Annotated in this window: 54 protein-coding genes, 1 tRNA gene and 2 riboswitches (3 of these 57 only partly in view); of the genes, 16 read left to right on the forward strand and 39 right to left on the reverse strand. The window is 65.4% G+C overall.

Annotated elements, in window-relative coordinates; genetic code table 11:
• A protein-coding gene (locus tag J3474_RS13525; RefSeq protein WP_207094531.1) for a M24 family metallopeptidase crosses the window boundary here: on the forward strand, window positions 1–8 show its end. The gene continues 1,273 nt to the left of window position 1, outside the view; only the last 8 of its 1,281 coding nucleotides appear in the window; the start codon falls outside the window, past its left edge; the stop codon is at window positions 6–8.
• Window positions 1–810, forward strand: partial view of an alpha/beta fold hydrolase gene (locus J3474_RS13530; RefSeq protein WP_207094532.1) — the 3' portion only. 9 nt of this gene lie to the left of the window's left edge; only the last 810 of its 819 coding nucleotides appear in the window; the start codon falls outside the window, past its left edge; its stop codon occupies window positions 808–810. Before J3474_RS13525 ends, J3474_RS13530 begins: the two co-directional genes overlap by 17 nt.
• 32 nt (window positions 811–842) lie before the next feature.
• Here J3474_RS13530 and J3474_RS13535 read toward each other — a convergent pair whose 3' ends face one another.
• On the reverse strand, window positions 843–2,252 hold the full coding sequence (locus J3474_RS13535) for an MFS transporter (RefSeq protein WP_013833187.1): 1,410 nt from the start codon (window positions 2,250–2,252) through the stop codon (window positions 843–845).
• 388 nt (window positions 2,253–2,640) lie between these two features.
• Between J3474_RS13535 and xylB the strand changes: the two genes are divergently transcribed.
• From xylB to J3474_RS13550, 3 genes are all read left to right on the forward strand, one after another.
• Window positions 2,641–4,083, forward strand: a complete 1,443-nt coding sequence (xylB, locus tag J3474_RS13540; RefSeq protein ID WP_207094533.1) for a xylulokinase — start codon at window positions 2,641–2,643, stop codon at window positions 4,081–4,083.
• Between the two features lie 14 nt (window positions 4,084–4,097).
• Entirely contained in the window at window positions 4,098–5,411 is a 1,314-nt protein-coding gene (xylA, locus tag J3474_RS13545) for a xylose isomerase (RefSeq protein WP_207094534.1), read from the forward strand.
• 440 nt (window positions 5,412–5,851) lie between these two features.
• Window positions 5,852–6,580: a TetR/AcrR family transcriptional regulator gene (locus J3474_RS13550; protein ID WP_207094535.1), complete on the forward strand. Its 729-nt coding sequence runs from the start codon at window positions 5,852–5,854 to the stop codon at window positions 6,578–6,580.
• A gap of 115 nt (window positions 6,581–6,695) precedes the next feature.
• On the opposite strand, the gene bluB is transcribed toward J3474_RS13550, so the two are convergent.
• From bluB to cbiE, 6 genes are read right to left on the reverse strand one after another with little or no spacing between them, the layout of a single operon-like run.
• Window positions 6,696–7,343 (reverse strand): 5,6-dimethylbenzimidazole synthase, encoded by a 648-nt coding sequence (bluB, locus tag J3474_RS13555; RefSeq protein WP_207094536.1) that lies wholly within the window; start codon window positions 7,341–7,343, stop codon window positions 6,696–6,698.
• The gene (gene cobF, locus J3474_RS13560; RefSeq protein ID WP_207094537.1) at window positions 7,340–8,122 is read right to left on the reverse strand and encodes a precorrin-6A synthase (deacetylating); all 783 of its coding nucleotides are present in this window, start codon (window positions 8,120–8,122) and stop codon (window positions 7,340–7,342) included. The genes bluB and cobF overlap by 4 nt, the downstream gene beginning before the upstream one ends.
• Entirely contained in the window at window positions 8,119–9,426 is a 1,308-nt protein-coding gene (locus J3474_RS13565) for a cobyrinate a,c-diamide synthase (RefSeq protein ID WP_207094538.1), read from the reverse strand. Before J3474_RS13565 ends, cobF begins: the two co-directional genes overlap by 4 nt.
• The gene (gene cobM, locus J3474_RS13570; RefSeq protein ID WP_207094539.1) at window positions 9,423–10,208 is read right to left on the reverse strand and encodes a precorrin-4 C(11)-methyltransferase; all 786 of its coding nucleotides are present in this window, start codon (window positions 10,206–10,208) and stop codon (window positions 9,423–9,425) included. Before cobM ends, J3474_RS13565 begins: the two co-directional genes overlap by 4 nt.
• Entirely contained in the window at window positions 10,205–10,576 is a 372-nt protein-coding gene (locus J3474_RS13575) for a cobalamin biosynthesis protein (RefSeq protein ID WP_207094793.1), read from the reverse strand. Before J3474_RS13575 ends, cobM begins: the two co-directional genes overlap by 4 nt.
• Window positions 10,573–11,799: a precorrin-6y C5,15-methyltransferase (decarboxylating) subunit CbiE gene (gene cbiE / locus J3474_RS13580; protein WP_207094540.1), complete on the reverse strand. Its 1,227-nt coding sequence runs from the start codon at window positions 11,797–11,799 to the stop codon at window positions 10,573–10,575. The genes J3474_RS13575 and cbiE overlap by 4 nt, the downstream gene beginning before the upstream one ends.
• On the opposite strand from cbiE, the gene J3474_RS13585 reads away from it, so the two are divergent.
• A complete protein-coding gene (locus J3474_RS13585; RefSeq protein ID WP_207094541.1) occupies window positions 11,798–12,559 on the forward strand; it encodes a cobalt-precorrin-6A reductase in 762 nt (253 codons plus the stop codon). The two genes, cbiE and J3474_RS13585, sit on opposite strands and share 2 nt — an antisense overlap.
• Here J3474_RS13585 and cobJ read toward each other — a convergent pair.
• The 10 genes from cobJ to J3474_RS13635 all read right to left on the reverse strand — a co-directional run bounded on the left by cobJ (window position 12,523) and on the right by J3474_RS13635 (window position 24,397).
• Window positions 12,523–13,299 carry a precorrin-3B C(17)-methyltransferase gene (gene cobJ / locus J3474_RS13590; RefSeq protein WP_376706534.1) on the reverse strand — a complete coding sequence of 259 codons (777 nt, stop codon included), beginning with the start codon at window positions 13,297–13,299 and terminating at the stop codon, window positions 12,523–12,525. The genes J3474_RS13585 and cobJ overlap by 37 nt on opposite strands.
• A 32-nt stretch (window positions 13,300–13,331) precedes the next feature.
• The gene (cobI, locus tag J3474_RS13595; protein WP_207094542.1) at window positions 13,332–14,069 is read right to left on the reverse strand and encodes a precorrin-2 C(20)-methyltransferase; all 738 of its coding nucleotides are present in this window, start codon (window positions 14,067–14,069) and stop codon (window positions 13,332–13,334) included.
• Entirely contained in the window at window positions 14,066–14,695 is a 630-nt protein-coding gene (locus tag J3474_RS13600; protein ID WP_013833175.1) for a precorrin-8X methylmutase, read from the reverse strand. Before J3474_RS13600 ends, cobI begins: the two co-directional genes overlap by 4 nt.
• Window positions 14,695–15,810 carry a cobalamin biosynthesis protein CobG gene (locus J3474_RS13605; protein WP_207094543.1) on the reverse strand — a complete coding sequence of 372 codons (1,116 nt, stop codon included), beginning with the start codon at window positions 15,808–15,810 and terminating at the stop codon, window positions 14,695–14,697. Before J3474_RS13605 ends, J3474_RS13600 begins: the two co-directional genes overlap by 1 nt.
• Window positions 15,807–19,085 (reverse strand): cobaltochelatase subunit CobN, encoded by a 3,279-nt coding sequence (gene cobN / locus J3474_RS13610; RefSeq protein ID WP_207094544.1) that lies wholly within the window; start codon window positions 19,083–19,085, stop codon window positions 15,807–15,809. Before cobN ends, J3474_RS13605 begins: the two co-directional genes overlap by 4 nt.
• A 7-nt stretch (window positions 19,086–19,092) precedes the next feature.
• On the reverse strand, window positions 19,093–20,130 hold the full coding sequence (gene cobW / locus J3474_RS13615) for a cobalamin biosynthesis protein CobW (RefSeq protein ID WP_207094545.1): 1,038 nt from the start codon (window positions 20,128–20,130) through the stop codon (window positions 19,093–19,095).
• Window positions 20,131–20,313: 183 nt separating this feature from the next.
• Window positions 20,314–20,552: riboswitch (cobalamin riboswitch) on the reverse strand.
• 75 nt (window positions 20,553–20,627) lie between these two features.
• Complete coding sequence (locus J3474_RS13620) at window positions 20,628–21,674, reverse strand: HoxN/HupN/NixA family nickel/cobalt transporter (RefSeq protein ID WP_207094546.1); 1,047 nt, start codon at window positions 21,672–21,674, stop codon at window positions 20,628–20,630.
• A 181-nt stretch (window positions 21,675–21,855) separates the two neighbouring features.
• Window positions 21,856–22,113: riboswitch (cobalamin riboswitch) on the reverse strand.
• A 96-nt stretch (window positions 22,114–22,209) separates the two neighbouring features.
• Entirely contained in the window at window positions 22,210–23,460 is a 1,251-nt protein-coding gene (locus J3474_RS13625) for a diaminopimelate decarboxylase (RefSeq protein ID WP_207094547.1), read from the reverse strand.
• On the reverse strand, window positions 23,457–23,930 hold the full coding sequence (locus tag J3474_RS13630) for an SET domain-containing protein-lysine N-methyltransferase (RefSeq protein WP_207094548.1): 474 nt from the start codon (window positions 23,928–23,930) through the stop codon (window positions 23,457–23,459). The genes J3474_RS13625 and J3474_RS13630 overlap by 4 nt, the downstream gene beginning before the upstream one ends.
• Window positions 23,931–23,977: 47 nt before the next feature.
• A complete protein-coding gene (locus tag J3474_RS13635) occupies window positions 23,978–24,397 on the reverse strand; it encodes an ATP-binding protein (protein ID WP_013833169.1) in 420 nt (139 codons plus the stop codon).
• 56 nt (window positions 24,398–24,453) lie between these two features.
• Between J3474_RS13635 and J3474_RS13640 the strand changes: the two genes are divergently transcribed.
• Window positions 24,454–24,855 (forward strand): STAS domain-containing protein, encoded by a 402-nt coding sequence (locus J3474_RS13640; protein ID WP_203226068.1) that lies wholly within the window; start codon window positions 24,454–24,456, stop codon window positions 24,853–24,855.
• On the opposite strand, the gene J3474_RS13645 is transcribed toward J3474_RS13640, so the two are convergent.
• From J3474_RS13645 to J3474_RS13660, 4 genes are read right to left on the reverse strand one after another with little or no spacing between them, the layout of a single operon-like run.
• On the reverse strand, window positions 24,766–26,073 hold the full coding sequence (locus J3474_RS13645) for a hypothetical protein (protein ID WP_207094549.1): 1,308 nt from the start codon (window positions 26,071–26,073) through the stop codon (window positions 24,766–24,768). The two genes, J3474_RS13640 and J3474_RS13645, sit on opposite strands and share 90 nt — an antisense overlap.
• A complete protein-coding gene (locus J3474_RS13650; protein WP_242528401.1) occupies window positions 26,070–26,459 on the reverse strand; it encodes a Crp/Fnr family transcriptional regulator in 390 nt (129 codons plus the stop codon). The genes J3474_RS13645 and J3474_RS13650 overlap by 4 nt, the downstream gene beginning before the upstream one ends.
• Window positions 26,456–27,703, reverse strand: coding sequence for a histidine kinase (locus tag J3474_RS13655; protein WP_242528402.1), 1,248 nt, complete (start codon window positions 27,701–27,703; stop codon window positions 26,456–26,458). Before J3474_RS13655 ends, J3474_RS13650 begins: the two co-directional genes overlap by 4 nt.
• Before the next feature lie 4 nt (window positions 27,704–27,707).
• The gene (locus J3474_RS13660) at window positions 27,708–30,332 is read right to left on the reverse strand and encodes an MFS transporter (protein WP_242528403.1); all 2,625 of its coding nucleotides are present in this window, start codon (window positions 30,330–30,332) and stop codon (window positions 27,708–27,710) included.
• A 124-nt stretch (window positions 30,333–30,456) separates the two neighbouring features.
• Here J3474_RS13660 and J3474_RS13665 point away from each other — a divergent pair, with 124 nt between their 5' ends.
• Window positions 30,457–32,094 carry a PP2C family protein-serine/threonine phosphatase gene (locus J3474_RS13665; protein WP_207094794.1) on the forward strand — a complete coding sequence of 546 codons (1,638 nt, stop codon included), beginning with the start codon at window positions 30,457–30,459 and terminating at the stop codon, window positions 32,092–32,094.
• Here J3474_RS13665 and J3474_RS13670 read toward each other — a convergent pair.
• The 3 genes from J3474_RS13670 to J3474_RS13680 are packed head-to-tail and all read right to left on the reverse strand — an operon-like array spanning window position 32,081 to window position 33,835.
• On the reverse strand, window positions 32,081–32,869 hold the full coding sequence (locus J3474_RS13670; protein WP_013833163.1) for a hypothetical protein: 789 nt from the start codon (window positions 32,867–32,869) through the stop codon (window positions 32,081–32,083). The genes J3474_RS13665 and J3474_RS13670 overlap by 14 nt on opposite strands.
• A 16-nt stretch (window positions 32,870–32,885) precedes the next feature.
• A complete protein-coding gene (locus tag J3474_RS13675; protein ID WP_308632869.1) occupies window positions 32,886–33,614 on the reverse strand; it encodes a TorF family putative porin in 729 nt (242 codons plus the stop codon).
• Between the two features lie 41 nt (window positions 33,615–33,655).
• Entirely contained in the window at window positions 33,656–33,835 is a 180-nt protein-coding gene (locus J3474_RS13680; protein WP_207094554.1) for a hypothetical protein, read from the reverse strand.
• A 139-nt stretch (window positions 33,836–33,974) separates the two neighbouring features.
• Here J3474_RS13680 and J3474_RS13685 point away from each other — a divergent pair, with 139 nt between their 5' ends.
• The 5 genes from J3474_RS13685 to J3474_RS13705 all read left to right on the forward strand — a co-directional run bounded on the left by J3474_RS13685 (window position 33,975) and on the right by J3474_RS13705 (window position 39,335).
• The gene (locus J3474_RS13685; protein ID WP_207094555.1) at window positions 33,975–35,396 is read left to right on the forward strand and encodes a methyl-accepting chemotaxis protein; all 1,422 of its coding nucleotides are present in this window, start codon (window positions 33,975–33,977) and stop codon (window positions 35,394–35,396) included.
• Window positions 35,397–35,559: 163 nt separating this feature from the next.
• A complete protein-coding gene (gene accD, locus J3474_RS13690; RefSeq protein WP_013833160.1) occupies window positions 35,560–36,411 on the forward strand; it encodes an acetyl-CoA carboxylase, carboxyltransferase subunit beta in 852 nt (283 codons plus the stop codon).
• Between the two features lie 152 nt (window positions 36,412–36,563).
• Window positions 36,564–37,019, forward strand: a complete 456-nt coding sequence (accB, locus tag J3474_RS13695; protein ID WP_376706535.1) for an acetyl-CoA carboxylase biotin carboxyl carrier protein — start codon at window positions 36,564–36,566, stop codon at window positions 37,017–37,019.
• Window positions 37,020–37,023: 4 nt separating this feature from the next.
• Entirely contained in the window at window positions 37,024–38,391 is a 1,368-nt protein-coding gene (gene accC, locus J3474_RS13700) for an acetyl-CoA carboxylase biotin carboxylase subunit (RefSeq protein WP_007011517.1), read from the forward strand.
• Window positions 38,388–39,335 (forward strand): acetyl-CoA carboxylase carboxyltransferase subunit alpha, encoded by a 948-nt coding sequence (locus tag J3474_RS13705; protein WP_207094557.1) that lies wholly within the window; start codon window positions 38,388–38,390, stop codon window positions 39,333–39,335. Before accC ends, J3474_RS13705 begins: the two co-directional genes overlap by 4 nt.
• 84 nt (window positions 39,336–39,419) lie before the next feature.
• On the opposite strand, the gene J3474_RS13710 is transcribed toward J3474_RS13705, so the two are convergent.
• The 5 genes from J3474_RS13710 to J3474_RS13730 all read right to left on the reverse strand — a co-directional run bounded on the left by J3474_RS13710 (window position 39,420) and on the right by J3474_RS13730 (window position 43,047).
• Window positions 39,420–40,337: an NAD-dependent epimerase/dehydratase family protein gene (locus tag J3474_RS13710; RefSeq protein WP_207094558.1), complete on the reverse strand. Its 918-nt coding sequence runs from the start codon at window positions 40,335–40,337 to the stop codon at window positions 39,420–39,422.
• 361 nt (window positions 40,338–40,698) lie between these two features.
• A tRNA-Lys gene (locus tag J3474_RS13715) sits at window positions 40,699–40,774 on the reverse strand.
• A gap of 28 nt (window positions 40,775–40,802) precedes the next feature.
• Complete coding sequence (gene folK / locus J3474_RS13720; RefSeq protein WP_207094559.1) at window positions 40,803–41,300, reverse strand: 2-amino-4-hydroxy-6-hydroxymethyldihydropteridine diphosphokinase; 498 nt, start codon at window positions 41,298–41,300, stop codon at window positions 40,803–40,805.
• A 5-nt stretch (window positions 41,301–41,305) separates the two neighbouring features.
• Complete coding sequence (aguB, locus tag J3474_RS13725; RefSeq protein WP_207094560.1) at window positions 41,306–42,169, reverse strand: N-carbamoylputrescine amidase; 864 nt, start codon at window positions 42,167–42,169, stop codon at window positions 41,306–41,308.
• A gap of 14 nt (window positions 42,170–42,183) precedes the next feature.
• Window positions 42,184–43,047, reverse strand: a complete 864-nt coding sequence (locus tag J3474_RS13730; protein ID WP_207094561.1) for a class I SAM-dependent methyltransferase — start codon at window positions 43,045–43,047, stop codon at window positions 42,184–42,186.
• 164 nt (window positions 43,048–43,211) lie between these two features.
• Here J3474_RS13730 and msrA point away from each other — a divergent pair, with 164 nt between their 5' ends.
• A complete protein-coding gene (msrA, locus tag J3474_RS13735) occupies window positions 43,212–43,739 on the forward strand; it encodes a peptide-methionine (S)-S-oxide reductase MsrA (RefSeq protein ID WP_041558914.1) in 528 nt (175 codons plus the stop codon).
• A gap of 60 nt (window positions 43,740–43,799) precedes the next feature.
• Here the strand turns inward: msrA and J3474_RS13740 are convergent, their stop codons facing one another.
• Window positions 43,800–45,032, reverse strand: coding sequence for an RsmB/NOP family class I SAM-dependent RNA methyltransferase (locus J3474_RS13740; RefSeq protein WP_207094562.1), 1,233 nt, complete (start codon window positions 45,030–45,032; stop codon window positions 43,800–43,802).
• A gap of 55 nt (window positions 45,033–45,087) precedes the next feature.
• Between J3474_RS13740 and J3474_RS13745 the strand changes: the two genes are divergently transcribed.
• Window positions 45,088–45,267, forward strand: coding sequence for a DUF1674 domain-containing protein (locus J3474_RS13745; protein ID WP_138921264.1), 180 nt, complete (start codon window positions 45,088–45,090; stop codon window positions 45,265–45,267).
• A gap of 72 nt (window positions 45,268–45,339) precedes the next feature.
• Here J3474_RS13745 and J3474_RS13750 read toward each other — a convergent pair whose 3' ends face one another.
• The 5 genes from J3474_RS13750 to J3474_RS13770 all read right to left on the reverse strand — a co-directional run bounded on the left by J3474_RS13750 (window position 45,340) and on the right by J3474_RS13770 (window position 51,635).
• The gene (locus J3474_RS13750; RefSeq protein ID WP_207094563.1) at window positions 45,340–45,837 is read right to left on the reverse strand and encodes a murein L,D-transpeptidase family protein; all 498 of its coding nucleotides are present in this window, start codon (window positions 45,835–45,837) and stop codon (window positions 45,340–45,342) included.
• 5 nt (window positions 45,838–45,842) lie between these two features.
• Window positions 45,843–47,132, reverse strand: coding sequence for an adenylosuccinate synthase (locus tag J3474_RS13755; RefSeq protein ID WP_041558913.1), 1,290 nt, complete (start codon window positions 47,130–47,132; stop codon window positions 45,843–45,845).
• Window positions 47,133–47,518: 386 nt separating this feature from the next.
• The gene (locus J3474_RS13760) at window positions 47,519–48,646 is read right to left on the reverse strand and encodes an ATP phosphoribosyltransferase regulatory subunit (protein ID WP_207094564.1); all 1,128 of its coding nucleotides are present in this window, start codon (window positions 48,644–48,646) and stop codon (window positions 47,519–47,521) included.
• Between the two features lie 166 nt (window positions 48,647–48,812).
• Complete coding sequence (gene serA / locus J3474_RS13765; RefSeq protein ID WP_013833147.1) at window positions 48,813–50,399, reverse strand: phosphoglycerate dehydrogenase; 1,587 nt, start codon at window positions 50,397–50,399, stop codon at window positions 48,813–48,815.
• Between the two features lie 105 nt (window positions 50,400–50,504).
• A complete protein-coding gene (locus tag J3474_RS13770) occupies window positions 50,505–51,635 on the reverse strand; it encodes a phosphoserine transaminase (RefSeq protein WP_007011530.1) in 1,131 nt (376 codons plus the stop codon).
• Between the two features lie 204 nt (window positions 51,636–51,839).
• Between J3474_RS13770 and J3474_RS13775 the strand changes: the two genes are divergently transcribed.
• Window positions 51,840–52,499 (forward strand): extensin family protein, encoded by a 660-nt coding sequence (locus J3474_RS13775; protein WP_207094565.1) that lies wholly within the window; start codon window positions 51,840–51,842, stop codon window positions 52,497–52,499.
• Between the two features lie 247 nt (window positions 52,500–52,746).
• Here the strand turns inward: J3474_RS13775 and J3474_RS13780 are convergent, their stop codons facing one another.
• From J3474_RS13780 to J3474_RS13795, 4 genes are all read right to left on the reverse strand, one after another.
• On the reverse strand, window positions 52,747–53,508 hold the full coding sequence (locus tag J3474_RS13780; protein ID WP_013833145.1) for a proteasome-type protease: 762 nt from the start codon (window positions 53,506–53,508) through the stop codon (window positions 52,747–52,749).
• Window positions 53,509–53,572: 64 nt separating this feature from the next.
• Window positions 53,573–54,436 carry a transglutaminase family protein gene (locus tag J3474_RS13785; RefSeq protein WP_007011533.1) on the reverse strand — a complete coding sequence of 288 codons (864 nt, stop codon included), beginning with the start codon at window positions 54,434–54,436 and terminating at the stop codon, window positions 53,573–53,575.
• Window positions 54,437–54,446: 10 nt separating this feature from the next.
• Complete coding sequence (locus J3474_RS13790) at window positions 54,447–55,394, reverse strand: alpha-E domain-containing protein (RefSeq protein ID WP_007011534.1); 948 nt, start codon at window positions 55,392–55,394, stop codon at window positions 54,447–54,449.
• Window positions 55,394–56,033: the 3' end of a circularly permuted type 2 ATP-grasp protein gene (locus J3474_RS13795; protein WP_013833144.1), read on the reverse strand. The gene runs 797 nt beyond the window's last position; only the last 640 of its 1,437 coding nucleotides appear in the window; its start codon lies beyond the right edge, outside the window; its stop codon occupies window positions 55,394–55,396. Before J3474_RS13795 ends, J3474_RS13790 begins: the two co-directional genes overlap by 1 nt.

The following is a 56,033-nucleotide window of genomic DNA, read 5'->3' on the forward strand; positions in this document are numbered from 1 at the left end:
CGGCCTGACATCCCGGTCAGGCGCGCCTATGCGCAGGTCGGTCCCGGCCAGCTGCACTATCGCATCTGCATTCCGCAAGAGCCGACCCGGCGCCCCCTCATGCTGTTCCACCCGACTCCGAAAAGCGGCTGGATCTACGAAACGATCATGCCCCTGTTGGCGGCGCAGGGGCGGACCGTCATCGCACCGGACACGCCTGGCTATGGCGCCAGCGACCCCCCGCACGAAAGACCTTCCATCGAAGGCTATGCCGAAGCGATGCTGGCACTGGCCGATGCCCTTGTTGCGGGCGAATGCCTCGACGTTGCAGGCTACCACACCGGGTCTTCGACCGCCGTGCAAATGGCAGTGGCGCAACCCGAACGGATCGGCAAGATCGCGCTGTTCTCGATTGCGGCCTACGATGCCGAGGCCCGCGCAGCGAAACTGCGCAGCCTTGCACCGTTCAAGACCGTTTGCGAAGACGGATCGCATCTCTCCCGCATGTGGAACACGGTTGCGCAGCTGAGCGATGCGCGTGCCGATCCTGAATGGCGCCAGCGTTCGGTGACGGAGAACCTGCGCGCAGCGGACGGACCTGCAGGCTACCGAGCGGTCTATAACCACGACTTGAAAGCAGCCGCGCGCAAGGTGCGCCAGCCGGTTCTTCTCATCAATGCGCAGGACGACCTGTGGGAACTGACCCGGTTGAACCGCGATTGCTTTCCTCACTGCATCTACCGAGAACTGCCAGGCACCGCCCATGGCATGTTCACCTTCGCCGCCCCAGAGATCGCGCGGCTCCTGCAGGACTTTCTAGACGTGGACTGATGCGCGCCGCCAGGCTTTGCCGGGGAACGGGCTCAGGCTTGTACAGTATATTCGGGCATGTCAGCCAGCGCCCTCTCGTCCAGCTTGTAACGCGACATCGCAAGAAAGCTGGAAAACGCCAACAGGGCCGGAAGGACGGCGATCCCTGCATACAAAGCAAGGACCGTGGAGTGTGATTGCGCGACGAGCGCTCCGCCCTTGGTCGCAGTATAGCCGGCGGCTGCAAAGAGCAGCCCCATCAGGCCAGGACCAACGGCAAAGGCAACCTTTTCCATGAAGGCGTAGATACTGGAATAGACCCCTTCACGGCGTTGACCGGTAAGTTTGCGGTCGTACTCCATGACATCCGGTAACATCGAAATGCCCATCAGGGTGACTCCGGCCGCGCCTATTCCGTTGATCGTACCGCGGATCCAGAGTTCGGTTACGGTAATGCCCTCAGCGGTGAACGCATAACTTGCGTAAAGCAGGGCAAGACAAAGGATCGCGGCCTGGTACGAAGCGGTCTTGCCAAAGCGACGTCCGCACCAGGTCCAGAACGGTACGACAATCATGGCAGTGATGTTCTGCGACAAGGTGAGGTGGACCAGCCCCTGGTAACCGACCTTGAGCACGTTGAGCAGAAACAGCAACTTCGTGGTGCTGATCACCGAAATGGCGAGATAGAGGAACATCTTGGCGGTCATCAGCTGAACGAAGGATCGGTTACGCAGCAACGAGAGCCATTGCTCCTTCGCCGGTACACTGGTCCTTACGTCCCGTTCGACGCGCTTGGCCTTGCGGGTGCCGACAAAGGAAATCACCATGGTCGTGAAGACGAGCGAGGCGGCCGCTGCGCCCATCCAGGCATATCCGGGTCCGCCCCCCCCGCCCCACTCGACGATCATCGCCATGACGGCAGCCGAAGTAAGCTGACCGATGGCAATGAAAAAGGTACGGAAGGACAGCAGGCGGGTTCGCTCATGGTAACCGTCGGTCATCTCGCCCGCCATGGCCACGTAAGGCACAGCGAAGAGCGAATATCCGGTCGAGTAGATGACCAGGGCCACGGCCATATACACCGTCAGCCCCACACCCGTGAGCGCAGGCGGCGCGAAAACCATCAGCAGCGAAACCGCACCGATGATCGCGCCGGCGAGCAGGTAGGGGCGGCGGCGGCCCATGCGGCTCCTGGTGCGATCGCTGGCTACGCCGATCAGAATATCGGCCATGATGTCGTAGAGCTTGGAGACCGTAAGCAGCACTCCGGCAAGCGCCGCAGATTGGCCAAGAATGGTCGTCATCAGGACCGGGAAGAAGATCGTCACGACGTTGAGCATGATCGACACGCCGAAAGAGCCGACTCCGAAACCCAGGCACACCCCGAAAGGCAGGCGTTCCGGCTCGCTCCCCTCGGCGCGCGGTTTCGCGGAACTGGCGGCTGCGGGTCGAGAGATGTCCATGGCCGGACTATCTCTCAGCATCGCCCGCGCATGTAAAAATGTTGTCACACTATCCGTCAGGTGAAGAGTTGCTCGCGGTCCGGCACACGTGCGGATCCGTAACCAGCAGAATCGTCCTCCACCTCGCGCGACCTTCGCGGCCTCACGCCGCCCAGCCTCCCCGCGCCTTTCCGGTTTGGCGCCTCGCCCCTGTGCAGTCCGCAAGGCGCCGACAAGCGCGCTGCAATGCAGTGCGCGGGAACCCGCCGCAAATAGCACCCGCAATTCAGCAACCTGATCGGATCGCCGCTCACAAATGCCCTTAGTCTCTTGCCTTTGGAGCTATGGTAGCGCTATCTTAAGGACTAGAATGATCGATCGTGAATCGGATGGGAGAGTTGTTCAGGGCATGTTTCTGGGAATTGACATCGGCACGTCCGGCGTAAAGGCGGTGCTCATCGACACGGCGGGAACCGTGCGCGACCAGGCGTCTGCCCCGCTGACAGTCTCGCGTCCGCAGCCGCTGTGGTCGGAACAATCACCCGACGACTGGTGGGCCGCTACCGAGGCTGCCGTTCTGGGGCTTTCGGCGCCACTTCGCGCCAAGGCCCAGGCCATCGGACTGGCCGGGCAGATGCATGGAGCGACAATGCTCGGCGCCGACGATCGCCCGCTGCGTCCTGCCATCCTCTGGAACGACGGTCGCAGCTTCCAGGAATGCGAAGACCTGGAGGCGGCCGAACCGGATTCGCGGCGCATCGGGGGCAACCTGATGATGCCGGGATTTACCGCTCCCAAACTTCAATGGGTGCGCCGCCACGAACCCCGGATCTTTGCCGAAGTCCGCTCGGTCCTCCTGCCCAAGGATTACGTCCGCCTCGTCATGACTGGCGAGAAGGCGACTGACATGTCCGATGCTGCTGGCACCCTCTGGCTCGATGTTGCCCGGCGCGACTGGAGCGATGCTCTCCTTTCGGCCACAGGCCTTTCGCGCGAACATATGCCCAATTTGTTCGAGGGCAGCGAAGTGACCGGGCAGTTGCGCCCCGAGATTGCTTCGCGGTGGGGCATGGACAGCGTTCCCGTCGCGGCAGGCGCAAGCGACAATGCCGGCGGCGCTGCAGGGATCGGGATGATTTCGGACGGCGATGCTCTGCTCTCGCTCGGCACCTCGGGCGTGATTTTCGTGGCGACGCAGCAGTTTCGTCCCAATCCCGGGCAGGCGGTGCATGCCTTCTGTCACTGCCTGCCGGACATGTGGCACCAGATGAGCGTCCACCTCTCCGCCGCATCCTGTGTCGATTGGGCCGCGCGCCTGATGGGGCTGGCTGCACCGGCCGACCTGTTCTCCCTTGCCGAGCGGGCCGGCGCGGCGAACGGCCCGGAACTGTTCCTCCCCTATCTTTCGGGCGAGCGAACTCCGCATAATGACCCGCATGTGCGCGGTGCATTCCTTCGCGCGGACAACGGGACCGACCAGTCGCGCCTGGCCGCGGCAGTGCTGGAAGGCGTGGCCTTCGCCCATGCCGACGGTCTTGCTGCACTGCGCGAAGCGGGGACGCATGTTTCGTCACTGTCGGTCATCGGCGGCGGCGCACGGTCGCGCTACTGGGGTTCGATCCTCGCCGCTGCACTCGACGTGCGGCTCGAATATCTTGACGGCGGCGAAGTCGGTCCTGCGCTGGGTGCAGCCAAGCTCGCGATGATGGCCGCGACCGGCGCTTCGGCAGCCCAGGCGTGCGTGCGCCCAGCCGTCATCGACGCCATCGCACCCGATCCGCTGCTGGCCGAGCGCCTGGCACCCAAGCTTGAGAAATTCCGCCGCGCCTATGCGGCAGTTCGAGAACTGTGAAAGGAATAAGAAGGATGTCTGCCGAATACTTCGCCGAGTTCGACACGGTCCGTTACGAAGGCCCGGAAAGCGCGAACGACCTTGCCTATCGCTGGTACGACAAGGACCGCATGGTCATGGGCAAGCGGCTCGAAGATCACCTGCGCTTCGCCGTCTGCTTCTGGCACACCTTCTGCTGGCCGGGCAGCGACGTTTTCGGCGCGGGCACGTTCACCCGTCCCTGGCACGCCGGCCCGAACGACGCCAAGGCCGCGCGTGCCAAACGCGAAGCCGCGCTTGCCTTCGTCGAGAAACTCGACCTGCCCTTCTACTGCTTCCACGACGTGGACGTGATGGCGGACGCCGAGGACGCCACCAGTTTCCGCGCCAGCTTCGCCGAAGCCGTCGATCATCTCGAGGAACTGCAGGCCAGGCACGGCCGCAAGCTGCTGTGGGGCACTGCCAATCTCTTCGGCCATGCGCGCTACATGGCGGGCGCTGCGACCAATCCCGATCCGGAAGTCTACACCTGGGCGGCCATGCAGGTGCGAGATGCGCTGGAAGCCACCCATCGCCTCGGCGGTTCCAACTACGTCCTGTGGGGCGGCCGCGAAGGCTACGACACGATCCTCAACACCGAGATCGGCATCGAGCAGGAGAACTTCGGCCGCTTCCTGCAGCTTGTGGTCGACCACAAGCACCGCATCGGCTTTACCGGAACCATCCTGATCGAGCCCAAGCCGCACGAGCCGACCAAGCACCAGTACGACTTCGACACGCAGACCGTTTATGCATTTCTCAAGCGCTTCGGCCTCGAAAGCGAGGTCAAGGTCAACATCGAGGCAAACCACGCGACGCTTTCGGGCCACACCTTCGAGCATGAACTGGCGATGGCGCGCGCGCTGGGCATCTTCGGCTCCATCGACGCCAACCGCGGCGACCCGCAGAATGGCTGGGATACCGACCAGTTCCCCAACTCGGTGGAAGAACTGACGCTCGCCATGCTCGAAGTGATCCGCGCCGGCGGCTTCACCACCGGCGGTTTCAACTTCGATGCCAAGGTGCGTCGCCAGTCGATCGACGCGGCAGACCTGTTGCATGGCCACATCGGCGGCGTCGACACGATCGCCAGGGCTTTCCTGCGCGCCGCTGCCATGATCGAGGATGGCCGCCTGGAGGCCTTCCGCGCGGATCGCTACGCAGGTTGGAAGGGTGAGCTTGGCCGCAAGATCCATGCGCCCGACGCCACCCTTGCTTCTATCGCCGATATCGCGGTCCATTCCAATCGCGCACCCGAGCCGAAGTCCGGCCGTCAGGAATGGTGCGAGAACTACGTCAACCGCTTCTGAGGTTGATCGACACCGACATGATAAAGACCCGCCGTTTGCATCAGCAGACGGCGGGTCTTTCGTTTCCCGATATTACTGCGCCCGATGGGCTGGCCGACTCTGCGGCGCCTGGCCTGGCCCCGGATCGGCCTTGACCTCATCTTTCCAGCGCTTTCTTCTCGATCTGCCCAACGTTTCCCATACCGCTTGCACCTTGATAGAACCAGAATACGATTCTGTAGATGCGCAAGAGACGGGATGCGTCAAAGTACCGTTGCCGAAATGGATCGAATGACCAGCGATGAATATGGCAGATGCAGCCCACACGACAGCAAGGATCGGGCTGCGATCCTTGCGCATCCTCGGATCTGCTTTAGTTCACCCGAGCAACCGGTTGCCTCGCTCAAAATCAGGTCGCCATTCAAGAACGGCAGGCGACTGGGCTCGATGACAGGGACAACATGAGCAAACCAAAGCCCAACATGAAACTGGCGGCGATCGCTCCGAAGGCCGGGACAGCCAAGTCCGAACACGCGCTTTCGGCAAGCCAGACCGAGTCCCGCCAGCCAATGCAACCGCGCAGCCAGGCTTCTCTGGACCGCATGCTGACCGCAGCAAGGAAACTCATGATCGAGCGTGGCGGCGAGGACTTCACGCTTCAGGAAGTCAGCAATATCGGCAAGGTGTCGACCGGCTCGATCTATCATCGCTTCGCAGGCAAGGACGAACTGGTCCGCGCCGTGATCGAACGCGAACTGGCAGTCATGGCCGATGACGAGAACCGCGCCTTTGCCGAAGCCCTGAATAATTCAGCGAACCTGGACGCGTATATTCCAGCCTACGTCCGCGCGTTCTCAGACATCCTGCGCAAGAATTCGCTTATGCTGCGGCTTGCCATGCGGCGCGCAACCGTCGACCATGAAGTGTCCCACTCCGGTAACCGGCGCCACCGGGAATCGACCGAATCGCTCGCTTGCGACCTGAGCCGCTTTCGCGGAGAGATCTCTGGCGATGCGGACACGAAGGCCGCCATGGCTTTCCACATCGCCTTTTCCACGCTGGTCCGCCAGTTGAGCCTCGAGTCCATCGACCCTGCGGCAAACCATAGTGATTGGAGCATGATGCTTCACGAACTCAGCGAGATGATCCTGGCCTATCTCAAGTTCGGAAGAAGCCGCAGCACCTCCTGATTGACCAAGTCCCGAAAAGGCCACCACCGGGCCGGAAAGAGAGAAGGACGCGCAGATACCGGCGCCTTTCGAATTGTCGGTTGAAATTGAGTGTCGGTGCCGACCGATATGCCCTTCACTTCTCGCAAGTGCGCTCTTTCCAGGCTTCGCGGGCCTGCCAGCCACGTTCTTCCAGCTCGGGCGTCGCGGCCGCCTCGCAAGGGTAACCGATGCACAGGATCGCGATGAGTCGCCAGGTATCCGCAACGTCGAGCAGCTCGCTGACGAACCGGGGGTCGACGATCGAGACCCAACCCATGCCGATCCCCCGCACCCGGGCAGCCAGCCACATTGTATGGATCGCCATGACCACCGAGTAGTCGAGCATCTCCGGCATCGTCGCAATGCCCAGCCCCTTCCCCGCGACCGGCTTGCCATCGCAGAACACGGCCATGACTTCGGGCGCTTCGCGCAAACCGTGCAGCTTGAGCGACTTGTAGTGATCGCGCTGCTTCGCATCGGTGTAGCGATCGGCAGCCAGTGCGCTCTGCTCGTCGACGTGCCGGGCCAGTCGTTCCCGCAAACCGGGGCTGCGCACCCGCACAAAGCGCCATGGCTGGGAATTGCCCACCGACGGGGCCAGGCTTGCGCAGCGGAGCAGATGCTCGATATCGCCGCGGGGAATGGCGCGCGTGTCGAAATGCCGCACATCGCGCCGCCAGTGCAGCAATTGCTCAAGCTGCGCGGCAAACGCTGCATCGAAGCTGGGAGGAGCCTGCGTCAAGATGCTCTCCCTGCCCCTGTCTTGTCGTTGAAGGTCCGGTGCATCAGGTATGTATCCATAATCCAGCCGTAGCGCTCCCTCAATGCCTTACGCGCCTCGACAATGCGATCGGCAACCACTGGCAAGGAGCCGTGGATCAGGGCCTCGTGCTCCATGCCGAGATAGGCACCCCACCATATCTCTATTCCTTCAGGCTCCAGCGTTTCAAAGGCGCATCCGCGGTCGAGCATGACGACGACAACATTGGTCCCCTGCGGCCAGCCCTTTTCGCGCAACTGCCTGCCGGTGGTCACGACGAGAGGTTCGGCAAGGCGATTGAGCGCAATCGCGTGGGCGGCGGTCAAGGCCTGGATACTGGTGATGCCGGGGACCACTTCGATCTTCAGATCCAAGCCGCCTTTCTGCAGGCGCGCGGCGATGCGCAAGGTGCTGTCGTACAGCGAGGGATCGCCCCAGACGAGCAGCGCCAGACGTCCGCCTTGCGGCAGGTTTCGGGCGATTTCCCGGGCCCAAGTCCGGGCGATGGCATCGTGCCAGTCGTTGACCGCTTCAAGATAATCGCCGTGCGTAGCCCGAACCGGAAGGTCGAATTCGACGACGCGGACGGGCCGCTCCAGCACTTGCGCGCAGATGCCCCGGCGCAAGTCGAGCAGGTCCGCCTTCGCCTCACCCTTGCGCGGCAGCAGAATCAGGTCGGCCTCGTTCATGGCCCGCCGCGCCTGCATGGTCAGGTGATCGGGATTGCCGGTGCCGATCCCGATGAGGCTGAGCGCGATCATGCGTAGGGAGCGATCTGGTGGAAGAACGTGCCGGTCACCCGGCCGCGCCGCGACCCGGTTTCGGGCACGACGCTACCGTCGGCATCGGTAACTGCGGCCAGCGGCTCGTCGGGCTGCTCGAGGATCGTCGAGTAATGGAACTCATGACCGCGCAGACGGGACCCCGCCGTCAGGTTGGCCACGGGTCCCAGCAACTGCGCACTGCGATAGCCCAGGTGCATCCTGCGCTGCGCGTAGCTGGTCACGAGGCCAAGCAGGCCGGCCATCGGGTGACGTGCGCCTTCCTTGTCGACGAGGGCCTCGCCCAGCACCATGTAGCCGCCGCATTCGCCATGGACCGGACGGGTCTCGGCATGGCGGCGCAGACCGGCAAGGAAGCGCGACGCCGAGGCGATCCGGCCGGCATGAAGCTCGGGGTAGCCACCCGGCAGCCAGACGAAGTCCGCGCTTTTGTCGGGTGCCTCGTCGGCCAGGGGAGAGAATGGCATGATCTGCGCGCCTGCCCGCCGCCAGCCTTCCAGCATGTGCGCGTAGATGAAGGAAAAGGCCTCGTCCTGGGCCAAGGCGATGCGCTGCGCAGGAGGCTGCGGCAGGCCCGATCCCTCTCCGCGCTCAAGCGCCCTCGCCGCCTTGCGGATCGCCGGAAGGTCGGCATGTTCGCGCAGGAAGGCGGCATAATCGGCGATCTTGCGGTCGAGCTCGGGTTGCTCTGCAGCCTGCACCAGCCCGAGGTGGCGTTCCGGCAAGGTCAGGTCGCCGCGCCGAGGCAACGCGCCCAGCACCGGCATTCCAATGGCCTCCATCCCCCGGCGGACAAGGCGTTCATGGCGCGGGCTTGCCACACGGTTGAGGATCACCCCGGCGAAGGGGATGCGCGCATCGAAACGGCGAAACCCCAGCGCCGTCGCCGCGGCGGACTGGGCATGGCCGGACACATCGAGGACCAGGATCACCGGCCAGCCCATGCGCCGGGCGATGTCCGCGCTGGCGCCGTTGCCGGCCGCCCCGCGCGTGGCGACGCCGTCATAAAAGCCCATGGAGCCCTCGGCGACGCAGATGTCCGCCTCGGCTGCCATCGCCGCGACGGCATCCAGCAAGCCTGTGTCCATCGCCCAGCTGTCGAGATTGAACGAGGCATTCCCGCAGGCCGCCCGATGGAACGCGGGATCGATATAGTCCGGCCCGCTCTTGAACGGCTGGACCGTGTCGCCGCCCTCGCTCAATGCGCGCAGCAGGCCGAGCATGACAGTGGTCTTTCCGGTTCCCGAGGCGGGCGCGGCGACGAGCAGTCCGGGTGTGCTCATGCGATGCCTCCGGCAAAGCGCGAGGATGCATCCTGCGGCCGGAAGCGGCGGTCATAGCCGGGGGAATAGAGGCAGCTTTCATCGAAGCCCTCCCCCGCCAGCACTCGCCCGACGACGATCAGCGCGGTGCGCTCCATGCTGCCAGCGACTTCTGCCTCGATGGTTTCCAGCGTGCCGCGCACGATCCGCTGGTCGGGCCAGCTTGCGCGCCAGACGACCGCGACCGGGCAGTCGGGTCCATAGGCCGGTGTCAGGTCGGCCACGACCCGGGCCAGGTTATGGATCGAGAGGTGAATCGCCAGCGTCGCGCCGGTGTCTGCGAAATTGATCAGGCTCTCCCCTTCCGGCATCGCACTCGCCCGGCCCGAAGTTCGGGTAAGGACCAGCGACTGCGAAAGGCCCGGCAAGGTCAGCTCGGTTTCCAGCGCTGCTGCGGTTGCCGCGAAAGCGGGCACGCCCGGCGTCACGGTGAAGGGAATGTCCAAGGCCCGCAGCCTCCTGAGCTGCTCACCCATTGCCGACCATACCGAAAGGTCGCCCGAATGGAGCCGCGCCACATCGTGACCGGCAGCGTGGGCCGCGGCGATCTCGTCCATGATCGCGTCGAGATCGAGCGGCGCGGTGTTGACGATGCGCGCGCCGGGAGGACAGTGATCGAGCACTGCGGCAGGCACCAGCGACCCGGCATAGAGGCAGACCGGCGAGGCCGCGATCAGATCGCGCCCGCGCAAGGTCAGGAGGTCGGGCGCGCCGGGGCCGGCGCCGATGAAGTGTACGGTCATGGGATCGATCCTTGGGCAATGGCGCATGTCGCCATGCGGTCGGGGGAAATGTGGCGCACCGCGATCAGCTGCGCGCCGGGGCCGGCGGCGGCCAGGGCGCTGGCTTCGGCCACGCTCCCGGTTGCGTGGCTGGCAAGGCTTGCATCCGACTGGGTGGGCGTGACGATGCGGGCAAGCACCTGCGCCGAAACGCCGGTCAGCGGAAGACCCAGGACCGCGGCCAGACGCGCCAATTCCGGGCTCGCCGCCTTGTCCGCCGCTGTGGCGAGCAGGGTCACGCGCGGCGAGAACTGCTGCGCCAGCGCCAGCGCGTCCTCCAGCGACTGCAGGGTTGCGCCCTGCCGGAAACCGAAACCGGCGACAATCACAGGACGACGCTCCACTGCACGACGGGAAAGCTTGCTCGCCAGCCCCGGCGACTGCCGAGCGGCGCGGCGTGGGCCAGTTCGATCCGCAGGAGATCGCCGCCCTTCTCCGCCTGCCACTGGGCCAGCAGCGCTTCCGAGTCCAGCGTTACGGCATTGGCGACGAGCCGGGTTCCGGCAGGAAGCATGGTCACCAGGCTTTCCAGCAGCGCTTGCGACAGCCCCCCGCCGATGAAGACGGCATCGGGCGCATCGTCCCGTCGCTGATCGAGAATGCCGGGGGCACGGCCGGTCACCACCTCGAGCCGGTCGACGCCGAGCGCACGGGCATTGGCCCGGGCCCGCTCCGCCCGAACCGGATCGCTTTCGAAGGCCACCGCCCGGTTCGCCGGATGACGCAGCAGCCATTCGACCGCAATCGAGCCCGATCCCGCGCCGATGTCCCACAAGGTCTCACCCGCCACGGGGGCAAGCGCGGAAAGCGTCAGGGCGCGTACCGGGCGCTTGGTGATCTGGCCATCGTGGTCGAACAGGTCGTCGGCCAGTCCAGAGGCGCAAGGCAAGGCGCGCCCCTGCCCGGCGCAGGCAATGCCGACCGCGACGGGGTGAGCGACATCGCCGAAAGCAAATGCGTCAGCCCGCACGCGGCGCACCCGCTCACGCGGGCCGCCCAGCGCCTCGAGGACATGGAGATCCGATGGACCGAAGCCCTGCTCGCCCAGATAGGCGGCCAGATCGCGCACAGCATTCCCGTCCCGCAGCAGGACCAGCATCCTGCGGCCTGCGGCCAGATGCGGGCGCAGACGCGGCAGCGGCGCGGCATGAAGGCCCAGGCACACCGTATCCTGCAGCGACCATCCCAGGCGCGAAGCGGCCAGCGAGAACGTCGAGGGCACGGGATGTGCGATCCATTCGCCCGCTTCGAGATGCCGCGTAACCGAGGCTCCGCCGCCGAACCAGAACGGATCGCCCGAAGCGAGCATGACCACGCGCTTCCCGCGATGGGCCAGCAACCCTTCGATGCCGAGCGCAAAGGGCACTGGCCATTCCTCGACGCGGCAACTAAGCGCGGGCAGCAGCGAAAGGTGCCGGGGGGCGCCGATCACCAGTTCGGCCTGCGCAAGTGCATCGCGCGCGGCGGCCGAAAGCCCCTCCACCCCATCCTCGCCGATGCCGAGGATAGTCAGCCACCGACCGGGGCCAGTGAAGGAGGAAGTGTCAGCCATGCCGAAAGTTCTCCTGCTGGGCGGCACTACCGAGGCAAGCGCTCTGGCCCGCCTGCTCGCCGATGCCGGCGTGGACACGACGCTCAGCTACGCGGGTCGGACCACCACCCCCCGTACGCAGCCGGTCCCGGTACGCGTCGGCGGATTCGGAGGTGCAGAGGGCCTTGCCGACTGGATGCGGGAAAACCGGGTGACCCACCTCATCGATGCGACGCACCCCTTCGCGGCAACCATGAGCGCCAATGCCGTCACCGCCGCGCAGCTTGCCGGAACGCCGCTCATCGCCCTCACCCGTCCGGCATGGGAACCGCAGGAAGGCGATCGCTGGCGTCACGTGGCGGACGTTGCCGCCGCTGTGTCCTCGCTTGCCGGGCCTGCCCGCAGGGTCATGCTGGCGCTGGGCCGCATGCATGTCGGCGCGTTCGCCGCGCAGCCGCAGCATCACTACCTGCTGCGCTTCGTCGATGCGCCCGAGGGCCCGCCGCCATTGCCGCGCCGCAGCCTCGTCGTCGATCGCGGGCCCTTCACTGTCGATGGCGACATCGGGCTGATGCGCGAGCACGCCATCGAACTCGTCGTGTCCAAGAATGCCGGAGGAACCGGCGCGCAGGCCAAGCTCGTGGCGGCACGCGAACTGGGCCTGCCGGTGGTGATGATCGACCGCCCCGCCATTCCCGCACGGCGCGAGGTCCACGATCCGCTTGAGGTCCTGCACTGGCTGGATCACGCGGCAGCTTCCACGGCTGAACGCGGCGTATAGAGAATCGGCCCGCCCTCGCGCGCGATGATGCGGGTGCGGCTCGACCCCACGATCACAACGGTGCGCATGTCGGCCATCTCCGGCCGCGCTTCACGCAAGCTCACGATGCGCAATTCCTCGTCGGGCGTGGTGACGGCGCGGGCGAAGAGAATCGGCCGCTCGGGCCCGCAAGCCTCGCGCAGAACCTCCAGGGCCCGTGCGAAACCTGCAGGGCGCGACGCGGAGCGCGGGTTGTAGAACGCCATCGCGAAGTCCGCTTCGGCGGCGAGGCGCAGGCGCTTCTCGATCAGGTCCCAGGGCTTGAGATTGTCCGAAAGGTTGATCGCGCAGAAATCGTGCCCCAAGGGCGCTCCGGCGCGGGCGCTTGCCGCAAGCATCGCGGTAATCCCGGGCAGCACGCGGATATCGATGTCGAGCCACGCAGAAGGCCCCGCCTCCAGCGCTTCGAACAGGGCCGAGGCCATCGCGAAGACGCCCGGATCGCCGGAAGACACCACGACGACGCGACGCCCCTGCGCGGCAAGGTCGAGCGCATGGCGCGCGCGGTCCAGTTCCACCCGGTTGTCCGAAGGATGCAGCCGCAGCCCTTCGCGCGGCGCAATCCGCGCAACGTAGGGGATATAGCCGATCACATCGGTTGCCTCGGACAGCGCCTGCGTGACCTCGCCGGTCACCAGCGCCTCGTCGCCTGGCCCCAGCCCGGCGACGCAGACCCGGCCCCGATCCTGCGCCCCGCTCACTATCGGCGCCCCGTTCAATACCGGCGCCCCGCTCACGGGCGGCGTCCCTGACCGTGGATCAGCAGGATCGAGAAATAGGGCGTCACGTTCTCCGCCTCGGCAAGGCGGGTCACGCGCTGGTCCGGCATCGCCGCATGCTCGACCAGCCACGCATCCTGCTCGCGCCCGGCCGCGGCGACGGCGCGGCGCAGCTTGGCCAGGTTGCGCCCGATCTTCATCACCACCAGCGCATCGGTATCGCGGATGCGCCTCTCCAGATCGGCCTCGGGCAATGTCGCGGTCAAGACGGTCAGGACGTCATCGCCCCATGTGATCGGCACATCGGTTGCATTCCACGCCCCCGACATGCCGGTGATCCCTGGCACGACCTCGACCGGAACATGCCCGGTCAGCCGCGAATGCAGATGCATGAACGAGCCGTAGAAGAAGGGATCGCCCTCGCACAGGACGACGATGTCCTCACCTTCGCGGGCGAGCGCCAGAAGACGCTCGGTACTCTGCGCGTAGAACTCGGCAAGACAGGCCTTGTAGCGCGGATCGTCGAAGGGGATCTCGGTGGTGACCGGGTACTCCAGCGGAATCTCGATCACGTCGGGACGGAGCAGTTCATCGGCAATGCGGCGCGCCTGTCCCGGCCGGCCGGCCTTGCGGAAGTAGGCGACATGACGGGCAGAGCGCACCAGCCGGTCGGCCCGCACGCTGAGCAGGTCCACCGCGCCCGGACCGAGGCCGACCCCATGGATGGTGCCGCAGGTCACGCCCCCAGTCATTCGGCGCGGCTCGCAAGCGCGTTGACGGCAGCCACGGTGATCGCACTGCCGCCCAGTCGGCCCTCGACAATGCAGCACGGCACCGGCGGCGCAGCCCAGAGCGCCGCTTTCGATTCCACCGCACCGACGAAACCGACCGGGCAGCCGACGATCGCCGCCGGACGCGGGCACGCCGGGTCCTCAAGCATGTTGAGCAGATGGAACAGCGCCGTGGGTGCATTGCCGATGGCGACCAGCGCCCCCGCAAGATGCGGCCGCCACAATTCCAGCGCTGCGGCGGAGCGCGTATTACCCATCGCCTTCGCCAGTTCGGGTACTTCGGGTGCGCGCAGCGTGCACAGCACCGGATTGTCCGCAGGCAGGCGGGCCCGGGTAATGCCTTCGGAGACCATGTGCGCATCGCACAGGATCGGCGCACCGCCTGCCAGCGCCTCTCGCGCGGCTTGCGCAAAGCCCGGCGAGAAGCGGACGTGCCGGGCAAGCTCCACCATGCCCGCGGCATGGATCATGCGCACCGCAACGGGTTCTTCTTCGGGCGAAAAGGCCGTCAGCTCGGCCTCGGCCCGGATCGTGGCGAAGGACTGGCGGTAGATCGCTGCGCCATCGGTTTCATAGTCATGCGGCATCAGCCTGCTCCGAAAAGAGCCAGGACCTCGTCCCGGCCAAGAGCGAGGCGCTCGCGCCCCTCGCCCGAAAGATCGTATCGCCCCTCGCGGCCGATCAGCGTCACATCGGCCCGCCCGGTCGCCGCACAGCGCTTCGCGCAGCCAGAAACATGCAAGCATCCGGTGACCTGCGGAGCGATGCGGCGCGCCAGCGCGCGGGTCTCGACGCTTGCCTGCGGGCAAGACGGCGCCCCCGGGCAGGCATCGACGCGCAGGAGCGGATCGGCCGGATCGTCCACCAGCCCCTCCACGGGCGCAAAGGCGGCGCCTTCGACGATGAGCAGCCGCCAGGGAGTGGTGCGCAGTGCCGTCGCCGCCGGGTCTGTGATCAGGCGGGCCAGCGCCAGTGCCGGGATCTGTCCGAAAGGCACGCCCCATGCCGCACCTGTGGGTGTCGGGCCGGGCTGCAAGGGGCAAGACCCCCGCGCAGGCAGCAGCGAGCCTTGCGCCCACTCGGGAAGTGCAGCTGTGAACCGGCTCATGCGACCGGCCTCAGGCCCGCCGTTTTCAGCGAACCAGCGCGCCATGGCGATCAGGCGGTCGACTTCCGCGCCAGCGGTCACTTCCGCGCCCGCGGTCCGGCCCTGCGCGCGCAGGATCAGGCTGCCGCTGGCCGCACGCTCGATCCGGAAATCACCCGCCTCCCCCGGCAGGACAGGGGCCGGCCCGGCGTCGATCACGAAACCGACCTTGCCCGGCAACTCCGGCAACTCACCGAGCCTTGCGATGAGTTCAGCGGCAATCCGCGCAGTATCGTCGGCTTCCTGCCAGATGGGCGCGACAAGGAGATTGCGCTTCTTCTCGTGGACGGGATCGGCCTCGACCAGTTCCAGTTCGACGAGCCGTGCAATAAGCGCAGGCCACTCAGCCTCGCTCACCCCGCGCAGCTGGAAGTTGGCGCGGCGGGTCAGGTCGATCAGGCCATTGCCGAAGGTCAGCGCGGCATCGCACAGGCCCAGCACCTGCTTGCGGTTCAATCGCCCGAGGCGGGGACGCACCCGCACCAGCAGGCCGTCTCCCGCCGCCATCGGATGCCATGCATCGGGACACCAGCCCCTGATCGCGAAACCGCTCATTGCCCGCCTCCCAGGCTGGCGAGGATCGAGTTGCGCCGCGTCTGCCACAGGCCAGCGGCATGAAGCGCGGCGAAGCGGGCTTCCATGGCTGCCAGCGCTTCGGGATTTTCGCGCGCCATGAACGCCCGCACTTCCGGCTCGCCGAGCGTCGCGTCGTGATAGAGATCGAACAGCTGCGGCGGCACCGAAGCGGAGAGATGCGCGAAGGCGCCAAGGTGATCGAGCGTCGCGGCCAGTTCGGCAGCCCCGCGAAAGCCGTGGCGCATCATCTCGGCAACCCAGCGCGGATTGGCCGCCCTTGCCCGCACGACGCGCGCGATCTCTTCGTTCAAGGTCCGGGCATGCGGCCGGGCGGGATCGCGATTGTCGAGGTGGTAGAGCGCCGCCTTGCCGCCGGTAACCGATTGCGCTGCGGCAAATCCCGCCTCGTGCGCGGCATAGTCGGCCGCAAGCAGCAGGTCGGTCTCGGGCAGGTCCTGTAGGTGCACGAAAGCGTCAGCCCCCGCGACGCGCTCACGCAAACCCGCAGGATCGGGCGCCTCGTCCTGCCCGTCGAGCGCATGGTCGGACGCCGCAAGCCAGGCTTCACCGGCAGCCCGGCGCGCTTCGTCGGTATAAGTCTCGGCCGTATCGCGCAGACCGAGACCATAGCGCCCGGGACGCGGGCCATAGACGCGCGGGGCTGCGGTCCTGCCGGCGAAAGGATTCCACTCCGGCGTCTCGTCCCTCTCGCACAGCGCGCGCACCGCCATCCCGAAGAGGGAGGCAAGGACCGGAAACGCATCGCGGAACAGACCCGAGACGCGCAGCGTCACGTCAATGCGGGGCCGGTCGAGCATGGCCAGCGGCAGGATTTCCACTCCGGTCACGCGTTCGGAAGCATTGTCCCACACCGGCTTTGCGCCAAGCAGGTGCAGGGCCATGGCGAACTCCTCGCCCGCCGTGCGCATCGTCGCCGAGCCCCACAGGTCGACCACCAGACCGCGCGGATAGTCGCCATGGTCCTGCAGGTGCCGGCGGACCAGTTCCTCGGCGAGGTCCACGCCTTGCGCATGGGCCGTGCGCGAAGGCACCGCGCGCGGATCGACCGCGAAGAGGTTACGCCCGGTCGGCAGGACATCGGAGCGCCCGCGCCATGGCGAACCGGATGGCCCTGCCGCCACACGTCGTCCGGCCAGTGCGGCCAGCAGTCCGCTGCGCTCCGCCTCGCCCTGCTCACCGCGGCCGTAGACATGCAGGCCCTCGCCGAACTGGCTCTCCTTCACGTCGCACACGAAGCGGTCGATGCGGGTGATCGCCTCGACCAGCGAGGTCGCGCCGTCGAGACCGAGTTCAGCCTCCAGCCCCAGCGCCAGCGCTTCCTCGCGGATGGCCGATTGCAGCCTGTCACGCCGCGCCGGATCGAGCCCGTCGGCGTTGGAAAACTCGTCCAGCAGCGCCTCGAGGCGCGTCAGTCCTGCGCCTTGCTGCGCGGGAGCCAGCGGCGGCGGTGCGTGTCCCAGCGTAACGGCTCCGATCCGGCGCTTGGCCTGCGCCGCCTCGCCGGGATCGTTGACGATAAAAGGATAGATGACAGGCAGGGCGCCGGTCAGCGCCTCAGGCCAACAGGCATCGCCAAGCGCTACCGATTTACCCGGCAGCCACTCAAGCGTTCCGTGCGCGCCGAGATGGACGAGCGCATCGACCCGGCGCTCGTGCAGCCAGAGATAGAAGGCAACATAGCCATGACGCGGGCAACGCGAGACATCGTGGTAATCCTCGTCACGCTCGGCAGACCAGCCGCGCTCGGGCTGCAGGGCGACCAGGACATGGCCAAGCTCCACGACGCGAAAATGAAAGGCGCCGTCGGCAACGGCGGGGTCCCTTTCGGCGTCTCCCCAGGCCTCGGCCAGATCGGCCTGCAGCGCTGCAGGCAAGCGGGCCAGAGCGGCGCGATAGGCGCCGAGCGGCCAACTGGCGGTTGCTTCGCCAAGGCCCGCCACAAGGTCATGGCCGCATTCGACCGTGTAACCGGCCTGCGCCAGATCGGCGAGGATCGCATCGGCGGAGGCCAGTGCATCCAGCCCGACAGCGTGGGCCATCTGGTAGCCCTTGCCCGGATAGGTCGAGAGAACCATCGCAAGGCGCCGCTCTGCCGCGGGTTTCCGGCCCAGCGCGATCCACCCCGCGACGCGCGCGGCAATCGCTTCGATCCGCGATGGCTCGGCGCGGTGGGCACTGCGCGAAAATTCAAGGGCATCGTCGCGCGCGGCGGCTTCCTTGAAGCTGGCCACGCCTGCAAAGATGCGGCCGTCGACTTCGGGAAGCACGACATGCATGGCGAGATCGGCCGGCGACAGACCGCGCGAGGCATCCTGCCAGGCTTGCCGTCCGCTCGTCGCCAGCGCGACCTGGAACACCGGGACACCGGCGCCGTCGAGCGGCGTCGCGCCTTCATCGTCACGCGCGGAAAAGGCGGTCGCATTGATCACCGCCGCGGGCTGCAGCGCCCGCACCCAGCGATCCACCCAGCCGCGAACTTCAGGGGCCTTCAGCGAGGGCACGTAAAGGCCCAGCACATCGAAACCGCGTGCGCGCAAGGCCGCGTGGAGTGCCTCGAAAGGATCGAGATCGGCGGAGCTGAGATAGGATCGATAGAACGCGAGCAGCACGCGCGGGCGGGATGCTGTCAGGGCAAAGGCCGCCGGACAGGCCGTGTCTTCACCTGGAAGCCACGCCCCGGCAGTCGGCAGCGCCTGAATGGCCCGGACTTCGCGCCCGGTCTTGCCGTCCGCCAGCAGGCCGCCCGCTTGCGCGAGCCGTGAAAGGGCTGCCCGCGCTGCAACCGCGCCGCCGATATCGCAAAGGCGGGTCAGTTCGCGCAGCGTGGAAACCGGAACGGTCGAGACGGCATCGAGCCTTTCGTCCTCGCGCCCGTCTGCGGGCAGCACGGCCAGCGCGATCCCGCGCGAACGCGCCAGCGCCTCCACCTGCTGCAGGCCGTAAGTCCAGTAGGGAAGCCCGCCGATGATCCGTACCAGGATCGCCTTCGCACATGCCAGCGTGCGCTCGACATAGGTGTCGACCGACAAGGGATGCGTCAGTGCCGCAAGATTGGCGAGGCGCAGCGAGGGCGGACTGTCCCCCGCATCGCGCGCGCTGCGCCACCCGGCAGCGAAAGCGCCGAGGTCGCTGTCCGAAAACGACAGCACCACGAGATCGGCCGGAGCCTGCCCCAGATCCTGCGGAACGGAGGCTTCCTCGATCCCGTGGGTCTCGCGGAAGATAACGTGCATCGCGGCCTCAGCCCTGCAGCACGGCCCTTATCGCAGCGGGATCGAGGTAATCGTGCTCGGCAATGGCGACCAGCGACGTGAGGCGCGCTTCATCGGGGCGCCAGGGGCGGTCGTAGTGGCTGCGTACCCGCGCGCCGACCGCCTGCACCAGCATGCGCATCGGCTTGCCGGCTACCGCGACATAGCCCTTCACCCGCAGCACCCGGTGATCGCTCGCCAGTGTCTCGATGCGTGCGGCGAGAGCAGCGGGATCGGCGATTTCGCCCAGTTCGATGACGGCGCTGTCGAAATCCTCGTGCTCGTGATCGTCCTCGCCATCGTGGTGCGAGGGACGCGCGGCAATATCGTCCTCGGCAGCAGCGCCAAGGCCAAGGATCACGCGCGGATCGACGACGCCCTCGCTCAGTTCGATGACCGGGACCGGGCGCGGGGCTTCTGCGGCGATGACTTCACGCGCGCGGGCAAGGCCCTCGGCGCCGGCAAGGTCGGCCTTGGTCAGCAGCACCATGTCGGCGCAGGCGAGCTGGTCCTCGAAGACTTCGGACAGCGGCGTCTCGTGATCGATTTCCGGGTCGGCCGCGCGCTGCGCCTCGAGTGCGGCGAGATCGGGTGCGAACCGGCCCTCGGCCACGGCCTCTGCGTCGGCAAGGGCAAGCACCCCGTCGACAGTGATGCGGCTGCGGATCGCGGGCCAGTCGAAAGCCTTGAGCAGCGGCTTGGGCAGCGCGAGACCCGAAGTTTCGATCAGAATGTGATCGGGCCGGGGTTCAAGCGCCAGCAGCTTCTCGACAGTGGGGATGAAGTCGTCGGCGACGGTGCAGCAGATGCAGCCATTGGCCAGTTCGACGACGTTCTCTGCCGGGCAGTCGGGGATGGCGCACGACTTCAGGATATCTCCATCGACGCCCAGCGTGCCGAATTCATTGACGACGACCGCCAGGCGGCGACCGCCGGCATTGCGGATGAGATGGCTGATGAGCGTGGTCTTACCCGCGCCCAGAAAACCGGTGATGATCGTTACAGGGACCTTGGACAGGTCAGGCATCGGCAATTCCCCACGCGCCATGGCGACAACGGCGGGGCTTGCCGGAAGCGAATCCGACCGACGCGCGGCGACGGGCGGGCGCGAAAAGGCACCCGTTATCGCGCGTTCGTGCAGCCCCAGCCGCACAGCTTCGTCGCTCAGACGGAAGAATTACCGTGCCGTGACCATCCCCTGGATCAAGGCAAGAGCGACCGGTGCGCCGGCAGGTCTCCTGGCTTGCGGGTCACTGCTTGATGCACGCCTTCCCGGATCGCCTTGCGGCTTCACCCAGTGGCCGGCCCTTCGCGTGAGGAAGGGAACCGTGTGCATCTCGCTATCCGCTCACAGTTGCAGGGACAGCCGCGGTTTTGGGAAGGAGAGACCTTCCCGCACCGCATTCCCGATTAAGCCCCTTTCGGGGCACCGGCGCGATCATTCGAAGCACAGAATCGATCCGTGCTTCGAAGCGAGGCCCTAGAACAGATCGACCGCCAAGCCAATCGCCTAAGGACCGGTTCTCATGCCGAGACGCGCACTTCGATATCGTCGAAGCGCTTCCAGCGGTAGATCGCGAAGCTGGCGAGCCAGCACAGCACGAAAAGGCCGATGATGCCGAACCCCAGGCTGTTGAAGTTCTCTCCCAGTTCGCCGGCAATATCGAACAGGCCGCCGGTGAGGCCCAGCTTATCGCCGATCAGGGCGACCGTTTCGATCCCGCCGATGACGATGGCGACAAGCGCCGAAATCAGGGTGATGGTGATGTTGTAGTAGAGCTTGCGGATCGGCTTGACGAAAGCCCACTCATAGGCGCCGAGCATGACGACGCCGTCGGCGGTGTCGATCAGCGCCATGCCCACGGCGAAAAGCACCGGCAGGACGAGGATCGTGCCGATGGAAAGCCCGTCCGCCGCCTGCCCCGCCGAAAGGCCCAGGATGGCCACTTCGGTCGCGGTGTCGAAACCCAGCCCGAACAGGAAGCCCAGCGGAGCCATGTGCCAGCTGCGGGTGATGAGGCGGAACATCGGCCGGAAAAGGCGCGCCATCAGCCCGCGATTGCCCAGCAGCATGTCGAGGTCTTCCTCCACATAGGCGCCCCCGGCACGGACATGGGCGAAGGTCTTCCACACGTTGCGCAGGATGATCAGGTTCATGGCGGCAATCGAGAACAGGAAGATCGCCGAGATCGAGGTCGCGACGAGACCGCCGACCTGCTTGAGACTTTCGAACTGCGTCAGTGCGCTCGTCGTCAGGGCAATGGCTATGGCCGCGATGGTGACGATGCCGGAATGTCCGATGGCGAACCAGAAGCCGACTGCGATCGGGCGCTGACCGTCCTGCATCAGCTTGCGGGTCACGTTGTCGATGGCCGCGATATGGTCCGCGTCCACGGCATGGCGCAGCCCCAGGCCCCATGCCAGCAGGGCCGTGCCGAGCATGAGCGGCCGATCGTGGAACAGCGAGAAAGCCCAGATCCAGGCGGCGATATTGGCGGCCACGAGCGGGCCGAAAAGCCAGCCTATCCGGCGGCGCAGGTTGGGTCGAACAGAATGCGGCAATTGAGCCATGATGCGAAATCGTCCTCCGGCGTCTTGCGACAAGGCCGGGACGAACCGCTCAGGCGAACGGCCGGAAGGCGCAGGCAACCGGACGCCAGGGCCGGTCGACACGCCGCTCCGCTGCGGCCCCGGCCGCAGGTTCGTCGCTCAGACGGAGTTCACCGTGCCGCGGCCATCCCCTGGACCAGGGCAAGAGCGACCAGACGCCGGCAGGTCTCCTGGCTCGCGGGTCACAGCTTGATGCACGCCTTCCCAGGCCCTTCGCGGCATGCCGCATTCGGCCCAGTGGCTGCTTCCCAGGCGCCCATGGCGCATGAAAAGCCCTGTGCATCGCGCTATCCGCTTACAGTTGCAGGGACAGCCGCGGACTTGGGAAAGGCAATCCCTTCCCCGCACCGCATTCCCGATTAAGCCCCTGTTACGGGGCACCGGCGCGATCAATGGGAATCGGCAAGAACCGATTCGAAGGTGCTGATAACACCCCGATTTCGCAGTGCCCATCGCAAGTTTGCGGCAATCGCGCGGCCCAGGCGCGGCGCGCAGCCTACAGGGCGCGTTCGGTAAAGGCGCCGCGCATGCAGTGGTTGGAACTCATCGCCGAGCCGTATCCCCCGGCATTGAGGAAGGCGATGAAGTCCCCCTCCTCAACGGGCGGAAGGAGCGTGTCGGCAGCCCAGATATCAAGCGCTTCGTTGATATTGCCGGCAATCGTCACCCGCTCGCCCGGCGCCGATCCATCGCCGCGCAGCAGGCAGGGAACCGGCTCGCACGGCAGGTCGTAGAAAGCAGGTTCCGGGTGGAGATTGAAGCCCCCGCCGACGAAGACGAACCGGGTGTCGCGCTTGATTTCGACGTCGGTCACGGGAAGCACGAGCATCCCGGCATCCTTGGCAATGTAGTCCCCCGGCTCAACGGCGATGCGCAGGCCGCGTCCGGCAAAATGGCGGCGCAGGATCGCGGCCCATTGCGCCAGATCGAGCGGCCTGTCCCCGCAGCGATGGGGCAGCCCGAGCCCGCCGCCGACGTTGACCGTGCGCACCTGCGGCACTTCGTCGAGGAAGCGAGAGGCCTCCGCGACGGCCAGATCCCAGCTCTCCAGCTGATCGGTCAGGTATCCGCAGCCGACATGAAAATGCAGCGAGGTGATCGCCAGCCCATGGCTTTTCGCGAGGGCAAGCGCCTCGCCCCACTGCTCGCGGTAGATGCCGAACTTGGTCGTTCTTCCCCCGGCATAAGTCAGCTTCTCGGCATCGCCGTAGCCGGTGCCGCGCCCGGGATTCACGCGAATGCCGATCTCGCGGCCCGGCGTTCGCTCACCGATGCGTCGGATCATGCCCATGGTGTCGCAATTGATCGTGATCTCGGGATGGGACAGTAGTCGTTCCAGATCGCGCGGCGTGACGCCAGTGCCGGTGAAACTGATCTGACCGGGCGCAAAACCGCAGGCCAGGGCATGATCCAGTTCACCCGGAGAGCAGATGTCGACCCCGCATTTGCCGCTTTGTGCGAGCCGCTCAAGCAGGGGCGCAAAGCGGTTGGCCTTCATGGCGTAATAGACCGTGAAGGCGCAGCCGATATCGCCAAGGGCAGCGACCACCCTATCGAGATTGGCTTCGACGCGGTCGAGCGAATAGAGAAACAGCGCCCCCCCTTCCTCGCCCCCGCTCTCGCCCTCACCGGCCAGTGCGGCGACATCATGTCCCGCGAAGTGCAGGCGCCCGCCGCGATAATGCAGGTCTGGGCGCTCCCACCACGGCGCAGTCCGGGCCGATGAGCCCTGCTGCGGCACGGTCACGACTTCAGCGGCTTGGCCTGCCCGTCCAGAAATCGCCTGCCCTCCTCGTTCGCATTCTCGGCGCGCCCGGTGATCCACGCGCGGCAGCGCTGCGCGGCACAATGGCATGCGAATTGCCGATAGAGAACATCCTCCGTCGCGGCATAGTCGATGGTCAGGACTTCGCCAGCATCGATATCGCTAAGGGCGACAAGTTCGAAGCGCTCCATGTCCAGCCGGCAATTGGGCTCGCAACCGTGGGACAGGTAGCCGACGAAGCGCGTGTCATGGACATGCATCCCCGGCGAGACCTGCAGGCTGTGCTGCAGCAGGTCGGCGCTGACTTCGCCGTTGAACCTGTCGAGCACCTCGCCCGCGGCAAAGGGGGCAAGCGCACGCACGCACAGGCCCAGCGTCTCGCAATCGCAGACGACAAGACGATCTTCGCCGGCTTCACTCGCACTGGAATGTCCCCGCGGTTGGATGAACAAGGCCGTTTCCCCTGACGCCTGCTGAATTTTGCTGATCTTCGAGGCTGTTACCCTAGGGGCAATTTCTTAGCGAAACGTAGCCTGTTGCATTCGCCTTCGCGCGCATATTCCACGCGGTCCATGATCCGGCGCACGATGTGGATGCCAAGGCCGCCGATCTCGCGCTCCTCCACGGAAAGCGAAGTATCGGGCGTCTCAAGCGACAAGGGGTCGAATGGCCTGCCATCATCGATAAGGTCGACCGCGACTTCCCCGTTCCCCACCCTGAGGCAGGCGGTTATGCGCGGCATATCCTGCTCCTTGCCGTGTTCGAGGATGTTGCTGACCAGTTCGTCGAACACGATCATGACCTTGGTCAGAACATCGAGCGGCAGGTCGGCGCTTTCCAGATAGGCTTCGATATCCTCGAGGAACGAGGGGAACCCTGCCCTTCCGTTGGCGAGAGTGCGTTCGTAATCGCAATCCATGCCACTCGATCCCCGTACCGGCGCCACGCGATTGCGGCCCCGGCCAGCTTAATCGAGTGGAAAAATTTCACAACTTCTCCAATAAGGTGCGTGGACACGATGAGAAGACGGGCGGAGACAGGGCGATGGAAATCAGCGAAGAAATCAAGGGTCCGGCCCTGGTGATGACCCTTGCCGGTCGGCTCGACAGCAATACCGCGCCGCTGCTCGAAACCCGTCTGCCTTCGCGGATCGAGGGCAATCCGGCCACCGTGATCGACCTGTCGCAGGTCAGCTACGTCAGTTCCGCGGGCCTGCGCATCCTGCTAAAGGGCGCGAAAGTGGCCAAGGCATCGGGCAACAGGCTCGCGCTTTGCGGTCTCGCTCCGTCAGTGCGTGAAGTGTTCGATATCAGCGGCTTCACCGCTATCTTTGCGATCGAACCTGACCTCGTTTCCGCTCTCGCCGCAGTCGGTTGAGCACGGAGGGCCGATCACGGCGAAGATGCCGGTCGGCTTCAGGAGCGCATCGAGACTGGCCAGCCATTCATCGGGCCCGATACCGCGCGCGGCCTTGAGGTAAACCCGCGCACGCTCCGCTTCATCGGCTTGCGCAAGCGTCACCAGCTGCAAGGCCCCTTTGGCCAATGGCGCACGCCATTCGTGCACGACCAGATCCGAAAGAGCATAAAGTTGGCCCGCAAGGTCCAGCGCGCGGCCGAGTTCAGCCTGCGAAGCGGATGCCTCGATCAATCGCCGGACATGGCAGGCCGCTGCCAGTGCATCGACAGGGTCCGCATCCTCGCAGCGCCCCAGCACGACGGCGCCGCCTTGCTCCATGTCGGCAAAGGCGAAGAAACTTCCCGCCGGAATGGCGCCGCAGGCGCGCATCGCAATGACGGCGTCCGCGGTGCGGCAGGCGCAGGGTGCGAATTCCACCGCGCGCGCATTCTCCAAGGCGTTTGCGAGGCTTCGCGTGCGGCCCTTGCGGGCCTCGACGAGCGTTGCCCGAAGTTCGGCAGCTTCGCCGCTGGCATCCATGAGCCTCACCGCCCCGGCAAGATCCTGCGCCTCGCGGATACGCCAACTCACTTTGCTGTCCGGAACATGTCCCGACAGCGCGCGTCTGCTCAGGTCCAGTTCGCGGGTCAGGCGGCGGGCAACGAATATGGCAAGCGCGCTCGCCAGGGCAATCAGCCCCAGAGCGATCAGCACCACGTCCCGGCGAATGAGGCGCAAGTGCTCTGCAATCGGAGCGCGGCTGAAGCGCGCTGCGACGAAACGCCCCTCCCCTGCCGGTGCAAGCCCGATCACCCAGCCTTCCGCGCCGTCCTGCGCCATCGTCCGAACGGAAGGCCGGCTCGGCCGGGCCAGCGCCGTGGGATCCCATTCCTGCCCCCCCGACTTGAGCGCAAGAGCCGGTCGGTCCGCCTCGACGAGATAGAGGGCGCCCAGTCCCTCGACATGCGCAAGGGCAGCCTCAAGCGCCTCGCGGCGGTGGGGCTGGGCAAGGGTCTTGCCCGGATCGGTCATTTCGCGCGTGAATTCTGCAACCGTAACAGCCGTCGCCAGGGCCTGTTCGCGAAGTGCATGCTCCAGTTCCGTGCGCTCCTGCGAATAGAGCAGCGCCCCGTTGACGAGCGCCAGCGCAAGAAACAGCGGCACGGCCAGCAGCAGGATTATCGAGCGGATCGTCATGCGTCAGCCCCGGCCCGGATCGCGGCGAGGCCCACCACGAAATCGGGACACTCGCGCGCGATGGTGAAAAGGTGCGGCCTTGCCAGGCACAAGACTTGCGCCCCCCTTCCTCCCGCGATGTAGTCAGCCCGCGTCGGCAGGCCGAACAGCGCGGACGGCGCATCGAATACCGCGGGCGCCTGCCTGCCCTCAACGACAACCGAGCCGCCGATCACCGTGACCAGCCGCTGCGCCACCGCTCCACCTGCAAGGACCGTCTCACCCGGTTCATATTCGAAGCGGCGGGCATGGCTGGCGACAAGCAGCAGCTCGGTTTCGGTCAGCCGGTCGAACGGCGGACAGGCTGCAAGTGCCAGGGCCTCGGCAACGACCTGCGCCGCGATCATCGTGCTTCTCCCGGCCATACGACGAACTCGCCGCCCGTCAGCGAGACGAACGAGACGCGCTCCTTCGGATCGAAGCGGCCGGGATCGGCGTGCCGGCCTGCAACGCGAAGCCCGGCCTGGGGCGTTCCAACCCATTCAATCGAGCCAGCCGTGCCGTCAACCACCAGGCAAGCGCCCTGATCGCAGTCAGCGAGCATGGCCCAGTCCGCGCAGAGCGCCGGATTCTCGGCCATCGCTTGTGCGAGGCGCGCCATGGCGCGCTGGGCAAGAACCGTGCGCGCATCGGCGGGATCGCCGGGCATCCAGGCAATCACGCGGCGAGCACCGGACAGCAGGATCACCGGCTGGCCCGGTCCGATGCCGGATCCGCTTGCCAGCAACCCTGCATGGGCGCGAGCGTCTTCCTGCACGCTGCGCTCCCTGCGCGCCTGCAACTCGCAGGAAATCTCCGCCGCACGTTCAAGCAGGGCTTTGCGCAGGACGGTGACTTCACGCGGCGCAGACCCTTGCGCCGCACTGTGCCCGCGACCCGCCGCAACCTGCAGGGTCTCTTCTGTAAGCGCCTCGATGGGCCCGGCGATGCGCCGCACGAGCGCAAGTGAGACGAGCAGGCAGGCAAGCACCGAGCCAACGCCAATCATCGCGCTCATGAACAGCGCATTCTGAGTGGCGACCTGGATGACCGAGACATTGACGTCCGCCCCGGCCGACGCCGCGATGCGCCCGCCCGCGCCTCTGACCGGGGCTGCCCCCGTCTTCAGCAGGCCCCACTGTTCCTGGTACTCGATCGGAGAAACATAGATCGATCCGGTATCCTCGACCCGCCTGAGGCCTTCGGCCGTCTCGTCGGGCAAGTCGTCGCTGGAACCGAGCGGAGAATGATCCTCCCCCGTCGAGGCATCGAGAATATAGAGGATGTCCGCCGGGCCACCGTTCACCTGGGTATAGAGGTAGGTCAGGCCCAGTTCCTTGCGGATACGCTGCATGGGCTCGACATTGCGGCGATAGGCAGTGCTGGCCTCGGCTGCCTGCGCGTCTCCGCCCTCGAAGGCCACTGCGATGAGGGCATCGTGATCTGCCGGATCGACCATCGCACCGGCAAGCGCGCTCGTCGTCACCAGCTTTCGCTCGAAGCCCTCGAGGATCGAAGCGTAGAGCCAGTTGTAGACGAACACCGCCAGCAGAACCGCCACGACGACGACCGCAGGCAGGAAAGTGCGCAGTAGCAGCGCTTTGATCGGCACGCTTCTAGGCCGCATATTGCCGACCGTCCTGTGACTTGAGCATGACCAGTGCCAGTTCGGGGAAGCGCGCGGCGACTTCGCCCAGATCGCGATGGGCGATCCAGAACGGGGAGCCCCCAGCCTCCCCTGCAAGGGCCCCGCCTTCCGGCTTCTCGAAGACGGCGCACAGCACCGCAGCACCCAGCGCTTCGAGCGTAGCACCGCCAACCTCGGGATGGTCCGCCAGAGCCGCCAGCAGATCGAGCGAATGCGGCCGGGTAGCGCCGTCGATCTCCAGGAGATCAAGGACATGGCGGCGCACCATTTCGGGCATGCCTTCGCGGATCACCGCCTTGAGACGCTGGGTGAAGCCAGCGGCGTCCAGACGGTCATGGAGAACGTCAGCCGCCAAAGTCATTTCCATTGCCTGGCCGCTGGCGAGAGCCTCTACGAGAACCTGTTCGACATCGATTTGCGCGCCCTCACGCGGCTGCGCTTCGCCGTGCAGGAGCGGCCCGAGCAGGCGCAGATAGTGGCGAGGAACGCTGCTCTCGATTGCCTCCACCGCGTTGCCCCGCACCTTGGGGTTGGCGGAATGGAGCGAGACGATCAGGAGATCGAAATTCGGCAGCAGCCCGCCGATTGCAAGAAGTTCCAGCACGAAGTCTATCGCAGCTTCCGCCCGCTCGCGCTGGGCGCGCGCCAGCAGTGCGACGGAGCGGTGCGTGCCGGCGTGGAGGTCGAGCAGGCTCGCCATATGGCCGAGGCGCGAGGCTTCATCCAGTTCGCCGGTCACGAGACGATCGAGGTTGGCGGCAAACTGGGCAAAGGAAGTCTGCGCCAGCGCGCGTGCCGCGATAGCGCGGGACCGATAAGCCAAGGCCCGGTCGCGCATCCCGCCCAGCAAGCGGGGGATCGCCGTCTCGCCCAGCTCCGTCAGCATCGTCGCAATTGCGCGCCGCGCCCTTGGCGCCAGTTCGGTGGCCGCCTCGAGAACGTCGGGAATGGATTCGCTGTCCGCGATCCGGCCGAGCAGCCGAATCATCCGCCGCCGTTCGTCGCGTTCCAATTTCGGAAGACACCGCGCCAGAGCCGGGACGATGTGCACGTCCTCGCGCGTTGCCAACCGGTCGATGGCCTCGGCAACGCCGATGCGCTTCGCCGGATCGCCCAGCGTGAGCTGTGCCAAAAGGGCATCGATATCGGGCCCCTGCGATGCAGCAGACCCGCTAACGGGAGCTTCGCCAAGCAGGCGCGCGGCGATCTGCGCACTGTCTCCTTCACCTGCGGCGGCCCTGGCGAGCAGGCTCCTTGCCTCGGGTTCGAACTGCGGGGAAAGCACGCCGCGCCCGCCGAAGTTCATCCAGCCCTGCCGCATGTTGGCGGCCATAGCCGAAGGATAGAGCTGGCGCAGCGCGACAACGACGGCAACAAGCGTCGCGCCCACGATAATCCCGATGCCCGAAAGCTCGCGCATGTCCACCTGGCTGGCCGCGTAGATCAGGAAGCCGCCCGAGACGAGGCTGGCGAGCGGCTCGGCCATGCCCTCCATCACCGTGCGCAGCGGCCGCTTCACCCGCGAGGGGACGGCATTGAACAGCAGGTTCTGGTTGTTGTACTCGATCGAGGTCAGGACCCCGTGATAGGCGAAGAAAGCCGCAAGCGCAGCGCCCGTGCCCCCCTGGAGGAAGAACCACCCGAACACCGCAAAGTAGGTCAGCGGCTGGATGAAGGCGACATTGCGCACGCCCAGCCGCGCCACCAATCGGTTGAACACGAAAAGGCAGGTCACCAGGTTGAACAGGTTGGCTGCCGCGTAGAGCGTGCCGAACAGCGATGCCAAGGCCGCCTCGTCGCGGCCTTCCTGCAGCACCATCGAATACTGGTACTCGGCAAGATTGGTCATCAACAGGGTGACGAAGAGCACCAGCGTGAAGACCATCGTATAGCGCGACCGGCCAAAGGCGCGGCCGACCGCTGCAAGCTGGCTCAGGGCACCGCCCGATTCTTGCTCGAGATCGCTGTCGCTCTCGGCAATCTGGCTCCAGCGCCGGCGCAAAAGAACGGCCAGCGGCGCGGTTGCCATGGCGATGGCAGCCCACAACAGGAAGAAGTCCTGCACCGCCACGCTCTCTGCCAGCAGGCCCACCAGCATCGCGCCGCAGGCCGTACCGAGCGCGCAGAACGCGGCGAATAGCGGGAAAAGTCGCTTGGCGTCCTGTATCGCGAAATAGGCGTCGGTATAATTCCAGAACAGCGAGTAGAGCGCGATGTACCACATCGCCAGGTAGAGCTTTACCGCGAAATAGAGCGGAACCTGCCAATCCGGCGGCAGTCCGGCATCGATCAGGGCCCAGAATGCCACTCCGCCCGCGACCAGCGCGGCCAGGGTCAGATCGACCATGCGATCGATCGAAAAACGCACGAGCAGGTAGGAAAACAGCACCGTGTAGAGCAGCATGACCGCCGGCGTCAGCATGAACACCAGCGGCAGGCGATCCGCGCCGACATTGCTCAGGAATGCGGCATCGCCGGCACTGAAACCGACGCCCATGCCCATCTGCAACAGGAATCCGAACAGGCCGAACTGGATAAGTCGGGGCCATTCACCGCGCTCGAGCCGGAAGAGGCGGTTAACGAAATCGAGCAATGTTCTCCCCACCAATGTCGCGGTCCGGCTTAATCAATTTTTGCAAGTATCGCTGCAATAGGGCTTATTCCGTTTCTATCGCGTTATCAGGCACAGTATCGGGGGGATGATTTTCGTGGCGACCATGGATGGAGCGCAAAGGGTGCGCAGGTTCGGCCTCAAGCCGCAACTGCTGCTCCTGCTCTTTGTACTCAACCTGGTTTCCGCAACGGTCTATACCGCTGTCCTCTACAGTACCGACCGCAACGAGATCCTCACGGGCATCGACGGCAAGCTGCGGATCGCGACGAATGCCGTGCGCGAGATCATCCCCGATGGATACCACCGGCGCATCCGCGATGCGAAATCGGTCACGCCGGCTGAGTACAGGCAGATCCAGCAGCACCTGTCGCGCTTCGGCAATGCTTCGGGCCTGACGTATGTCTATACCTACATGAAGTTCGGCGACGACATCCGCACCGTGGCGACCAGCGCCACCGACGGGGAGATCGCCCAAGGCAGTGAGACGAAGTTCTTCACGCTCTACGACACCGCGCCCGACAAGCTCTATCGCAGCTTCGCCGACGGCAAGGTGCGCTTCGACGAGTACAGCGATTCCTTCGGCCGCTTCCGCTCGATCTACATGCCGGTGAAAAGCCCTGACGGGCGCGTCCACGTCATCGGGGCGGACATCGACCTGACCTGGCTGGACGAGCGGCTGCACATGGCGCTCGTGAAGTCGATCGCGATCGGCATTGCCCTGTTCGCGCTGTCGATGGCGGTCGGCTGGTTCCTCGTCTCGCGCATCGTCGAACCGCTGGTGCGGTTGACCACCTTCACCCGCAACATGGAGACGCGCAGCTTCCGGCCCGACGAGGACGAAATGGACGCCATGCGCAAGATCAGCCGCGACCGGGGCGATGAAGTGGGCAGCCTTGCCGAAGCGATGGCCGGGATGATCGCGCGCCTCCAGCGCTACCTCGTCGAGGTTGCCGAAGCGACAGCGGCGCGCGAAAGGGTGGAAGGCGAGCTCTCCGCCGCACGCGACATCCAGATCGGCATGCTCCCGCGCAAGTTCCCGCCCTTCCCCGACCGCACGGACCTCGACGTTTTCGCCCTGCTCGAACCGGCCAAGCAGGTGGGCGGCGACCTCTACGATTATTTCCTGATCGACCGAAACCGCCTGTTCTTCGTCGTCGGCGACGTATCGGGCAAGGGGGTTCCGGCCGCGCTGTTCATGGCCATGACCACCACCCTGTTCAAGGCGCACGCCATGTCGGGCGGATCGACCGGCCAGATCATGGAGCGGGTCAACGCCGAACTCTCGCGCGACAATGCCGCGGAGATGTTCGTGACCGTCTTCGCGGGTATCCTCGACTTGCGCAGCGGCGAGGTGGAATACAGCGACGGCGGGCACGAGGCGCCCTTCATCGTGCGGGCGGATGGATCGGTCGAACGGCTGGCCAAGCAGCAGGGCATGGCGCTCGGCGTGTTCGAGGACGTTCCCTTTCGCACCGGCCATTTCGACTTGCGCGAAGGCGATGCGCTGGTCCTGTTCACCGACGGCGTCTCGGAAGCGACGGGCGCGAACGACGAACTGTTCACCACGGCCCGCATCGCCGATGCCCTGGCCAGCGCACGCGCCGAATTTTCCGCCAGACTGATTGCCGAAGGACTTGCGCAAAGCGTGCGCGGATTCGTCGGCGCCGTGCCGCAGTCGGACGACATCGCGATCCTGACGGTCTGCTACGAAGGCGCCCGCGAAACCGTCAGCCCAGCGTGATCGGCGGGCGCTCGAGCCCGTGCATCTTGCGCAAGTAGAGCCGCATGTCGTCGATCTGGCCGCGTAGTTGCTCGACGCTGGCCGGCCGGGCGTCGAGCGCGGCGGCGATATAGGGGCAGCTCTCGCGCTCCCAGGGCAGGAAGTCGAAACCTTCTTCCGCATCGTGCATCCACACGATCGGATATGGCCGACCGAACATCACGCCCTTCAGTTCCTCGCGCCCGACCAGGTACATCGCGACGGTCGAGAGATTGTCCGCCCCCAGCAGCGCTTCGACCAGATCGAGCGATAGCACGAGACTGGCCGGACGGGCATATTTCGAAAGGCGAAAGCCCAGGTCGAGGTCCGGCCCGATGAAATCGAGATGCGGCGCGGCATCGTCCGAGGACAGTTCCGGGATTTCGAGAGCGATGTTGTTCTCGGCAAAGTCAGCCAGCCAGGCCGTGCCCTTGAGGCGCAATGGCAACGTCTCGAAATGGGTGGCTTCGTAAAGCCGCATGGTGCGCAGCAGGACGCGCAGGATCCCGGTCAATTCCTCGGCGCTGGAAGGCTGCGCGGTGAAGATCACCTCATCGCCCATGGCCTTCCAGACATCGACCGCCGGAGTCTCGTCCTCCTCGAGGAATTCGAAGCCCATCTGCCCCACCAGCATCAGCGGGAAGTTGGTGAAGAATGTGCGGAAGATCTCCATCCAGCCACCCGGCCCCTTGGCGGTCTTGGTCGCCTTGAACTGGGTCGAGCCGACCATGTCTACGGAAAGGAAGAGACGGGACATGGTGTGGACCCTGCAATCAGAAGCTGGCGGCAAGCGAGGCAATGACGCCCGCCCTGGCGAAACGGCCTGCCTCATCGGCGCCGGAATAGTTGGTATCGACGTAGGACAGCGATGCGGTCAACGGTCCCGACGCATAGGAAAGGCCCGCTTCCCAGTCCCACTTGCGGTCGTAGGCATCGCCGTTTTCATAGCCGAGATGACCGAACATGCTTACAGGCAGGCTGCCCAGCGGAACCTGGCCCTTTGCCGCAATGTAGATGTTGTCCCCGCCGAAATTGTCCTGCCGGGGCACCCAGCCCATGTCGAGACCGACGCTCCCGGTCCCCAGTCTGGTCGTGGCCGAACCCAGAACCTCGAAGTAGTTCACGCCCTGGCCACCTGGATAGACATAGGCTAGCGCAGTAACCGAATAGTCGATGCCGGCGAGAGAGCCGCCATAGCCGCCGTAAAGGTCGAGCTCGGTGTTGGAACCGCCGGAATCGGCAATGCTCGAAGCCCAGGTGCCGATGAACAGGCCGCTGTCATGGCTGAGGTCGATACCGCCCTGGATCGCCGGGTCCTTGCCCGACAGGCTGATGCCGCGAAAACGGTAGTCGGAAACGATGCTGGCATTCGCAGAGAGCTGGAAGGCAGGCGTGGCGCCATCGACGCTTTCACTCCCTGCGGCCGGCAGGGGCATCGCACCCAGGGCAAATGCGAGAAAGCCCGCTGTCGATCTTACACCCGATGCCACGCCCGTAGCCACTCCTTCCCGCGATCCGGCAGGCTTAGGCCCATTTGCAATAACTATTGGTAAATCAATGCCAACGCGCAGACCGCAGGCGCCACCGCCTGCCGCTGTCCGGGAGGCGCCACTATCGCCTTGCGCCAGGCGCTTCCAAGAAAGCCCACCCGAATTTTGCAAGCGCGATCAGGAGCTGTTCTTTCAAAACTGCAATAGTCGATAGGAATATCGGTGCGCATCATAGGGATCAGTACGTAGATTGCGAAGAACTCAATATTTCTCCTGCTTCTCTTACTCTGCCTTCATCGAAGTCCGTCTTCTTGCCGACTTGGGGAGCGTCGTTGCGATCCGGGCTGCCGATGGGAATTCGAGGAGTCCGACATGCTGCAATGGTTTGAAAAGACGGCCCCTATCCGTACGAAATTCAAGGCTCTGACAGCCCTGCTCGCCCTGATCGGCACGGCGGGACCGGCCACGACATGGCTCGCTGGCGGAAACGCCGAACTGATCGGCGCTGCCTGCGCTTCACTCGCCGCCACCGTGATCGTGATGATCCTCGCCGCGCGCCATATCACTACCCCATACGTCAATACGGTCATGCGGATGGAAGCGCTCGCCGACGGGGACACCGACAGCCCGATCCGCTACACCGACTACAAGGACTGCGTCGGGCGCATGACCAAGGCCATGGAAACCTTCCGCAACAACGCCGTGGCCCTGCGCAGCGACAATGCCGCGCAGGAAAAGCAGATCATCGATGCCCTGAGCGGCGGGCTCAAGAAGCTCTCCAGCAATCATCTCGACTGCGAAATCCGCAATCCCTTCCCCGGCGCCTACGACGACTTGCGCAAGGACTTCAACGCCGCCGTCCGCTCTCTCGCAGATACCATACGCTCTGTCCGCACCGCCGCTGCCAGCGTGCGCACCGGCGCAACCGAGATCCGTTCCGCCTCGGACGACTTCGCGACCCGCAACGAGCGCCAGGCCGCCAGCCTCGCCGAAACCGCATCGTCGATGAACGAAGTCACCAGCAACGTGAAGCGGACCGCCGACAAGGCGACCGACGTACAGCAGGCCGTTTCCGGCGCTCACCGCGAAGCCACCGAGGGGGGCGAAGTCGTGCGCAGGGCCGTCGCCGCGATGGGCGAGATCGAAAAATCGGCCCAGGAGATCGGCCAGATCATCAACGTGATCGATGGCATCGCCTTCCAGACCAATCTCCTCGCGCTCAACGCCGGGGTCGAGGCTGCCCGGGCAGGCGATGCCGGCAAGGGTTTCGCGGTCGTCGCCAATGAAGTGCGCGCCCTTGCCCAGCGCTCTGCCGAAGCGGCGAAGAACATCAAGGAACTGATCACCGTCAGCAGCAAGCAGGTCGGCGACGGCGTCGTTCTCGTCGGCGATACCGGCACCCTGCTCGAAAAGATCGTCGCCAGTGTGGGCGATATCGACGAGCTGATGGCCGAGATCGCCCGCAATGCCACGCAGCAGGCGGGCAACCTTCAGCAGATCAACGACGCGGTGGGCGAAATGGATCGCCTGACCCAGCAGAACGCCGCGATGGTCGAGCAATCTACCGCGGCCTCGCGCAGCCTCGCCGACGAGGCGAATGAGATGACCTCGCTCGTCTCCTCCTTCGTCACCGGCGAAGACGACATCGTGCGCCCGATGCGCAAGTTCGCCCCATCGGTGCCTTCGGCTCCTGCCCATTCCCTCCATTCGGCGCCTCGTCCGCAACCCGCTTCGATGGGCAATGTCGCCCTGCAATCGGTGCCCACGAACGACGAGGACTGGAGCGAATTCTGATCCTCAAGCGATGGCAGCTTGTGCAAAACCCGTGAGACAGCCCTGCGATCGCGGGGCTGTCTTACATTCGCAAACCCCGCATTCCCGCCATTTGCGGCCCTTTGCAGGGCCATGGGAACCTGCAGGACTTGCCCAAGCGCCGAAAAACGGCAAATAGCGCGGCATGAGCTGGCTAACACGCGTACGCAATTCCCTCTCGCGCACGAGCAAGCGCGACACACCCGACAACCTCTGGATCAAGTGCCGATCCTGCGGTGAGATGCTGTTCGTCAAGGACTTCGAGGACAACCTCTCGGTCTGCCCGAAGTGCGACTACCACGGTCGTATCAGCGCGCAGGAACGCATCGGGCAACTGCTCGATCCCGGATTCTCGATCCTGCCCACGCCCAAGGTCAAGGAAGATCCGCTCAAGTTCCGCGACAGCAAGAAGTATCCCGATCGCCTCAAGGCCGCCCGCGCCAACTATCCCTACGGCGATGCGCTGACCAATGCGGTTGGCCAGATCGAGGGCAAGAAGCTCGTGCTGGGCGTGCAGGACTTCGGCTTCATGGGCGGTTCGATGGGCATGGCGGTCGGCGCAGCCTTCGTCAGCGGTATCGAGCGCGCGATTCGCGAGAACTGCGGCTATGTCATCTGCACCGCGGCTGGCGGCGCACGCATGCAGGAAGGCATTCTCAGCCTGATGCAGATGCCAAAGACGACGGTTGCCCTGCGCCGCCTCAAGGCTGCCGGATTGCCCTACATCGTCGTCCTGACCGACCCCACGACCGGCGGGGTCACGGCCAGCTACGCCATGCTGGGCGACGTCCAGATCGCCGAGCCGGGCGCGCTCATCGGCTTTGCCGGCCAGCGCGTGATCCAGGACACCATTCGCGAAAAGCTGCCCGACGGCTTCCAGCGCGCGGAATACCTCCACGAACACGGCATGGTCGACATGGTCGTGCATCGCCGGGACTTGCGAGAGACGCTGGCGCGCCTGCTCGATTATCTCCGTCCGGTTGCATCTGCAGCCTGACAACGCAAAACTGCGCACAGTCCCTTCGCGGAAAAAATGTGCAAGGTTAGGATTAATCCCTTGTCACGTGCTATCGCCCCCGCGATAGCCGCGGCAAAATATGCTGATCCGAGGAACGCATGGGTAACCAAACGAGCGGCAAGGCCGCTGGCATGAACATTGACAGCGCACTGGTGCGCGAACTGGCGGAGCTTCTCTCCGACACCAACCTCAGCGAGATCGAGGTAGAGGACGGCGAACGTCGCATCCGCGTCGCCCGCACGCTGATGGCAGCGCCGATGGTCCAGGCCGCGGTCGCTTCGGCCCCCGCGCCTGTCGCCGCCCCGGCCGCTGCCGCACCTGCCGCGGCAGAAGCCGCCGCGCCGGTCGTCGACGGCACCGCCGTCAAGTCGCCGATGGTGGGCACCGCCTACCTCGCGCCGGAACCCGGCTCGGCCAACTTCATCTCGGTCGGCCAGAGCGTGAAGGCAGGCGATACCCTGCTGATCATCGAGGCGATGAAGGTGATGAACCCGATCACCGCACCTGCCGCGGGCACCGTCAAGGCCATCTTGGTGGACAATTCCCAGCCGGTCGAATTCGACCAGCCGCTCGTCGTCATCGGCTGATCGCATGGGCATTTCCCGCATACTGATCGCCAATCGCGGAGAAATCGCGCTGCGTATCCATCGCGCCGCGCATGAAATGGGCATCGAGACGGTCGCCGTGCACTCCACGGCCGATGCCGACGCGATGCACGTTCGCCTCGCCGACCACGCGGTATGCATCGGCCCGCCCTCGGCCCGCGATTCCTACCTCAACGTCGCCGCGATCATCGCTGCGGCAGAGATCACCCAGGCCGACGCGATCCACCCCGGCTACGGCTTCCTTTCGGAGAACGCCAAGTTCGCCGAGATCGTCGAAGCCCATGGCATCACCTGGATCGGCCCCAAGCCCGAGCATATCCGCACGATGGGCGACAAGGTGGAAGCCAAGCGCACCGCCGGCGCGCTCGGCCTGCCGCTGGTCCCCGGGTCGCCGGGCGCCGTCGAAGACCTCGACGAGATCCGCGAGCTTGCAAAGGAAATCGGCTACCCGGTGCTGGTGAAGGCCGCATCGGGCGGCGGCGGTCGCGGCATGAAGATCGTGCCCAGCGAAGACCAGCTCGAAACGATGGTCAGCCAGGCCCGCTCGGAAGCCAAGGCCGCCTTCGGCGACGACACCGTCTACGTCGAGAAGTACCTGGGCAATCCGCGTCACATCGAATTCCAGATCTTCGGCGATGGCAACGGCAATGCCGTTCACCTGGGCGAGCGCGACTGCTCGCTGCAGCGCCGTCACCAGAAGGTGCTCGAGGAAGCTCCATCGCCCGTCATCACGGCAGAGGAACGCGCGCGCATGGGCGGCGTCGTCGCCAAGGCGATGGCCGACATGGGCTATCGCGGCGCCGGCACGATCGAGTTCCTGTGGGAAAACGGTGAGTTCTACTTCATCGAGATGAACACCCGCCTGCAGGTCGAGCATCCGGTGACCGAAGCGATCACCGGCGTCGACCTCGTGCGTGAACAGATCCGCATTGCCGACGGCAAGCCGCTGTCGGTCAAGCAGGACGAGATCGAGTTCAAGGGCCACGCCATCGAGTGCCGCATCAATGCCGAGGACCCGTGGACTTTCGTCCCCTCCCCCGGCCTTGTCGACACGTTCCACGCGGCCGGCGGCATGCACGTGCGTGTCGATTCCGGGCTCTATGCCGGTTACCGCATCCCGCCCTACTACGATTCGATGGTCGCCAAGCTGATCGTCTACGGCCGCACCCGCGAGGGCTGCATCATGCGTCTCAAGCGGGCGCTGGGCGAAATGGTCGTCGGCGGGGTCAAGACCTCGATCCCGCTGCACGAAGCGATCATCCAGGACCCGGAATTCCAGTCCGGCGACTACACGATCAAGTGGCTCGAACAGTGGCTGGCCGACAAGGCCGAAGCCGAAAGCGAGGCCAAATGATCTCCTATCTCGATTTCGAGAAGCCGATTGCCGCCCTCGAGGCGCGCATCCACGAGCTGCGTTCGACCGCCGACACCGGCGGCCTCGATCTGGTGAACGAGATCCAGAAGCTCGAGACCAAGAGCGAGCAGCTGCTGGCGCGCACATATGCCACGTTGACGCCGTGGCAGAAGACGCAGGTCGCCCGCCACCCGCAGCGGCCGCACCTTCGCGACTATCTCGCCCATATCTTCACCGACTTCATGCCGCTGGGCGGCGACCGTCTCTACGGTGAGGACGCGGCGATCGTGGGCGGAATGGCGCGGCTGGGCGACCGGCGCGTCATGGTCATCGGCCATGAAAAGGGGCACGACACCCAGACCCGCATCAAGCACAACTTCGGCATGGGCAAGCCGGAAGGTTACCGCAAGGCGGTGCGCCTGATGGAACTGGCCGGGCGCTTCGGCCTCCCGGTCGTGACGCTGGTCGATACCTCGGGCGCCTTCCCCGGCGTGGAAGCCGAAGAGCGCGGCCAGGCCGAGGCCATTGCCCGCGCCACCGAGGCCTGCCTGTCGCTGCCCGTGCCGATGGTCGCCACGATCGTCGGCGAAGGCGGATCGGGCGGCGCGGTCGCCCTGGCGAGCGCCGAGCGCGTGCTCATGCTCGAACATGCCGTCTATTCGGTGATCAGCCCGGAAGGCTGCGCCTCGATCCTGTGGCGCACCGGTGAGCGCGCAGCGGACGCCGCCGCCGCCATGCGCGTAACGGCGCAGGACCTGCTCCAGCTCAACGTGATCGACCGCATCGTGCCCGAACCGATGGGCGGCGCTCATCGCGATCCCGCAGCCGCCTCGCAGGCGCTGGGCAAGGCCATTGCCGAGGAGCTCGACGCACTTGCGGGCGTTCCGGCCAGGGACCTGCTCCATCGCCGCGAAGAACGCTTCCTGGCGATCGGCAACCTCTAGGAGGGGGCCCCGCCCCTCTCCCGAAGAATTCAGGCATGGCCGGAGTGCACAGCGCGCTCCGGCCATTCTGATTCCTGCTCTGCCTCAGAGTGTCTGAAGCGCGCTTCGGACCAATGAGGAAAGATCGCCGTCGTGGACGAACCCGGCTCTTTCGGCCGCAGGCGTCGCGAGAGGCGGCTGCGCTGCGAAGGCAGCCTCCAGTTCCATATCGGCGCGATAGGTCACCAGATCTGCGGGCATGCCGCACTGGCGGACGATTTCCGCGGCGAGATCGCGCATGGCGATCCGCTGCGCCGGCAGCGTGACCGCCCGCGTAGGCGGCAACAGAGCGGTATCGAGCGACAGCGCATGGATCAAGTTGTCGGCGCAGCACGCTACCGACTGCGCCCAGATCGTGCCCCCCGCGGAGACCGGACAGGTGAAAGTCTCGCCCGCCTTGAGGGCATGGAACAGGTCGCTCATGAAGGCCGACTTCATGCCGGACGGTCCCTTGGGCCGCGCAAGTATGCCCGGCAGGCGCACGGTCACGCCGTCGATCATGCCGCGATTGGACATCATCGCGACCGCGCCCTCCATCATCGCCTTGTGCCCGCCGTAGATCAGCTTCGGCGAGAGCGGCGTCTCGTCGTCGACCTGCTCCGGCAGCGGATCGCCGAAGACGGCGATGGAACTGGCATAGACGACGCGCAAGCCCGGACGCAGCGCATTCGCCTCCAGCAGCAGGTCGTACATGGCATCGACATTGATCCGGCGCGAAGCTGCGGGATCGGCCTCAGCCGCGCCGCCCGGAACGGTCGCGAGATGGACAAGCGCATCGCAGCCGCCAGCCAGCGCATCGCCGCGCACGGCCCTGTCTCCGAGATCGCCCGCCACGGCACGGGCACCTTGGGGAATGCCGCCCGCATGCGCATCCAATGCAACGACAGTGTCGCCGCGCTCCAGCAGCCGCGAAACAAGTTGCCGACCGACGAAGCCGCCGCCCCCCGTCACCAGGACCTTCACGCTGCGCCTCCCGCTCCCCCAGACCTGCTGCCGCGCAAGCCTCTTGCACAAGACACGCCTTTGTCCGCGCCTTGCCCCGAAAACCGTGCTGCGGCCGGGACCAATAACCGTCCAAAGCTCGCGCGCATATTTGTCCTCCCCGCTGCCGCCACCCGGGTCCGAGAGTTAGCCGTACGCGGCTCAGACGTCGCATTGAATATGTGGATGCCAAACCATCGATGCATTGAATGCAGGCAGGCCGAAGACCGCGTAACCGGATTTCGCCCGCCACCTTTGTCCCCGCTACGCGCCGCGCGATTGCGCCGCCGCGTGAGGGTATCGTTCCGGTCTGGAAATGCAATTGCCGCAGCCGCCGGCGAAGTGGTGAGCCCGACAGGATTCGAACCTGTGACCCGCTGATTAAAAGTCAGCTGCTCTACCTACTGAGCTACGGGCCCACGATGCCGTTTCGCGGCTGCGGAAGGGTCAACTAGGGACAGGGCGAGGCTTGGTCAAGCGCGCATGCAACTGATTCACCGACAAGCCGGTCAAGGGATCGCGCCAGCCACCCGCAATAGTGCACGCGGGGCCCAGTACGAACTGCCGCTGACGATAGGCCGGGTGCGGGATCACGAGCCTGTCACTGGTCCATGGGCCGCCATCCCACAGGACGATATCGAGATCGAGCACCCGCGCGCCCCAGGGCCGTCCGCCCGACTTGCGGCCGAACTTGCGTTCCAGCTTGGCCAACTTGTGGAGCACTTCGTCCGGATCGCGATGCGTACCGACGATGGCGACGCCATTGGCATAGCGCCTGCGCGAGGGGCCCAGCGGGGCAGAGTCAATCAGCGGCGAGACGGCTTCGACCTCGAACTTGCCCTTGTCGAGCGCGGCAAGCGCAGCCCTGAGTACCTTGTGCGGATCGCCATACTTGCGATGCCGCATATTCGATCCCAGTGCGATGAGATAGCGGTGCCTTGCCAAGTCGGTCAGACGTCCTGCGCGATGCGGGTATAGAGCTGCGGACGGCGATCCCGGAAAAAACCCATGCCGGCACGGTGCTTCGCCGCACGCGCAAGGTCCAGCTTCGCAACCAGCACGCCGGTTTCCTGCTTGCCGAATTCGGCGACGAAATCGCCCCACTCGTCGGTAATGAAGGAGTGGCCGTAGAATGTCTGCTCGCTGCCCGCCTCGGCCTCGATCCCGATGCGGTTGGCCGCGATCACCGGCATGCAGTTGGAAACCGAATGGCCAAGCATGGCGCGGCGCCACATACGGCTGGTATCGAGCGCGGCGTCATAGGGTTCGGAACCGATGGCAGTGGGATAGAACAGCAGTTCGGCCCCCATCAGCGCCATCACGCGGGCGCATTCCGGGTACCACTGGTCCCAGCACACACCGACGCCGATGCGCGTGCCGAACAGGTCCCATACCTTGAACCCGTCGTTGCCCGGACGGAAGTAATACTTCTCCTCGTAGCCGGGGCCGTCGGGAATGTGGCTCTTGCGATAGGTCCCCATGATCTCGCCGTCGGCATCGATCATGGCCAGCGTATTGTAATAGTGGTGCCCGTCGCGCTCGAAGAAGCTGGTCGGGATCGCCACCTTGAGCTTCCTGGCCAGCGCCTTCATCGCGATGACGGAGGGATGCTCGGCCGTGGGGCGGGCCAGCGCGAAGAGCTCCTCTTCCTCCACCTTGCAGAAATACGGCCCCGAAAACAGTTCGGGCGGCAGTATGATCCGGGCGCCCTTGCCCGCCGCCTCTTCGACGAGAGCGGAAACGGCGGCGATGTTTTCCGCCTCGTCGGCGGAGCCAAGGGCTAATTGCAGTGCTGCGACAGTGATTTCGGCCATGGGCCGGCCCTTTATCAGGGCCGCTTGCGGAACAGAAGCGTCATCCGGTCACTTTCGCCGATCGCTGCGTATTTCGCCTTGTCCTTGTCCTTGAGCGCGTAAGTCGGCGGCAGGGTCCACACGCCCTCCTCCCAGTCCGCGGTGTCCCTGGGATTGGCGTTGACTTCAGACTTGGCGACCAGCTCGAAGCCGTTCACTTCCATGAACTTGATCACGTCCGCCTCGCGCAGGTAGCCGCGATTGCCATAACTGACCGCGTAAGGGGCGTCTGCCTTGGCCCGGTGCTGGACGATGCCAATCAGGCCATCGTCCTTGAGCAGCGCGCGCATGGCCTTGATCTCGCTGTCGGCGATGTTCCAGCGCAGCATGTTGTGCATCATGCGCACGACGAGGATCCGGTCGAAGGTTCCCTTCTGGTCGTCCGGCACGGTTTCGAGCGTCATGCCCGAGAAGCTTTGGGCCGGAAGCCCCGTCCATCCCGCGACCTGATCGGCGAAACCGGCAGCCGAGGCATTGATCTTGTCGGCGTCGAACGGCCCCTGCTTCGGGTTGAAGAACAGGCCGGTGAGATGCCCTTCCTTGGCCAGATAGGGCGCAAGGACCCGCGAGTACCAGCCGCCGCCCGGCGCATATTCGCCGACCTTCATATCCGGGCGAACGCGGAAGAAAGACAGGGTTTCCGCCGGATGGCGAGCGGCGTCACGATTGCGGTCATCCTTGCGCGCGGGATGTGCGAGAGCGAGTTCGACCAGCGCTTCGCAGCCCTTGCAGAATTCCGCTTCGGTGCGCGCATCGGCCCCGGCTTCCACTGTGGCGGCGGAAAGCGGAGCGGCCAGCAGACCCAGGAACGACGAAACGGCTACCAAAGTTCGACGCATCACGATTCTCCCAGCGCGGACGAAGTGGCGGAAAAGTAAACCAGATCGGGACAAAGGCAACCCGGATAGACGACCGGGAATAGCGCCTCCCGATGACAAGAGCGGGTCAGCTACCTATGTTCGTGGGCTTGAATGCCCCCCGAACGACAAGGACAGGACAAACCATGGAAACGGCAATCGTGGCAGGCGGATGCTTCTGGTGCACGGAAGCGGTGTTCCGCGACGTGGTCGGCGTGAGCGAGGTCGAGAGCGGCTATATCGGCGGCTCGGTGGAGAACCCCAGCTACAAGCAGGTCTGCTCCGGTACGACCGGCCATGCCGAGGCGATCAAGGTCACCTACGATCCCGAAACGATCTCCTATGCCGAAATTCTCGACGTGTTCCTCGGCACGCACGATCCGACGCAGCTCAACCGGCAGGGCAACGATGTCGGCACCCAGTACCGCTCGGCGATCTTCCCGCTGGACGATGCCCAAAGGTCCGAAGCCGAAGCCGCCATCGCGCGCTCCAACGAGGATCACGGCGGCAAGGTCGTGACCACCATCGAGGGCCCGGCCACATGGTATCCCGCCGAGGACTATCACCAAGAATACTGGGAAGGCGAAGGCCAGCGCAATCCTTACTGCCTGGCAGTGATCCCGCCCAAGCTGATGAAGCTGCGCAAGAGCTTCCAGGCCAAGGTGAAGGCCTGACCCTTCCGGTAGGCAGGGCTGCGGTTCACATTGATCCGCAGCGCTGCCTTGCGGGCCATGTCATGACTTGCGCCAACGCGCCACGAAGAAGCCGTCCAGCCCGCCTGCCTCGGCCAGCATCGCCGGGTCTGTGCGCAACCAGCCTTCGGGCATTGGCGAGAGGCCCACAGGCAATTCGTCCTGCAAGATGGGCTCAGGCGTCAGCGATACTTGCGCGGCCTGGGCCTCGCCTTCCGCCGCTTCCAGCGAGCACACGGCATAGACCAGCGTTCCGCCCGGCTTGAGCCATTCGGCCGCGCGTGCCAGCAGGCCGGACTGCAGTTCGGTCATTTCCGCGATCTGCCTTGGCCCGATCCGGTGCAGGACATCGGGATGGCGGCGGCTGGTGCCCGTCGCGGTGCACGGCGCGTCCAGCAGGATTGCGTCGAAGGGCGCTTCCGGCTCCCACTTGAAAGCATCGGACTGGACCACGTGAGCGGAAAGCTGCGTACGTTCGAGGTTGTCCTTCAGCCGTTCGAGACGGCGCTTGGAGATATCGAGCGCGGTGACGTCCCATCCGGCCGCGGCCAGTTGCAGCGTCTTGCCGCCGGGCGCGGCGCACAGGTCCAGCACGCGCCGCCCCTCGCCCTGCCCCAGCAGCCGCGCGGGCAGGCTGGCGGCGAGATCCTGCACCCACCACGCACCTTCGCGAAAACCCTCGAGCGTTTCGATCGCCGCGCCGCGCGGCAGGCGGAGGTGGCCGGGCATCAGCGTTGTGCCGCCCAGTCTTTCCGCCCACTCCTGCGTCTTGTCCGGTTCGCGCAAGGCAAGGTCGAGCGGCGGGGGCTCGGCCAGGCCCTGGGCAATTTCTCCGGCCCGTTCACCCCAGCGGGCGAGCACGGCATCGGGCAGCGTCGGCACGTCCGGCAGCGAAACCTCTCGCTTCACCAGCGTGGAGAAAACGCCATGCGCCAGCCGCCTCGGCCCGCCGGTCAGCAAGGGCAGCCCGGTCGCGATCACCGCATGCGGCGGCGTTTCCAGCCGCAGGACCTGTGCCAGCATGAGTTCGAGGACAGCGCGCGGCTTTGCATCGTCGGGCAGGCGCTGGCGCGTGGCGCTGTCGATCAGCTCATCGAGGTCGGCCTTCCAGCGCAGCACCTCGCCGGCAATCGCGCGGGTCAGCGCCCGGTCGGCATCGCCGCGCACGCGCGACAGCGCAGCGCCGGCGGCCTGGTCGAGAGTTTCGCCGCGCCGCAGAACGGCATCGATGAGGTTGAGCGCGGCACGGCGCGCCGGAAGGCCGGGAATGTCCATCCGCCTGCCCCTATAGCGGATTGCGTTTTCCCGCCAGTGGCACCACATGGGCACGATGACCGAACGCGCCACCAAACGTCCCGAAGGCTTCAAGAAGCCCGCGCACTGGACCAACGATCCCGCGCCGCAGCCCACAGACGCCAAGGCAGATCAGGACTCGCCCGATCCCGACGGCGAGCTTTCTCCCACGCGCTATGGCGACTGGGTGCACAAGGGCATCGCTGTCGACTTCTGAGCCCTTGCCGCCGACCACAGCGGGAAGAAGCAGGAAACCGGCACGCCCGGCTCCATCCCGGCCTTTCCGGGATCAGGGCCGAATTTCTATGGGCGTCCCATCCGGCACGGTCTGCCAGAGGTATTCGATCTCATCGTTGGAAACCGCAATGCAGCCATCGGTCCAGTCGCCCGGCACCCGGCCCTGCGAAAGGCCATTGGGCTGGCCGTGGATCATGATCATGCCGCCCGCCGACCGGCCGCGTGCCGCCGCAAAGGCGCGATCTTCCTCACTCGGATAGGAAATGTGCAGCGAGAGGTAATAGGCGCTCTCGGGATTGGCCCAGTCGATCTCGTAGAGCCCTTCGGGCGTACGCCGGTCGCCCTCGAAGCGCTTGGGGCCGACCGGATTGCCCATCTGGATGCGCTCTATCACGCGTACCAGCCGGCCCTGGGAAAAGAGCCGGATCGTCCTTTCGGACTTGTCGACGCGAACGAAGTCGATTTCCGGCAGCGCCGCTTCGTCCTGCGCCGAGGCTGCGGCGGCAAGCAGCAGGAGCAGCGGAGCGAACCGTAGCACGCTCCGCCGCATCGCGATCAATCCTCGAAGGGATCGCGCACGAGGATCGTGTCCTCGCGCTCGGGGCTGGTCGAAACCAGCGCCACCGGAGTTTCGATCAGTTCCTGCACGCGCTGGATGTACTTGATCGCCTGCGCGGGCAGATCGGCCCAGGAACGGGCGCCGGCGGTGGTGCCCTGCCAGCCGTCCATTTCCTCGTAGATCGGCTCGACGGCGGCCTGGTCGGCAGCGTGGCTCGGGAAGTAGTCGAGCACCTTGCCGTTGAGGCGGTAGCCGGTGCAGATCTTCACCTTCTCGAAGCCGTCCAGCACATCGAGCTTGGTCAGGGCAATGCCGGTGACGCCCGAAATCGCGCAGGACTGGCGGGTGAGAACCGCGTCGAACCAGCCGCAGCGGCGCTTGCGCCCGGTGACGGTGCCGAATTCGTGTCCGCGTTCGCCGAGGCGCTGACCGGTATCATCGTCCAGTTCAGTCGGGAACGGACCCGAGCCGACGCGGGTGGTGTAGGCCTTGACGATGCCCAGCACGAAGCCGGTTGCCGAGGGGCCGAGGCCCGAACCGCTTGCCGCCGTACCCGAAACCGTGTTCGAGCTGGTGACGAAGGGATAGGTACCGTGGTCGACGTCGAGCAGTACGCCCTGCGCACCTTCGAAGAGGATGCGGGCGCCGGCCTTGCGAACCTTGTTGAGACGCTTCCACACCGGCTGCGCGAACTGCAGCACGAAAGGCGCGATCTCGCGAAGTTCGTTGAGCAGCGCCTCGCGGTCGACCGGGTCCTGCCCGAAACCGGCGCGCAGTGCGTCGTGATGGGCGCAAAGACGGTCAAGCTGCGGATCGAGCGAATCGAGGTGTGCCAGGTCGCACACGCGGATCGCGCGGCGGCCGACCTTGTCTTCATAGGCCGGTCCGATGCCGCGACCGGTGGTACCGATCTTGCCGGCGCCCGCCGCGTTCTCGCGCAGACCGTCGAGGTCGCGGTGGAGCGGCAGGATCAGCGGGCAGTTGTCCGCGATCGCGAAGTTCTCGGGATTGATCTCGACGCCTTGGCCACGCAGCTTCTCGACTTCGGCCTTGAGGTGCCAGGGGTCGAGAACCACGCCATTGCCGACGATCGACAGCGTGCCGGTGACGATGCCAGAAGGCAGCAGCGAAAGCTTATAGACCTGCTCGCCCACGACGAGCGTATGGCCCGCATTGTGGCCGCCCTGGAAACGAACCACGGCATCCGCCCGGCTCGCCAGCCAATCGACGATCTTGCCTTTGCCCTCATCGCCCCACTGGGCGCCAATCACGGTTACGTTGGCCAACGCCTGCACGCTTTCATTACTGTTTGAAGTCCGCCGCGCGCCCTAGGCCCTGTGGCCTCCAAGGGCAAGGTGCAGGTGACAATTTGTGCCAAGGCGATTGCGGCACACCGCGCTCCAAGCCTTGCAATCTTGCAGCACTTCCGGGTTCGCGCGAAAGATCTTGCGCTGCTCCCCCTGCCGGGAAAGCCATGTGAAACGCCGATCTTGGCTCAAGGTCCGAGCCTGCAAGAACATCGTGCAAGGTTTCCCCGGAGGCACGGTTCACAGCTGGATAGCACGCACAGCAGCGTTCCTGCGCTGTGCGTCGGCGGCAAGTTTTTCAGGGCACAACCTCGGGCCACTCTGGCCTGTCGGTTGCGGCGGACCGATTCGCCCCCGAGATGACGTCAGAGAGGAACGGCCTCGCCGTTTTCCAGCCGGTGCGAACAGCCCAGCGCGATGGGGTCGTCGTTCTCACCAAGCGCGGCCACCGTCGTCCAGCCGACCGCGCGCTGCTGCTCGGCCACGCGGGCATCGTGCCCGAGCGGGAGGAAGAGCTTCTTCGTATCCTGCGGTTCGCTCGCGAGAACTTCGATCAGCGGATCTGGATAGAGCGAGAATCCGGCCGCCGGTTCGCCATCTTGTCCACCGAGCTGGCCGAGAATGCGGTAGGTACCGCCCCGTCCCAGACTGCCCGATACGCCTTCTGCGTAGATCGTGAAGCCAAACCAGGACTGGTATTCGAAGCCATGACGTTCGGACGGATCGAGCGTCAGGCGTGCCTTGCCATCCACCCGTGCGGCGATTTCGCGCAGGCCTGCAATGCGCCCGGCAAGAACGCCCGCGTTGTCAAAAGCAGCAAGCCGCTCGATCGCGGTTTCGAACGGACCGACGGCATAGAGCAACGGCAGGTACGCCTCACCCCCGGCATCGACCAGCCCGCCAGCATCCTTGGCATCGAGCATCTGGCGCACCGCTTCTATCTGGCTGGCCGCCAACGGCAGCGCTTCGGCCGAAAGGGCATCGACGACATCGGGCAGCGTGAAGTCGACCGAAATGCCGCTGGCACCGGCAGCGCGCAGCGCCTCGATGGCGATCTCGACGATCTCGGCGGCAGCGGCAACGGAATCGCTGCCGATCAGCTCGGCGCCGAGCTGCAGCCGTTCGCGCGCCGGGTCGAGCCCGTCGCCCTTGATGGTGACGACCTGCCCGGCATAGCACAGGCGCAGCGGACGCGCCGCCGCGGCAAGGCCGGTAGCGGCAATGCGACCGACCTGCATGGTGATGTCCGAACGCAGCGCCAGCGTGCGCAACGACACCGGATCGACGAAACGGAACATGCGGCGCACCTGGACGCCGGCCATGCGGCTGGCCATCGACTTCTCGAATTCGATGGTCGGCGTTTCCACCCGCTCATAGCCATGGCTCGCCATGGCATCCAGCGCGGTGCGACGCACACGCTGCGAAACGGCCGCCTGCTGCGGCAACCTGTCACCAAGCCCCTCGGGCAGAAGATCACGATCGGTATCCTGCATGATGGGTGGGCCCTTAACGGCAAGGGAGCGGATTGTCGAATGCGTTTGGACTGCAAGGTGCAAGGCCGCATTCACAGAAGGCTTTCGCTCCCTTCTCTGCCCGCCAAAAAGAAAGGGGCCAGTGCAACGCACCGGCCCCTTTGCATTGGGAGCTGTTACGTTCCGATCAGAACGAGAGCGCCTTGACCATGCGCACGCCCGTCACTTCGCAGGCCTGCTTGAGCACGCCTTCCGGCACAGCGCTGTCGACCGAGAGCAGAAGCACGGCCTCGCCGCCGGCTTCACGGCGACCGAGGTTGAAAGTGCCGATGTTGATCTCGTTTTCACCCAGCAGCGAACCGATGCGGCCGATGAAGCCCGGTGCGTCCTGATTGACGATGTACATCATGTGCCCGGCCAGTTCGGCTTCGACCTTGATCCCGAACAGTTCGACCAGGCGCGGCTCGACGTTATTGAACAGCGTGCCGGCCACCGAACGCTCGCCCGCTTCGGTCTTCACCGAGACGCGGATCAGGGTGTGGTAGTCGCCTTCGCGCTCGGTCTTGACCTCACGCACTTCCAGACCGCGCTCCTTGGCGAGGTACGGGGCGTTGACCATGTTTACCGAGTCCGACTGGACACGCAGGAAGCCGGCGAGCACGGCGGCTGCAATCGGCTTCATGTTCAGTTCGGCTGCAGCGCCCTCGGTGTGGATCGAGATCCGCGGAACCGAGTCATGCGTGAGCTGGCCAACGAGGCTGCCCAGCTGTTCGGCAAGCGCCATGTAGGGCTTGAGCTTCGGCGCTTCCTCGGCCGAGAGCGACGGCATGTTCAGCGCGTTGGTGACGCCGCCGTTGACGAGGTAGTCGGCCATCTGCTCGGCCACCTGCAGCGCCACGTTGACCTGCGCTTCGTTGGTCGAAGCACCGAGGTGCGGGGTGCAGATGAAGTTCGGGGTACCGAACAGCGGCGATTCCTTGGCCGGCTCGGTGACGAACACGTCGAGAGCCGCACCGGCGATATGGCCGGAGTCGAGCAGGTCCTTGAGCGCTTGTTCGTCGACCAGGCCGCCACGCGCACAGTTGATGATGCGCACGCCCTTCTTGGTCTTGGCGAGGTTCTCGCGGCTCAGGATGTTGCGGGTCTGGTCGGTCAGCGGCGTATGCAGCGTGATGAAGTCGGCACGGTCGAGCAGCGTGTCGAGGTCGACCTTCTCGACGCCCATTTCCACGGCGCGCTCAGGCGTGAGGAACGGGTCGAAGGCGGCTACCTTCATCTTCAGGCCCAGCGCACGGCTGGCGACGATCGAACCGATGTTGCCCGCGCCGATGAGGCCGAGGGTCTTGCCGGTGACTTCAACGCCCATGAAGCCGTTCTTCGGCCACAGGCCCGCTTGCGTCTGCGCGTTTGCTTCGGGAAGCTGGCGGGCCAGCGCGAACATCAGGGCGATGGCGTGTTCGGCCGTGGTGATCGAGTTGCCGAAGGGCGTGTTCATCACGACGACGCCCTGCGACGAAGCAGCCGGGATGTCGACGTTGTCGACGCCGATGCCGGCGCGGCCGATCACCTTGAGGTTCTTCGCCGCGGCGAGAACCTCCTTGGTAACCTTGGTCGAGGAGCGGATGGCAAGGCCATCGTAGTCGCCGATACGGGCAATGAGCTGTTCCGGCGTTTCGCCGGTGATCACGTCGACGTCGCAACCGCGGATCTCGAAGATGCGCGCGGCATTGGGGTCCATCTTGTCGGAAATGAGGACTTTGGGCTTGGTGGTCATGTCTTTCCTCGTCATTCCCGCAAGCGCGGACATTCTATCCGCCCTTGCGTCTAACCTTTAGGTAGTATGGATCCCCGCCTTCGCGGGGATGACGAATTGATTGGCTTAGCCGGCCTTGACGGTGGCGTAGGCGTAGTCGAGCCAGGGACCGAGATCCTCGATGTCCTGGGTGTCGACGGTGGCGCCGCACCAGATGCGCAGGCCAGCCGGGGCGTCGCGGTAACCGGCTACGTCGAAGGCAGCGCCTTCCTTTTCGAGGACCGCAGCGAACTTCTTGATGAAGTCGGTGTCGGCGCCTTCGACCGTCAGGCAGACCGAGGTCTTCGAACGGCTGGCCGGATCGGCAGCGAGATGACCGAGCCAGTCGCGCTCCGCGACGATCTTGTCGAGCGCAGCGGCATTGGCGTCGGAACGGGCTTTGAGACCTTCAAGACCACCCAGCGACTTGGCCCATTCGAGAGCGAAGATCGCGTCCTCGACGGCAAGCATCGAGGGGGTGTTGATCGTCTCGCCCTTGAACACGCCTTCGGTCAGCTTGCCGCCCTTGGTGAGACGGAAGACCTTCGGCAGCGGCCAGGACGGGGTGTAGCTTTCAAGGCGCTCGACGGCACGCGGGCCGAGGATCAGGACGCCGTGGCCGCCCTCGCCGCCCAGGACCTTCTGCCAGGAGAAGGTGGCGACGTCGATCTTCGACCAGTCGATGTCGTAGGCGAAAACGGCGGAAGTCGAGTCGGCGAAGGACAGGCCCTCGCGGTCGGCCGGGATCCAGTCGGCATTCGGAACGCGAACGCCCGAAGTGGTGCCGTTCCAGGTGAAGAGCACGTCGTTGCTCCAATCCACCTGCGAAAGATCCGGCAACTGGCCGTAGTCGGCGCGGATCACGGTCGGATCCAGCTTGAGCTGCTTGACGGCATCGGTGACCCAACCCTCACCGAAGCTTTCCCAAGCCAGCGTCGTCACGCCGCGCGCGCCGAGCATGGTCCACATGGCCATTTCGAACGCGCCGGTGTCCGAACCGGGGACGATACCGATGCGATGCGTCTCGGGCAGCTGCAGCACTTCGCGCATCAGGTCGATGCAGTACTGAAGGCGCGACTTGCCGATCTTGGCGCGGTGCGAGCGGCCAAGCGATTCGACGCTGAGTTTTTCGGGGGAGTAGCCCGGCGGCTTGGCGCAGGGACCGGAAGAGAAGTGCGGACGCGCAGGCTTGCGCGTCGGTATCGTAATATCAGTCATAAAGACTCTCCTTGCAGAGAGCTCGCGCGGCGTTGGGACCGCGTGGCCCGGAGCCGCCTCTAGTCTCCCACCCGAAATTGTCAATCGCATTGCAGTGGATAACGCATGCCCCTGACGGTGAAGCCTGCGCTCGCTTCATCGCAAAGACCGAGACCCGATGGCCTTGGCAATATTCTGTTAACCAATCCCTGCGAGACTTTGTTCATGCGCAGACTCCTGCTCATCCTGCCGCTGCTGGCCCCGCTCGCCGCCTGCATGGACATTCCCCAGGCCACGCAAAAGTCGGCCTCGCGCCCCGCTTCCGGCACTCTCAGCCCGCGTCCGGCCTACCGCCAGTGCCTTTCCGAACTGGGCGCACAGCACGCCTCGTTCACGCCCCTGCCCGACCAGTATTTCGGCCAGGGCTGCTCCAATGTCGGCACGGTCCGGCTAGCCAGCCTGCGCAGCGATACGGCATCTCTCGAATTGTCGAATCTCGGTCCCGTCACCTGCTCGGTGGCAACCGACTTTGCCGGCTGGGCCCGATTCGGCGTCGACCGCGCGGCCGAACAGATCCTCGGCAGCCGGGTCATGCGAATCGAGACCTACGGCAGCTACAGTTGCCGCAATGTCGCGGGGACCAACCGCCGCTCCGGTCATGCAACCGCCAATGCCATCGACGTTTCCGCCTTCGTGCTCGACGACGGGCGCCGGATCAGCGTGCTGGACGACTGGGACGGCGGGACCGATGCCGAACGCCGGTTCCTGCGCGTCGTGCACAAGAGCGCGTGCAAGCGATTCGGAACCGTCCTTGGCCCGCAGTACAATGCGGCACACCGCAATCACTTCCACCTGGAAGCCGACGGGGCGAATTTCTGCCGATAGATAGGCGGCTCTGCCGCTGGCTTCACGCTTGGATGTGCAGGCAGCAACCTGCGCTCAGGCTGATCCTGGCCTGCAGGCCAGGACGCATGGTTAAATGGACAGGATCACCCCTGCCCTCACGCGTCATCCTGAACCTGTTGCAGGATCTATCTTGCCTTGGGCACTGCCGTCCGATCCGCAGACATGAATCCTGCAACGGGTTCAGGATGACGCCGAGGCCCAGTGAAACCCCGGCCAAGCAGCAGGCTCACTCCGCAGCCGTCTGCAGGGCAGTATCCATGTGATAGTCCGGCAAGGCGTCCAGCGCCTGGCGCAAGGCTTCGCCCCAGCCGGTAGAGATCGCCTGGAAATAGGGATCGTCCCATTCGATGCGGCGTTCGTGCAGCGGCGTGAAAGTGTCGCGTTCGATCACCAGCAGATCGAGTGGCATGCCGACCGACAGGTTCGCCTTGAGCGTCGAATCGAAGGATACGGTCATCAGCTTGACTGCATTCTCGAAGCTCATCTTGGGCTCGTAGCCGCGAATGAGGATCGGGCGCCCGTACTTGGTTTCGCCGATCTGGAAGAAAGGCGTGTCGAAGCTAGCCTCGATGAAATTGCCTTCCGGGTAGATCAGGAAGAGACGCGGCTCCATGCCCTTGATCTGCCCTGCGACGATCAGCGAGGCGCTGAAGGTTCCCGCTGCGCTCTGCCCGTTGTCGGCGGCGCGCACGGCGATGGTGTCCTGCAGGAGATTGCCCACAATGGTCGCCACCTGGAACATCGATTCGGCATCGAGCAGCGAGTTGTGACGATCGGAAGGCGCCTTGTTACGCTCTTCAAGCTGGCTGACGACGGCCTGCGTGGTTGCCAGATTGCCCGCCGACATCACCGCGATGATGCGCTCCCCGGGCACTTCCCAGTGGAACATCTTGCGGAAGGTGGAGATATTGTCGACGCCTGAATTGGTCCGCGTGTCGCTCATGAGCACGAGGCCACGTTCCAACATCATGCCCACGCAATAAGTCATGGAATTCTAAGCCCCTGCAACCGCTTCAGCGAACCCCGCCCGGCACAGCGCCCTGAGCGGCCGCTCAGCGACCCTGCATTTGCTGCTGCTGCCCGCCTGGCGAGGACTGCTGCTGTCCCCCTAGCATCTTCTGGCCGACCGACAAATGCACATCGAGCTGCGTTTCCCCAGCACCGATGGCGATTCCGGTGACCGGGGCGGCCTCGCTGTAGTCGCAGCCGGTAGCGACCCGGATATAGCGTTCATCGGGACAGATCGCGTTGGAGATGTCGAAACCGACCCAGCCCAGCCCCTGCACGTAGGCTTCGGCCCAGCCGTGGCCGGCCTCCTGCTCCACTTTCTCGTCCATCAACAGGTAACCGCCGACGTAGCGCATCGGGATGTCGAGGAGCCGTCCGGCGCTGATGAAGATGTGAGCGTGGTCCTGGCACACGCCCTGCCCCGCGGTCAGCGACTGTTCCGCGGTGGTGGTGACGTCGGTCGTGCCCGGAAGGTACTCGACCTGCTCTGCAATGGCGTGAGACAGGGCATGAAGGTAGTTGAGCGTATCGTGACGGTCGACCCCGATCGAGGCGACCAGCGAGCGAACCCTGTTGCCCGCGCGCGTCAGGGGCGTCGGGCGCAGGAAGCACCAGAGCGGCATGTGCCCGGTGTGCTGTCCGGTGACGCCGTTGTTGTCCATCGTGCGCACCGTCCCGCGGCAGGTCACGACGACTTCCGGCACCCCCGGTTCTATCGAGACCAGTTCGGTATGATTGTGGTGCTGGTCGTCATACTCGGCTTCGCGCTTTGCGCCGGAAAGGTCCATGTCCCACTCGATCACTTCCTGGCCGTGGGTGGACTTGGGTTTCAATCTCAGGCGCTGCAAACCGTGCGTGACACTGTCGGCGAATGCATAACGGGTCGTGTGCGTTACGGTCAGGAGCACTAGGCGAGCCTCATTCAATAAAGCGGTAGTCGGCGGCAATGGCGTCGCCGATCAGGTTGGTCTTGCCGATGAAGTCCTGAAGGAACTCATGCAGACCCATGTCGAAGATCTCCTCGATCGTCGTCTGGTGCAGTCGCGCGCCGACGTTGCGCAGCAGTTCGTGAGCGCCGGTCTCATGCCCGTACTGCTTGGCCAGCCCGGCCATGTTGCTGCGGATCTTCTCGAAGCAGAACACCAGGCTGCGCGGGAACTGCCCGTCGAGGATCATGAAGCGGGCGATGTCGCGCGGGTCCATCGAACCGGCGTTGAGCCAGGAATAGGCGCGGCTGCCCGCAACCGAGCGCAGCAGCGTATCCCACTGGGCATTGTCGAGGCTGGAGCCGACCCAGGCGACGGACGGCAGCAGGACGTAGTACTTCACGTCGAGAATGCGGGCAGTGTTGTCCGCGCGCTCGATGAAAGTGCCGATGCGCGCGAAGTTGAACACGTCGTTGCGCAGCATCGAGCCGCCCATGGCGCCGCGCACCAGGGTCGCCTGACCGCGAACGGCGGTGAGCACTTCGCCCAGGTTGCTCTCGCGCACCGGGCGCGAGAGGATCTCGCTCAAGGTCATCCAGCCGTCGTTGGTGGCTTCCCAGACCTCGTTGGTGATGCTTGTGCGCACGACCCGCGCATTGGTGCGGGCGGCTTCGACCATCCTGAGGACGCTGGCGGGGTTCTCCCTGTCGCGCAGCAGGTAGTTGAACACCTGCGGTCCGGTCATGTCCTTGTGCGCCGCCTTGTAGGCTTCGAGCTGGCCGGTGGTGGTGAGGACCGATTTCCACTCCTCGTCCTGCGAGGCCTTGTCCCCGCGGGTCAGCGCGAGGTGGAAACCGACGTCGATCAGGCGCGCGGTGTTCTCCGCCCGCTCGAGGTAGCGGGCCATCCAGAAGACGCCATAGGCAGCACGACCGAGCATTATTCGTCCAGAACCCAGCTGTCCTTGGTGCCCCCGCCCTGCGACGAGTTGACTACCAGGGAACCTTTCTTGAGCGCCACGCGGGTCAGGCCGCCCGGCGTGATGTCGATGCCGTCGGGCGACACCAGTACGAAGGGCCGCAAGTCGACGTGGCGCGGGGCGAGGCCTTCCTTCGTGAAGATCGGCACCGTCGAGAGCGAGAGCGTCGGCTGGGCAATGTAGTTTTCCGGCCGGGCGCGCAGCTTCTCCTCGAAGGCCGCCAGTTCCTTCTTCGAGGAGGTCGGGCCGATGAGCATGCCGTAGCCGCCCGAGCCATGGACTTCCTTGACGACGAGGTCCTTCAGGTTGTCGAGCACGTAGGCGAGCGAGTCCGGCTCGCTGCAACGCCACGTCGGCACATTGTCCAGGATCGGCTTCTCGCCGGTGTAGAACTCGACGATTTCGGGCATGTAGCTGTAGATCGCCTTGTCGTCGGCGATGCCCGTGCCCGGCGCATTGGCGATCGTGATGCCACCGGCGCGATAGACGTCCATGATCCCGGCAACGCCGAGAACCGAGTTCTTGTTGAAGCTGAGCGGATCGAGGAAGTCGTCGTCGACACGGCGGTAGATCACGTCCACCGCCTTGTAGCCGCAGGTG

This window comes from Novosphingobium sp. PY1 (assembly GCF_017312445.1).
Lineage (GTDB): Bacteria > Pseudomonadota > Alphaproteobacteria > Sphingomonadales > Sphingomonadaceae > Novosphingobium.

What these genes read in the sequence shown, in the direction of transcription:
- J3474_RS13535 (WP_013833187.1), bottom strand. Translation starts at nt 2,252, where the DNA reads ATGGACATCTCTCGACCCGCAGCCGCCAGTTCCGCGAAACCGCGCGCC.
- xylB (WP_207094533.1), top strand. Translation starts at nt 2,641, where the DNA reads ATGTTTCTGGGAATTGACATCGGCACGTCCGGCGTAAAGGCGGTGCTC.
- xylA (WP_207094534.1), top strand. Translation starts at nt 4,098, where the DNA reads ATGTCTGCCGAATACTTCGCCGAGTTCGACACGGTCCGTTACGAAGGC.
- J3474_RS13550 (WP_207094535.1), top strand. Translation starts at nt 5,852, where the DNA reads ATGAGCAAACCAAAGCCCAACATGAAACTGGCGGCGATCGCTCCGAAG.
- cobF (WP_207094537.1), bottom strand. Translation starts at nt 8,122, where the DNA reads ATGATCGCGCTCAGCCTCATCGGGATCGGCACCGGCAATCCCGATCAC.
- J3474_RS13565 (WP_207094538.1), bottom strand. Translation starts at nt 9,426, where the DNA reads ATGAGCACACCCGGACTGCTCGTCGCCGCGCCCGCCTCGGGAACCGGA.
- cobM (WP_207094539.1), bottom strand. Translation starts at nt 10,208, where the DNA reads ATGACCGTACACTTCATCGGCGCCGGCCCCGGCGCGCCCGACCTCCTG.
- J3474_RS13585 (WP_207094541.1), top strand. Translation starts at nt 11,798, where the DNA reads ATGCCGAAAGTTCTCCTGCTGGGCGGCACTACCGAGGCAAGCGCTCTG.
- cbiE (WP_207094540.1), bottom strand. Translation starts at nt 11,799, where the DNA reads ATGGCTGACACTTCCTCCTTCACTGGCCCCGGTCGGTGGCTGACTATC.
- cobI (WP_207094542.1), bottom strand. Translation starts at nt 14,069, where the DNA reads ATGACTGGGGGCGTGACCTGCGGCACCATCCATGGGGTCGGCCTCGGT.
- J3474_RS13600 (WP_013833175.1), bottom strand. Translation starts at nt 14,695, where the DNA reads ATGCCGCATGACTATGAAACCGATGGCGCAGCGATCTACCGCCAGTCC.
- J3474_RS13605 (WP_207094543.1), bottom strand. Translation starts at nt 15,810, where the DNA reads ATGAGCGGTTTCGCGATCAGGGGCTGGTGTCCCGATGCATGGCATCCG.
- cobN (WP_207094544.1), bottom strand. Translation starts at nt 19,085, where the DNA reads ATGCACGTTATCTTCCGCGAGACCCACGGGATCGAGGAAGCCTCCGTT.
- cobW (WP_207094545.1), bottom strand. Translation starts at nt 20,130, where the DNA reads ATGCCTGACCTGTCCAAGGTCCCTGTAACGATCATCACCGGTTTTCTG.
- J3474_RS13620 (WP_207094546.1), bottom strand. Translation starts at nt 21,674, where the DNA reads ATGGCTCAATTGCCGCATTCTGTTCGACCCAACCTGCGCCGCCGGATA.
- J3474_RS13635 (WP_013833169.1), bottom strand. Translation starts at nt 24,397, where the DNA reads ATGGATTGCGATTACGAACGCACTCTCGCCAACGGAAGGGCAGGGTTC.
- J3474_RS13645 (WP_207094549.1), bottom strand. Translation starts at nt 26,073, where the DNA reads ATGACGATCCGCTCGATAATCCTGCTGCTGGCCGTGCCGCTGTTTCTT.
- J3474_RS13650 (WP_242528401.1), bottom strand. Translation starts at nt 26,459, where the DNA reads ATGATCGCGGCGCAGGTCGTTGCCGAGGCCCTGGCACTTGCAGCCTGT.
- J3474_RS13665 (WP_207094794.1), top strand. Translation starts at nt 30,457, where the DNA reads ATGGATGGAGCGCAAAGGGTGCGCAGGTTCGGCCTCAAGCCGCAACTG.
- J3474_RS13670 (WP_013833163.1), bottom strand. Translation starts at nt 32,869, where the DNA reads ATGTCCCGTCTCTTCCTTTCCGTAGACATGGTCGGCTCGACCCAGTTC.
- J3474_RS13680 (WP_207094554.1), bottom strand. Translation starts at nt 33,835, where the DNA reads ATGATGCGCACCGATATTCCTATCGACTATTGCAGTTTTGAAAGAACA.
- J3474_RS13685 (WP_207094555.1), top strand. Translation starts at nt 33,975, where the DNA reads ATGCTGCAATGGTTTGAAAAGACGGCCCCTATCCGTACGAAATTCAAG.
- accD (WP_013833160.1), top strand. Translation starts at nt 35,560, where the DNA reads ATGAGCTGGCTAACACGCGTACGCAATTCCCTCTCGCGCACGAGCAAG.
- accB (WP_376706535.1), top strand. Translation starts at nt 36,564, where the DNA reads ATGAACATTGACAGCGCACTGGTGCGCGAACTGGCGGAGCTTCTCTCC.
- accC (WP_007011517.1), top strand. Translation starts at nt 37,024, where the DNA reads ATGGGCATTTCCCGCATACTGATCGCCAATCGCGGAGAAATCGCGCTG.
- J3474_RS13705 (WP_207094557.1), top strand. Translation starts at nt 38,388, where the DNA reads ATGATCTCCTATCTCGATTTCGAGAAGCCGATTGCCGCCCTCGAGGCG.
- aguB (WP_207094560.1), bottom strand. Translation starts at nt 42,169, where the DNA reads ATGGCCGAAATCACTGTCGCAGCACTGCAATTAGCCCTTGGCTCCGCC.
- J3474_RS13730 (WP_207094561.1), bottom strand. Translation starts at nt 43,047, where the DNA reads ATGCGTCGAACTTTGGTAGCCGTTTCGTCGTTCCTGGGTCTGCTGGCC.
- msrA (WP_041558914.1), top strand. Translation starts at nt 43,212, where the DNA reads ATGGAAACGGCAATCGTGGCAGGCGGATGCTTCTGGTGCACGGAAGCG.
- J3474_RS13740 (WP_207094562.1), bottom strand. Translation starts at nt 45,032, where the DNA reads ATGGACATTCCCGGCCTTCCGGCGCGCCGTGCCGCGCTCAACCTCATC.
- J3474_RS13745 (WP_138921264.1), top strand. Translation starts at nt 45,088, where the DNA reads ATGACCGAACGCGCCACCAAACGTCCCGAAGGCTTCAAGAAGCCCGCG.
- J3474_RS13750 (WP_207094563.1), bottom strand. Translation starts at nt 45,837, where the DNA reads ATGCGGCGGAGCGTGCTACGGTTCGCTCCGCTGCTCCTGCTGCTTGCC.
- J3474_RS13760 (WP_207094564.1), bottom strand. Translation starts at nt 48,646, where the DNA reads ATGCAGGATACCGATCGTGATCTTCTGCCCGAGGGGCTTGGTGACAGG.
- serA (WP_013833147.1), bottom strand. Translation starts at nt 50,399, where the DNA reads ATGACCACCAAGCCCAAAGTCCTCATTTCCGACAAGATGGACCCCAAT.
- J3474_RS13770 (WP_007011530.1), bottom strand. Translation starts at nt 51,635, where the DNA reads ATGACTGATATTACGATACCGACGCGCAAGCCTGCGCGTCCGCACTTC.
- J3474_RS13775 (WP_207094565.1), top strand. Translation starts at nt 51,840, where the DNA reads ATGCGCAGACTCCTGCTCATCCTGCCGCTGCTGGCCCCGCTCGCCGCC.
- J3474_RS13780 (WP_013833145.1), bottom strand. Translation starts at nt 53,508, where the DNA reads ATGACTTATTGCGTGGGCATGATGTTGGAACGTGGCCTCGTGCTCATG.
- J3474_RS13790 (WP_007011534.1), bottom strand. Translation starts at nt 55,394, where the DNA reads ATGCTCGGTCGTGCTGCCTATGGCGTCTTCTGGATGGCCCGCTACCTC.